46 protein-coding genes and 1 other RNA gene (2 of these 47 cut by a window edge) are annotated in these 57,671 nt (G+C 46.9%); 42 read left to right on the top strand and 5 right to left on the bottom strand.

All coding sequences use genetic code 11. The features are described 5' to 3' along the window. The 3 genes from NST25_RS23870 to mtaB form a co-directional block, all read left to right on the top strand. Positions 1–330, top strand: the 3' end of a protein-coding gene (locus tag NST25_RS23870; RefSeq protein ID WP_036683904.1) for a site-2 protease family protein. It extends 354 nt beyond the left edge of the window; the window shows 330 of its 684 coding nt (coding positions 355–684); its start codon lies beyond the left edge, outside the window; the stop codon is at positions 328–330. Positions 331–509: 179 nt separating this feature from the next. Further along, entirely contained in the window at positions 510–1,274 is a 765-nt protein-coding gene (locus NST25_RS23865) for an RsmE family RNA methyltransferase (RefSeq protein WP_076185272.1), read from the top strand. 3 nt (positions 1,275–1,277) lie between these two features. Next, complete coding sequence (gene mtaB / locus NST25_RS23860; protein ID WP_076128970.1) at positions 1,278–2,621, top strand: tRNA (N(6)-L-threonylcarbamoyladenosine(37)-C(2))-methylthiotransferase MtaB; 1,344 nt, start codon at positions 1,278–1,280, stop codon at positions 2,619–2,621. A 323-nt stretch (positions 2,622–2,944) separates the two neighbouring features. Here mtaB and NST25_RS23855 read toward each other — a convergent pair whose 3' ends face one another. Together NST25_RS23855 and NST25_RS23850 are read right to left on the bottom strand one after the other, a co-directional pair. After that, positions 2,945–3,271, bottom strand: a complete 327-nt coding sequence (locus NST25_RS23855; RefSeq protein WP_076192109.1) for an AzlD domain-containing protein — start codon at positions 3,269–3,271, stop codon at positions 2,945–2,947. Then, positions 3,262–3,996, bottom strand: a complete 735-nt coding sequence (locus NST25_RS23850) for an AzlC family ABC transporter permease (RefSeq protein WP_036683898.1) — start codon at positions 3,994–3,996, stop codon at positions 3,262–3,264. The genes NST25_RS23855 and NST25_RS23850 overlap by 10 nt, the downstream gene beginning before the upstream one ends. A gap of 209 nt (positions 3,997–4,205) precedes the next feature. Between NST25_RS23850 and NST25_RS23845 the strand changes: the two genes are divergently transcribed. The 4 genes from NST25_RS23845 to NST25_RS23830 all read left to right on the top strand — a co-directional run bounded on the left by NST25_RS23845 (position 4,206) and on the right by NST25_RS23830 (position 9,758). Beyond that, the gene (locus NST25_RS23845; RefSeq protein ID WP_076128972.1) at positions 4,206–6,431 is read left to right on the top strand and encodes a hypothetical protein; all 2,226 of its coding nucleotides are present in this window, start codon (positions 4,206–4,208) and stop codon (positions 6,429–6,431) included. Positions 6,432–6,582: 151 nt separating this feature from the next. Further along, positions 6,583–7,143, top strand: coding sequence for an ECF-type riboflavin transporter substrate-binding protein (locus NST25_RS23840; RefSeq protein ID WP_076128974.1), 561 nt, complete (start codon positions 6,583–6,585; stop codon positions 7,141–7,143). A gap of 81 nt (positions 7,144–7,224) precedes the next feature. Beyond that, positions 7,225–8,931 carry an ABC transporter ATP-binding protein gene (locus tag NST25_RS23835; protein WP_340392625.1) on the top strand — a complete coding sequence of 569 codons (1,707 nt, stop codon included), beginning with the start codon at positions 7,225–7,227 and terminating at the stop codon, positions 8,929–8,931. Next, the gene (locus NST25_RS23830; RefSeq protein ID WP_076128979.1) at positions 8,928–9,758 is read left to right on the top strand and encodes an energy-coupling factor transporter transmembrane component T; all 831 of its coding nucleotides are present in this window, start codon (positions 8,928–8,930) and stop codon (positions 9,756–9,758) included. Before NST25_RS23835 ends, NST25_RS23830 begins: the two co-directional genes overlap by 4 nt. A gap of 54 nt (positions 9,759–9,812) precedes the next feature. On the opposite strand, the gene NST25_RS23825 is transcribed toward NST25_RS23830, so the two are convergent. Beyond that, a complete protein-coding gene (locus NST25_RS23825) occupies positions 9,813–10,799 on the bottom strand; it encodes a Na/Pi symporter (protein WP_076218327.1) in 987 nt (328 codons plus the stop codon). 99 nt (positions 10,800–10,898) lie between these two features. Between NST25_RS23825 and NST25_RS23820 the strand changes: the two genes are divergently transcribed. The 30 genes from NST25_RS23820 to rnpB all read left to right on the top strand — a co-directional run bounded on the left by NST25_RS23820 (position 10,899) and on the right by rnpB (position 49,345). Beyond that, positions 10,899–12,323, top strand: a complete 1,425-nt coding sequence (locus NST25_RS23820; RefSeq protein WP_340392624.1) for a class I SAM-dependent rRNA methyltransferase — start codon at positions 10,899–10,901, stop codon at positions 12,321–12,323. Between the two features lie 793 nt (positions 12,324–13,116). Next, a complete protein-coding gene (gene addB / locus NST25_RS23815; protein WP_340392622.1) occupies positions 13,117–16,629 on the top strand; it encodes a helicase-exonuclease AddAB subunit AddB in 3,513 nt (1,170 codons plus the stop codon). A 2-nt stretch (positions 16,630–16,631) separates the two neighbouring features. Further along, positions 16,632–20,675, top strand: a complete 4,044-nt coding sequence (addA, locus tag NST25_RS23810) for a helicase-exonuclease AddAB subunit AddA (RefSeq protein ID WP_340394462.1) — start codon at positions 16,632–16,634, stop codon at positions 20,673–20,675. Positions 20,676–20,715: 40 nt separating this feature from the next. After that, positions 20,716–21,897, top strand: a complete 1,182-nt coding sequence (locus NST25_RS23805; RefSeq protein WP_340392621.1) for an exonuclease SbcCD subunit D — start codon at positions 20,716–20,718, stop codon at positions 21,895–21,897. Between the two features lies 1 nt (position 21,898). After that, the gene (locus NST25_RS23800) at positions 21,899–25,315 is read left to right on the top strand and encodes an AAA family ATPase (protein WP_340392620.1); all 3,417 of its coding nucleotides are present in this window, start codon (positions 21,899–21,901) and stop codon (positions 25,313–25,315) included. A 354-nt stretch (positions 25,316–25,669) separates the two neighbouring features. Continuing rightward, positions 25,670–26,029, top strand: a complete 360-nt coding sequence (locus tag NST25_RS23795; protein WP_036683863.1) for a histidine triad nucleotide-binding protein — start codon at positions 25,670–25,672, stop codon at positions 26,027–26,029. Between the two features lie 139 nt (positions 26,030–26,168). Then, on the top strand, positions 26,169–26,342 hold the full coding sequence (gene rpsU, locus NST25_RS23790; protein WP_036657994.1) for a 30S ribosomal protein S21: 174 nt from the start codon (positions 26,169–26,171) through the stop codon (positions 26,340–26,342). Between the two features lie 15 nt (positions 26,343–26,357). Beyond that, positions 26,358–26,801, top strand: coding sequence for a GatB/YqeY domain-containing protein (locus tag NST25_RS23785; RefSeq protein WP_036683862.1), 444 nt, complete (start codon positions 26,358–26,360; stop codon positions 26,799–26,801). A gap of 118 nt (positions 26,802–26,919) precedes the next feature. Beyond that, on the top strand, positions 26,920–28,305 hold the full coding sequence (locus NST25_RS23780) for an NfeD family protein (RefSeq protein WP_248549505.1): 1,386 nt from the start codon (positions 26,920–26,922) through the stop codon (positions 28,303–28,305). Between the two features lie 55 nt (positions 28,306–28,360). Beyond that, positions 28,361–29,365: a flotillin-like protein FloA gene (floA, locus tag NST25_RS23775; RefSeq protein WP_036683849.1), complete on the top strand. Its 1,005-nt coding sequence runs from the start codon at positions 28,361–28,363 to the stop codon at positions 29,363–29,365. A gap of 18 nt (positions 29,366–29,383) precedes the next feature. Further along, positions 29,384–29,962: a hypothetical protein gene (locus tag NST25_RS23770; protein ID WP_280753448.1), complete on the top strand. Its 579-nt coding sequence runs from the start codon at positions 29,384–29,386 to the stop codon at positions 29,960–29,962. 172 nt (positions 29,963–30,134) lie between these two features. Continuing rightward, the gene (gene yqfC / locus NST25_RS23765) at positions 30,135–30,428 is read left to right on the top strand and encodes a sporulation protein YqfC (protein ID WP_036683844.1); all 294 of its coding nucleotides are present in this window, start codon (positions 30,135–30,137) and stop codon (positions 30,426–30,428) included. Beyond that, positions 30,425–31,606: a sporulation protein YqfD gene (gene yqfD, locus NST25_RS23760; RefSeq protein WP_076278789.1), complete on the top strand. Its 1,182-nt coding sequence runs from the start codon at positions 30,425–30,427 to the stop codon at positions 31,604–31,606. Before yqfC ends, yqfD begins: the two co-directional genes overlap by 4 nt. Before the next feature lie 15 nt (positions 31,607–31,621). Then, complete coding sequence (locus NST25_RS23755) at positions 31,622–32,593, top strand: PhoH family protein (protein ID WP_036683834.1); 972 nt, start codon at positions 31,622–31,624, stop codon at positions 32,591–32,593. Between the two features lie 14 nt (positions 32,594–32,607). Next, positions 32,608–34,863, top strand: coding sequence for an HDIG domain-containing metalloprotein (locus NST25_RS23750; protein WP_036683831.1), 2,256 nt, complete (start codon positions 32,608–32,610; stop codon positions 34,861–34,863). Beyond that, positions 34,860–35,357 (top strand): rRNA maturation RNase YbeY, encoded by a 498-nt coding sequence (ybeY, locus tag NST25_RS23745; RefSeq protein WP_339169327.1) that lies wholly within the window; start codon positions 34,860–34,862, stop codon positions 35,355–35,357. Before NST25_RS23750 ends, ybeY begins: the two co-directional genes overlap by 4 nt. Continuing rightward, complete coding sequence (locus NST25_RS23740; protein ID WP_076185260.1) at positions 35,357–35,752, top strand: diacylglycerol kinase family protein; 396 nt, start codon at positions 35,357–35,359, stop codon at positions 35,750–35,752. The genes ybeY and NST25_RS23740 overlap by 1 nt, the downstream gene beginning before the upstream one ends. A gap of 241 nt (positions 35,753–35,993) precedes the next feature. Beyond that, positions 35,994–36,413 carry a cytidine deaminase gene (locus NST25_RS23735; protein WP_076129005.1) on the top strand — a complete coding sequence of 140 codons (420 nt, stop codon included), beginning with the start codon at positions 35,994–35,996 and terminating at the stop codon, positions 36,411–36,413. Positions 36,414–37,081: 668 nt separating this feature from the next. After that, the gene (era, locus tag NST25_RS23730; RefSeq protein WP_036683823.1) at positions 37,082–37,975 is read left to right on the top strand and encodes a GTPase Era; all 894 of its coding nucleotides are present in this window, start codon (positions 37,082–37,084) and stop codon (positions 37,973–37,975) included. 113 nt (positions 37,976–38,088) lie between these two features. Further along, a complete protein-coding gene (locus NST25_RS23725) occupies positions 38,089–38,232 on the top strand; it encodes a YqzL family protein (protein WP_076098533.1) in 144 nt (47 codons plus the stop codon). Between the two features lie 36 nt (positions 38,233–38,268). After that, complete coding sequence (recO, locus tag NST25_RS23720; RefSeq protein ID WP_036683821.1) at positions 38,269–39,024, top strand: DNA repair protein RecO; 756 nt, start codon at positions 38,269–38,271, stop codon at positions 39,022–39,024. Between the two features lie 420 nt (positions 39,025–39,444). Further along, the gene (gene glyQ, locus NST25_RS23715) at positions 39,445–40,332 is read left to right on the top strand and encodes a glycine--tRNA ligase subunit alpha (RefSeq protein ID WP_036683820.1); all 888 of its coding nucleotides are present in this window, start codon (positions 39,445–39,447) and stop codon (positions 40,330–40,332) included. Continuing rightward, positions 40,325–42,400, top strand: a complete 2,076-nt coding sequence (glyS, locus tag NST25_RS23710) for a glycine--tRNA ligase subunit beta (protein ID WP_076129007.1) — start codon at positions 40,325–40,327, stop codon at positions 42,398–42,400. The genes glyQ and glyS overlap by 8 nt, the downstream gene beginning before the upstream one ends. Positions 42,401–42,562: 162 nt before the next feature. Next, a complete protein-coding gene (locus tag NST25_RS23705) occupies positions 42,563–43,042 on the top strand; it encodes a DUF188 domain-containing protein (protein ID WP_076103766.1) in 480 nt (159 codons plus the stop codon). A gap of 39 nt (positions 43,043–43,081) precedes the next feature. Beyond that, on the top strand, positions 43,082–44,902 hold the full coding sequence (gene dnaG / locus NST25_RS23700; protein WP_036683805.1) for a DNA primase: 1,821 nt from the start codon (positions 43,082–43,084) through the stop codon (positions 44,900–44,902). 40 nt (positions 44,903–44,942) lie between these two features. Beyond that, positions 44,943–46,076, top strand: a complete 1,134-nt coding sequence (gene rpoD, locus NST25_RS23695; RefSeq protein ID WP_036683799.1) for an RNA polymerase sigma factor RpoD — start codon at positions 44,943–44,945, stop codon at positions 46,074–46,076. Between the two features lie 110 nt (positions 46,077–46,186). Then, positions 46,187–47,011, top strand: coding sequence for a hypothetical protein (locus NST25_RS23690; RefSeq protein WP_340392612.1), 825 nt, complete (start codon positions 46,187–46,189; stop codon positions 47,009–47,011). A 5-nt stretch (positions 47,012–47,016) separates the two neighbouring features. Continuing rightward, a complete protein-coding gene (locus NST25_RS23685) occupies positions 47,017–47,787 on the top strand; it encodes a class I SAM-dependent methyltransferase (protein ID WP_076185284.1) in 771 nt (256 codons plus the stop codon). Next, positions 47,763–48,878, top strand: coding sequence for a Nif3-like dinuclear metal center hexameric protein (locus tag NST25_RS23680; RefSeq protein WP_036683794.1), 1,116 nt, complete (start codon positions 47,763–47,765; stop codon positions 48,876–48,878). The genes NST25_RS23685 and NST25_RS23680 overlap by 25 nt, the downstream gene beginning before the upstream one ends. Before the next feature lie 64 nt (positions 48,879–48,942). Continuing rightward, positions 48,943–49,345: RNase P RNA component class A (rnpB, locus tag NST25_RS23675), an RNA gene on the top strand. Positions 49,346–50,697: 1,352 nt separating this feature from the next. Here the strand turns inward: rnpB and NST25_RS23670 are convergent. Continuing rightward, the gene (locus tag NST25_RS23670; RefSeq protein ID WP_340392609.1) at positions 50,698–51,918 is read right to left on the bottom strand and encodes a PLP-dependent aminotransferase family protein; all 1,221 of its coding nucleotides are present in this window, start codon (positions 51,916–51,918) and stop codon (positions 50,698–50,700) included. Positions 51,919–52,011: 93 nt separating this feature from the next. On the opposite strand from NST25_RS23670, the gene NST25_RS23665 reads away from it, so the two are divergent. Continuing rightward, on the top strand, positions 52,012–53,451 hold the full coding sequence (locus tag NST25_RS23665; RefSeq protein ID WP_340392607.1) for a PLP-dependent aminotransferase family protein: 1,440 nt from the start codon (positions 52,012–52,014) through the stop codon (positions 53,449–53,451). On the opposite strand, the gene NST25_RS23660 is transcribed toward NST25_RS23665, so the two are convergent. Continuing rightward, positions 53,448–55,382, bottom strand: coding sequence for a S8 family peptidase (locus tag NST25_RS23660; protein WP_340392605.1), 1,935 nt, complete (start codon positions 55,380–55,382; stop codon positions 53,448–53,450). The genes NST25_RS23665 and NST25_RS23660 overlap by 4 nt on opposite strands. A gap of 316 nt (positions 55,383–55,698) precedes the next feature. On the opposite strand from NST25_RS23660, the gene NST25_RS23655 reads away from it, so the two are divergent. From NST25_RS23655 to NST25_RS23640, 4 genes are all read left to right on the top strand, one after another. Next, positions 55,699–56,196 (top strand): YpuI family protein, encoded by a 498-nt coding sequence (locus NST25_RS23655; RefSeq protein WP_036683764.1) that lies wholly within the window; start codon positions 55,699–55,701, stop codon positions 56,194–56,196. Between the two features lie 166 nt (positions 56,197–56,362). After that, positions 56,363–56,584, top strand: a complete 222-nt coding sequence (locus NST25_RS23650) for a DUF1540 domain-containing protein (RefSeq protein WP_036683762.1) — start codon at positions 56,363–56,365, stop codon at positions 56,582–56,584. Between the two features lie 12 nt (positions 56,585–56,596). Next, positions 56,597–57,007 carry a hypothetical protein gene (locus NST25_RS23645; protein ID WP_076304287.1) on the top strand — a complete coding sequence of 137 codons (411 nt, stop codon included), beginning with the start codon at positions 56,597–56,599 and terminating at the stop codon, positions 57,005–57,007. Between the two features lie 186 nt (positions 57,008–57,193). Next, positions 57,194–57,671, top strand: the 5' portion of a protein-coding gene (locus NST25_RS23640; protein WP_038572880.1) for a lytic transglycosylase domain-containing protein. 227 nt of this gene lie beyond the right edge of the window; 478 of the gene's 705 nt are visible here — the first part of the coding sequence; its start codon is at positions 57,194–57,196; the stop codon falls past the right edge of the window.

Raw genomic sequence — 57,671 nt, 5'->3', positions numbered from 1 at the left:
GCAACCGGTGTATTAGAGTCGATCTCCAATGATCGCGTTTTAGAAGCAGTGTATCTGTTCTTTGGCACCTTTATTCAATGGAACTTCTTTTTATTCTTGTTCAATCTGATTCCATTGCCTCCGCTGGATGGCTACCGGATTGTGGAGGATATTGCTCCTCGCTCCATTCGGGGCAAATTACAGCAATTTGAGCAATGGGCTGTATTTATCTTTTTATTAATTCTGTTTATTCCAGGGTTACGAACCTATACCATTGATCCTCTTGGCCACTGGGCTAGTGAAATGTCGAGAACATTTGTGCAGCTATTCCTAAGAATGTTTGGCAGCTAAGGTAGGGACTGAAGTCTGGTCAACCCTGCTTAAACATTGTATTATGTAATTTGTTGAAAAATAGGATAGTTAAATTTCGCCTGATCCATAGTTATATTTCTCTAAGAAACGGGTGACGTCTTTATTAAGGCGTCTTTACCGTTTCTTCTTACTGAATTCATGAACAGGATGATGAAGAGATGCAGCGATATTTTGTTACACCGGAGCAGTTTGGTGCAGATAACGTTAGAATTGACGGGGAAGATGCAAGGCATATTGCCAAAGTCATGCGCGGTAAGGTTGGGGACAAGCTTATTGTCAGCGATGGCGTCTCCCGTGAAGCGTTAGTTGAGATTGCTCAGATCGAAATAGGGGAAGTGACAGTGAATATCCTGGAAACCCTGGAGATGACGCATGAACCGCGGATAAAAATCACAGTGGCTCAGAGCTTACCCAAGGCCGATAAGATGGAAACTGTCATTCAAAAGTGTACAGAAATTGGAGCCGTTGGTTTTATTCCTTTTCTGTCGGAGCGCACGATTGTACAATACGATGAACGCAAGGAAAGTAAGCGGCTGGACCGCTGGCGTAAAATTTGTAAAGAAGCTGCCGAGCAGGCACACCGGAACATCGTTCCGGCTGTAGGCTCACCGTTATCCTGGAAGCAGCTGCTACAGACTTTTAGTGAGTATGATGCTGTTTATTTCTGTTATGAAAAAGAAGAAGGCTTGCAGCTTCGCAGCAGTGTTGCCCCTTGGTTATCCTCGCTTTCACCACAGGCTGGTGGGAAGGTACTGATTGTAGTAGGTCCTGAAGGGGGTTTTACACCAGAGGAATGCCAAAAGGCAGAAGAAGCTGGTGCGGTTTCCGTAGGACTAGGACGGCGTATTCTGCGCTGTGAGACAGCGGGCATGGTTGCCGCTGCTTGTATTTTATATGAATCGGGAGAAATGGGAGGAGCTTAAGAGATGCCATCCGTAGCATTTTATACTTTAGGTTGTAAAGTGAATTTTTATGACACCGAAGCCATCTGGCAGCTATTCAAAAATGAAGGTTACGAGCAGGTCGATTTCGAGGGACCCGCCGATGTATATCTGATTAATACTTGTACTGTAACTAATACAGGTGACAAAAAAAGCCGTCAAATGATTCGTCGTGCCGTTCGCCGCAATCCGGAAGCTATCGTGGCGGTTACTGGCTGCTATGCGCAGACCTCTCCTGGTGAGATTCTTGATATTCCTGGTGTCGATCTTGTTATTGGTAACCAGGACCGCGATCAGATCATGACGCATGTAAAGAACATTGAAGCCTCACGTCAGCCGGTCAACGCTGTTCGTAATATTATGAAGACACGTGAATTCGAAGAGATGGATGTACCTGGCTTTGCGGATCGGACGCGTGCTTTTATGAAGATTCAGGATGGCTGCAACAACTTCTGCACATTCTGCATCATTCCATGGTCGCGTGGACTTTCCCGCAGCCGTGATCCCAAAAGTATCGTAACCCAGGCACATCAATTAGTAGAAGCAGGGTATAAGGAATTTGTGCTCACGGGTATTCATACCGGCGGTTACGGTGATGATCTTGATAATTACCGTCTAGCCGATTTGCTGTGGGATCTAGATAAGGTGGATGGACTGGAGCGGGTACGTATCAGTTCTATCGAAGCTAGCCAGATCGATGAGAAGCTGCTGGAGGTGCTGAACCGTTCCTCTAAAATGTGCCGTCATCTGCATATCCCGCTGCAAGCCGGACATAATGATGTGCTGAAAGCGATGCGCCGTAAATATACGACAGAAGAATATTACGCCAAAATGCAGCTGATCCGTCAGGCGATGCCGGATGTCGGGATTACTACGGATGTTATCGTTGGATTCCCGGGGGAGACCGATGAAATGTTCCGTGCCGGCTACGACTTCATGAAAGCTATTAATTACTCCGAGATGCACGTATTCCCTTACTCCAAGCGGACGGGCACTCCAGCAGCGCGGATGGAGAATCAGATCGACGAAGAAATCAAAAATGTACGCGTGCAGGAATTGATTGATCTTTCGGAAGAAATGCAAATAGCTTATGCTCGCAAATTTGTAGGTCAGACATTAAGTGTTATTCCGGAAAGAGCCGCAAAAGGGGCTCCGGGGCGCAATATCCAGCATGGATTTAGCGACAACTATTTGCAGGTGTTCTTTGATGGAGAAGATTCACTCCAAGGAGAACTTTGTCAGGTGAAGATAACGGAAGCTGGCGTGAACGAATGCCGCGGTGAGTTGGTCGGGGTTAGTCAGACTGGGCTTCAGCAGGCTGTCCGTTAAGCAATAGATATTAGTAAAAGACAACAGAGCAGCCATTTTCCCGTTAGCGGGGAAGGGCTGCTCTGTTTTTAGTTATTGCTGCCTAGACCACCAATTCATAACAATCTCCTGATGCTTTCGGACCCAGCTGGCGTTATTTGCATTTTTTTTGCCTTTTATGCTTAGTTTCGGACTCCAGTGCAGCTATTCCTCAGAAAGTAGTTCATAATAGGTGTTTTTCATGACTATAGCGACTATGGTGTCCGTTAGTGTTCCAAAAGTGGGATAATGCTGCGAATAAGGTCAACTGTGTCCGATAGTGACTTCATACGCGTAGAAGTGGATCAAAAAAACATCCGTAGGATCATGATTGAAACAATCCCCGCCAGTACAGTGCCTAGCAAGCTCCGGGTTTTTATCGCAACCAAAAAAGTAGGCAATGCCGCAAAAAGCTCAATGTTATTAGCTAAAGACGAAAATTTCCCATCATTCAAAAATATCTCCTGACCTATTAATGCTGCCATAACAGAGATAGGAACATAGTTTAACCAGCGCATTCCCCATTCTGGCAATTCAAACCGGCTAAGGATCATGAGCGGAGCCACCCTGGGAATAAAGGTCACAAAAGCTGCTCCTAGAATGATCAGAAAGACATCCCATCTCACTTCCATTTTTCAAACACCATCCCTATTGTTGACGCAATGACTGTAGCGATAATCACTCCAACACTGCTGGAGAATAGGAAGGAGCTTCCTACTGCTATGATCACGGCAAGGATTGCGACAACCAAATCTAGTTTGATTTTATTACGGTCAATCATGGAAATTACAAGAATGCCAATAAACATCGCAGGTAAGGCAAACTGTAAACCGAATTGATCAGGGTCTGAGATCCACTGGGCTAAAAAAGCTCCCGCTACATTCGCAAGAAACCAATTTAAATAAGCGGTGAGATTTAGACCGTGCATCCATTTTTCACTGATTTGCTGCTTATTCAAAGCTTGATTGATGGCAACTCCAAAGGTCTCATCAGTCAATAAAGAACCAACCAGCATATTTCTCAGTGGGGAAAGATGGCGGAAATAAGGTGAAAGAGCTGCACTAAGCAAAATATGGCGAAGATTCACGATAAATATCGTAATAATAATGGCCGCAGGCGAGCTGCTAACAGCTATCATTCCAGCAGCTATAAACTGAGCTGAGCCCGCGTAAAGAATCAAGCTGATTAAGGCAATCTCAGCAATGCTGAGCCCGGCTGTCTTTTGAACAACACCTGCTGCAAGTCCGATGCTTAAGTAGCCTAGTAGTGTGGGAATACAATCTTTTACCCCTTTAAGGAAGCTATCTTCCTGTTTAGGAGACGGGATTGCTTCTAGTTGGACGTTCTCTGCACTCATCGTAGCCCCCTTGTTTCAAGAAAGAATGTAGTAGTTAGCATATTACTTCCTAATATTTTGATCAACCTTTACCGTATTATCTAGTCTGAAAGTCCCGAATTTCGCTTTATAGAGCCAGGGGGTAAACACTTAGGGTACAATTGTCGATATAAGTAAAAGAGTGTGGGGATAAACCACCGAACGACATTATAGCCTAAGGGAGAGAACAAATGACTGTGTACAGGAAAATGACGAAAATGCTCCTCATCATGATATTGTTAGCTACTGCGGTTTTTCCGGTAAGTGTCTTTGCAGCGACCGGCGATATCAACTCGATTGAATTCGAAAGCTCCGCTAAAGTAGAGCTTACGGTTGGACAAACGCCAAAGCAACTTAAGGTATATGCGAATGTGGAAGGGTCCTCATCTAAAAGAGATGTGACAGGTGCAGTTGTATGGAATTCTTCTAACACAAACGCTGTAAAGGTAGTAAATGGCCTTTTGACTCCGATTGACAGCGGAAAAGCTATTATTACAGCGACTTATAATCATGCACTTGCTACCATTGAAGTTGAGGTAGCCCATCCTGTTAAAGAACTGAAGCTCGAATATAGTTCTGAAGGGAACTACAAATTGGGTGATGATGAGGATAAACTGCTGGTCAAAGCCAATGCGATTGGTGGAGAAACAGCGACTTCTGCTAAGGATGTAACGGCTGATACTACTTGGAGCAGCTCCAACACAAGCGTGTTGACCATTGCAGAAGGTAAGATCACTTTGGCTGGTGAAGGTACAGCAACGATCACTGCCAAATACAAGACCTTAACAGCAACCTTTAAGGCTGTAGTGAAATTGCCTTATTCTGAAATTGAGCTTAAACATGACGACAAAATCGTTAAAGAACTAGAGATGCTAGTCGGAGATGCACCTTTGAAGTTGGTTGCAGAGACTAAAGAAACTACAAAATCCAGCGCAAATGATATTTCAGAGAAAGCGGAATGGTCCTCTTCTAGTGCTAGTGTAGCTACAGTAGACAAAGGCGAGATCAAAGTGTTGTCTGCTGGTAAAGCTGTAATTACAGTATCCTATCTAGGGATTACACAAACAGTAGACGTATATGTACGTGCTCCTTATGAAGCGCTGCTACTTACTCCTACAGGAGATCAATTCCTGTTTATGGGCGAAACCCTGAACGTTAAAGCTGAGGTTCGCGATGCTGCGAATTCTACTCCGAACATTTCAGGCAGCGCAGTATGGACTTCGGATAACCAATTGGCGGCAACCGTTACGCCTGGTAGCGATACTGCGGCAGTGACTGCTAAAGCAGTGGGAACTTCGGTTATTAAAGCAGAGTACAGAGGAATTAATAAAAGCTTTAAGCTGACAGTGTATCCTACGATCACAGAACTGGCAGCCGACAAGACGGAATTGGAGCTTTACACAGATGACACCGTAAGCCTTCCAAAAGTAAATGGTACAAAGCTTGACGGAACAAAGCTAGATCTTAGCAGTGATATTGAGTGGACTTCTGCGGATGATGAGATTGCCACCATTAAAGACGGCAAGATTGTTGCTGAATCGGCAGGTATTGTGAAGGTTATCGGTAAAATAAAATCAGAAAACCCAACGACTTCAAAAACTGCTGTAAGAGAAAAAAGTGTTGAAGTAAAGGTTACAGTGAAAGATAAAGTCCTTGTCTTGCTTGGACCAGAAGAAAACCTGGTGATTGTTACTGGTGAAGAGAAGGCTGTTCCTGAAGTAAAAGCTGTGATGGAAAACGGCAGTGAACTTGATGCTACTGCAACTATGGAATGGGAGCTTACCGGTACGAATGCGATTATCAAGACAACAACTTCCGGTAAGGTAATCAAAGGACTGGTGAAGGGTTCTGCTACTTTAAAGGGAACTTACGCTAATAAAACCATCAGTATCCCAGTTACCATTGAACAAAAGGTTACTAAGCTAGTTGTAGAACCTACTGCTATCGAAATGAACATTAAAGGCTCTAAAGCGATAAAGGTAACGGCTTATTATTCTAATGGTAAGACAGGGAATGTCTCCAGCAGTATGAATTGGGAGTCCTCAAACGAGGCGGTTGCTACGGTTAAAGCTACAACCGTTAAAGCAGTAACAGAAGGTACTGCTACGTTGACAGGATCTTACCAAGGGATTGCTGCTAGTGTCAAAATTACTGTAGTTCCTAAATTAACAAAGCTGACCGTTAATGAGAGCAGACTGAAAATGGCTCCGGGAGCCGTTCAGAATGTTGTTGTGACTGCACAGTATGATACTGGTAAGACTGCTGTTGTTACTGGAAGTGCGGTATGGACCAGCTCCAAGCCTTCTGTAGCGAGAGTATCTGCAAGTGGTCAGATTGTAGCTGTGAGTAAAGGAACGACATCCATTAAAGGAAAGCTAGGCGGCAAAACAGTTACAGTATCAGTGACAGTGAAGTAATAGAGAATAGGATCTGAATTATCAACTATGAATCTGCAAAGCCAACATTATGTTGCTTTGCAGATTTTTTTATTTAGATTCTATAGTAATTCCGACTATTCCGATGTATAATCACATAAAACATAATAGATGCGTTGGGGGAGATGAAAACATGGCAAAACAAAAGGTGTTGTCGATCAAGACGATTGTAGCGATTGGTATTGGTTCTGCTTTATTCGTTATATTGGGGAGATTCGGCTCGATTCCTTCGGGTATTCCAAACACTAACATCGAGACTACATACGCATTACTGGCATTGTTCTCCCTATTGTACGGCCCGTTTGCCGGATTATTTATAGGCCTGATCGGGCATACCCTGAAGGATACGATATCTTATGGATCGCCATGGTTCAGTTGGGTCATATCATCAGGAATTGTAGGGCTGGTTATTGGCTTGTTAGTAGCTAGAATCGCTATTCATGACGGGGAATTCGGACGGAAGGAAATAATACGCTTTAATCTGGCTCAGATTGCAGCGAATGCTGTAGCTTGGTTCCTTGTAGCCCCAGTGTTGGATATTCTGATCTATGCAGAACCCGCTAATAAAGTATTTACGCAAGGACTGACCGCAGGTGCATTAAATATAGCTTCGGTGGCAGTGATCGGATCTTTACTAGCCATTGCGTATGCTAAGACAAGAACGAAACAGGGCAGCTTGACTAGAGAAGCTTGAGTGGAATACATATCCAAGCTAAAAAGCCGGTGGAAATCACCGGCTTTTTTCTCTTCACATTAACCCAGAGGAAGGTCTCAGATGAAAAAAGTAATGATTGAATTTAAGGATTTCAGCTTTCAATATCGGGCGCAGCAGGAACCCACACTACAGGGGATTAACTTAACGATTGTTGAAGGGGAGAAGGTGCTTATCGTGGGACCCTCAGGTTCTGGGAAAAGTACACTGGCTCATTGCATTAATGGTCTCATCCCTTTTGCTTACAGAGGGGAAATATCAGGTTCATTACGGGTTATAGGCCAGGAGCAGAAGGATCTGAGTATCGCAGAGCTGTCCAATCAGGTAGGTACCGTATTGCAGGACCCGGATGGACAATTTGTAGGATTAACGGTTGGTGAGGATATCGCCTTCAGTCTAGAGAACCATGTGGTTCAACAGACAGAAATGAATAGCAAAGTGGCGGCTGCCGCAAGAGCGGTGGATATCCACGAATTTCTGGCCTCTTCTCCTCAGGAGTTATCGGGTGGACAAAAGCAAAAAACGTCCTTGGCAGGTGTTCTGGTAGGTGATGTGGACATCCTGCTCTTTGATGAACCGCTGGCAAGCTTAGATCCTTATACAGGTACAAAAGCGATTGAGCTTATTGATCGAGTGCATAAAGAGACAGGTAAAACCGTTATTATGATCGAGCATCGTCTTGAAGAGGTGCTGCATCGGGCGGTGGATCGTATTATTGTGATCGATGAAGGACGTATTGCGGCGGATATGCCGGCTGCAGAATTGTTGAGCACAACGTTGCTTTCAGAAGTTGGCATTCGGGAACCTCTCTATTTAACGGCTTTGAAGTATGCCGGATGTTCGATTACAGCAAATATGAATCCGCAGCATGTGAACGATATTCAGTTGGAGGCGTGTTCTAATAAACTTAAGATCTGGTATGAGTGCAATCAGTCACGCCAGGATAAGCTGGAGAGCCCACCCATCCTTGAACTGCAAGATATTTCTTTTGGATACGAAAAAAATCAGCAGGTGCTGGATAAGCTCAATCTCTGTATTCATAAAGGAGAGATGGTCTGTATAGCGGGGCGAAATGGGGCTGGGAAATCTACAGTTTCTAAGCTGATTTGTGGATTCTATAAACCTACTTCCGGATCAATACGGATGCATGGGCGTGATATTGCTCAGGACACGATTAAGGAGCGGGCAGAGCGGATTGGTTTTGTTATGCAAAATCCCAATCATATGATTTCTAAGACACTTTTATATGATGAGGTTGCCCTAGGACTAAGACTCCGAGATTGCCCTGAGGAGCTCGTTCGTGAACGCGTCCATCAAGTCTTGAAGGTGTGCGGACTTTATTTTTTTCGCAGCTGGCCGATCTCGGCGCTCAGTTACGGCCAGAAGAAACGGGTCACGATTGCCGCCATTCTGGTACTGGAGCCGGAAGTGATCATTTTGGATGAACCGACTGCTGCTCAGGATTACAGGCATTATAACGAAATGATGGAGTTTCTCTTGACGCTGCGGGGGCAGGGGATGACGGTCATTATGATTACGCATGATATGCACTTGATGCTGGAATATGCCGATAGAGCTATAGTGTTAGCTGATGGCGTGAAGCTTGCGGATGATAGCCCTGAGCGAATATTAACGAATACTGATGTGGTGAAAAAAGCGAACTTGAAAGAAACCTCGCTTTTTGCCCTAGCTATAAAAGCTGGATTGAAACAACCGGAGGAGTTCGTAAGAAGGTTCATTGCGTATGATAGGAGGAGCCGAGGCGGATGAAGGCCAAAATGTTAACTTTTACGAAGCAGGATTCACCTATTCACCGTCTTACCGGCGCTACGAAGTTGATTTTATTTGTAGTGTGGTCTGTGACGGGGATGATTACATATGATACAAGATGTCTAATTGTGATGCTGTTATTTAGTTTGCTTGCCTTTAGAATTTCCAAAGTTCAATTTCAGGATTATGCTTTCGTATTATATTTCATCTTGATTTTCTTTTTGCTTAATCATATAGCTATCTTTATCTTTTCTCCTTTGGAGGGCGTACGTGTTTACGGGACACGTCATGATATTATGCATATTGCAGGCCGGTATACGGTAACTTGGGAGCAGCTATTTTATCAATTCAATATTGCCCTGAAATATGCGGTGGTCATTCCTATGGCATTATTATTTCTTCTAACGACCAATCCCAGTGAATTTGCAGCATCCTTAAATAGAGTTGGAGTGAACTATAAAATTGCATATTCTGTATCGCTGGCACTGCGGTACATTCCGGATATTCAACGAGATTATGAGAATATATCGTTCTCTGCTCAAGCAAGGGGAATAGATATTTCTAGAAAAGAAAAGCTGCCTAAGCGGCTAAAAAATATCATTTCGATTCTGATGCCCCTAATTCTGACTAGTATCGAGCGGATTGAAAATATCAGTACCGCTATGGAGCTGCGCGGCTTTGGCACTGAGACCAAACGAACTTGGTATAGCCGTCGCCCGTTCACGAGAGACGATTATTTTGCATTGGCTTTGTTTGCGCTGATTGGAATTTTCTCGACGGTGATCACTTTTTACGACGGTTCGCGGTTTTATAATATTTTCGATTGAAGTATAATAGTACAGTTGTGGAAAACTGGGATTATAATAAACGGCACCTTTTTGTTAAGACTGAAGACGTTTCTCCAGTTTTGACCATATAGGCAGGTAGCATAATGGCAGTGCTAGAAGTGAGCAGACTACGTTGAAAATGGTCTGGGCGTGGGCGATTTGTGAAGCAGGGCCTCCACCAATCCATGCAGCACTTGCTTGTAGCAGCCCGATCATGGGCAAGAATAATAGTGCACCACCTACATTAAGCGCAACATGGGACCAAGCGACGAAGACGCCGGATGGCGTGCCGCCGATGGAAGCGATGACCGCTGTAACACAGGTGCCTACGTTGGCGCCCAGCACAATGGCTATACCTAGCTCAGGCGGCATGGCACCCGAGGCGGCAATGCTCATAGCCATAGCTATGACAGCAGCGCTGCTATGGAGCATGGCTGTTAGGCACGCTCCAGCGGCGAGCCCCCATAAGGCACTAGTAGCGGCATGGTTTAGGAACCAGAGGAATAAGCCACTTTCCTGAAGTATTCCGCCGATAGACTGCATGACAGCGATGCCCCATAGGACGAGGGCGAAGCCTGATACAGCCAGACTGATAAATTGCAGCGGCGGGGATATTTTGTGGCAGAGCTCTGCCACTCGTGATGTAGGCGGCAGTTCGCCTGCAATAACTGCCGCTGCCCACAGACTGAGCGAGGCTGCCAGCAAGGGCGTGGCCATGGTATTGATCTGAAGTCCGATCAATTCTGTAGTTAATGTGGTGCCGATGTTGCTGCCCAGGATAATGCCAAGTGTGCGGGCATAGGTAAGCAGGCCGGCATTGACCATGCCGATAGTCAACACCGTTACAGCAGTACTGCTCTGGAGTAAGGCGGACAAAAGGCTGCTGGCAATCATTCCTTTAATAGGTGTTGAGGTAGCTCTATTTAGGCTTGTAGTTAATAGAGGGCCTGCTAGCTTGGACAACGCCGTTTCCATCAGCTTCATGCCGGCTAGAAAGATAACAAGACCATATATGATAGGGAACAGCAAATCACTGAACATAGGGCATACTCCTTTGGACGAGGGTTGTACACCAATATATGAATGTATTGCATGGGACATGTATAAAAACATTTTTAGAAAAACAGGGAGTTGAAGTCATTGCCATCGGTTATTTTAGAACGCAATCGCAAAAAAAGACTGGAACAGGGCCATCCGTGGGTCTATGCAGGTGAAGTCGCATCGGTAGAAGGAAATCCGGAAGCGGGGGGATTAGTAGATGTCCTTAATCATCAGGGCCGATTTTTGGCCGTAGGATATTACAATCCAGCGTCACAAATTCGGGTAAGAATTGTATCGCAGGGACCCCTTGCGATCATGGATACAGCCTTTTTTGCAGAACGTTTTGCGAATTGTCTGCAACACAGAAACCGGTTCCTTCCGGGTGCGGATGCTTATCGCTTGGTTTATGGTGAAGCGGACTTTTTGCCGGGGCTTATTGTAGATCGATTCGGAGATATTTTGGTTGTGCAGCTGCTTACCCTCGGAATGGACAAGCGGCGTGCAGAAATCGTCGAAGCATTGGTGCAGGTTATGGCACCGCGCGGAATCTATGAGCGCAGTGATGTTAGTGTGCGCGAGCTTGAAGGTATGGAGCAGACAACGGGGGTGCTGTACGGGGAATGTCCAAGGCATGTAACCGTGAGCGAGAATGGCCTGAAGCTGGTCGTTGATATTGAAGAGGGCCAGAAGACAGGTTACTTCTTTGACCAACGTGAGAATAGAGCTTCCATTGCTCCGCTCATGAAAGGCTGGGGAGGACGAAGCGGCATTACGCTACAGGAAATTGAAACTGAGGATGGTTCGCTACAGACCTTACCAGTTAATAAGAGCGGCAAACATGTAACGTTCCCTTATTGGGACGGTGCGACAGTGCTGGAATGCTTCTCGCATACGGGCAGCTTCACGCTGCATGCCTGCAAGTATGGCGCGAAAAAAGTAACCTGCCTTGACGTTTCAGCACACGCCATTGAGAGTGCCAAAGTGAATGTGGAGCTGAACGGCTTTAGCGATCGTGTTGAATTCGTAGTGGATGATGCTTTTGCATATCTACGGAATCAGGTTAAAGGACTAGAGGAACGTTCTGAACGGGCGACAGTTGCCAGTGGAACAGAGACGGCAGCAGCTGCTGCAAATCCTAAATCCGGAGGCAAAACAGCCAAAACCGACACATCCAAGCCGATGACGGCAGGTGGAGGAAGAACTTGGGATGTAGTCATCCTGGACCCTCCGGCGTTTGCCAAAACCAAAAGTGCAGTAGCTGGCGCTTGCCGTGGTTACAAGGATATCAATCTGCACGGGATGAAGCTGGTGAACGAAGGCGGCTATTTGGTTACCGCAAGCTGTTCTTACCATATGCAGCCAGATCTGTTCCTCGAAACGATTGCCGATGCGGCTAAAGATGCTGGCAAGGTGCTGAGACTTGTGGAATGGCGGGCCGCAGGCAAAGACCACCCACAAATACTTGGCGTTAACGAAGGACACTATCTGAAGTTTGCGATTTTTGAAGTGCGGAGTAAAAAATAAGCCTGAAGGTCAAAAAGGTTTACAGTGCCAAGTAACAAGTAGGATAAACGGGCTGGACGTAGGGTGGCCGTGAGTCGACTGTAAGGCAAGGAGTTGCCAACGGACTCAGATGACTCTATTTAGCGTAAACAGCCCATTATTGAATTCTTACGGACCCTAAAGGCGCTATTGCCCCAATAACACCCGTAATGCAGCACATTTTCGAAGAATAGCGTCAGTGGGGTCCGAAAAGTTGCCATAACAGCACTGAATCCACGAATAACGGCTCCTGGGTCCGTAAGTAATTAATGAAACAAGCCGAGCCGAAATGTTGAGTGTTAAATTCGGAATACTAAATAGTAAACAACGAATGATGCTTATTGAATTATGATATGCGGAATGCGGATTACAAAACGATCGGCGTAGAGTGCTAATGTTGAGTATTGAATATTGAACGCTGAACGCTGAACGCTGAACGCTGAACGCTGAACGCCAACAGTCTAACATTGACCCTACGCTCCGACATTGGCAGCTCCTATCTAACGTTGCACAACTGGCATTAAAAACAAACTAAACACTCTAAAAAGCAAGCCGCCAAAATCCGGAGGTTTGCTTTTTTTATTTGTACTCATAGCTGTTTATCCTTTGCAAAACATTAGAAAATACTAGCAAACACATGTTCCGATTAGTGTGGTTATGATATACTGAGGGGACGAGGAATCACTGAACTTTTTTAATTGGAGTGTAATCAATAGGTGGATATTTCACCCTGTATTCTATATATTTTCTCCGCTACGGAAGGAGTCTATCATTTATGCCGGTAACCTTTTTACTAGGCCGCTCGGGCAGTGGCAAGACAACAAAAATATGGGAATCTATCTCTTCTTCCTTAGAAAAGGAACCGCTTGGTGCGCCGATTATTATTCTTGTGCCAGAGCAAGGTTCTTTTGGAGCAGAACGGGGGCTTCTGACCGTAGGGAATGTGAAGGGAAGCCTTCGGGCGCAGACACTGAGTTTTTCGCGGCTTGCCTATCGTGTGAAGCAGGAAACTGGTGGCAGTGCAAGTCTGCCAATCAGTGAAGAAGGTAAGAAAATGTTAATTTACAAAATCATCAGTCGCCGCAAAGAGGAACTGAAATTATTCGGTGCCTCAGCAGACAGACCGGGTTTTGTGGAACGTCTGAACCAACTGCACACGGAGATGAAACGTTGCTGTTTGGGTTCCACTGATTTAGAGGAACAGCTGTCCGCTATGCGAGGAGCTATTGCAAGAAGTCCTATTCTTGAGGGTAAGCTGGATGATTTGCAGCTGGTATTTAGCGATTTAGAGAAGGAAATGTCCCGTCTTTATATCGATGAAGAGGATCGTTTAGCGGAACTGGCTGAGCATATTCCAGATTCCTCCTACATTCGCGGGGCAGAGATTTGGGTAGATGGGTTCCATGGATTTACTCCGCAGGAATTCGTAGTGCTTCGAGAATTGATGCAGCAAGCTTCGAAGCTGACGGTTTCGCTTACAATTGATCGTCCTTACCCCTATGGAGATCAGTTGAATGAGCTTGAATTGTTTCACCCAACTGCGGTTACTTACATTAAACTGCGTGGAATTGCTGAAGAGCTGGGCATTGATGTATGGGACGAGCTGCTGGAGCCAATGGTTCTTCCACGTTTTGAAGAAAGTCCAGTACTTGCTCACCTTGAACGGGGATATGATCGCCGGAAGGCTTGGATAGATGCGGATGAACTGGCAAGAGAGGCTATATCCATAGGCGCCGCAGTTTCGCACAGAGCAGAGGTTGAGGGAGCCCTGCGCGAAATGACTAGACTGGCGCGGGATGAAGGTGCAAAATATGGCGAAATGGCCGTATTGATGCGCAATATTGGCGATTACGAGCAGCTGGTTCAGCCGTTGTTCCAAGATTATGGAGTGCCATTTTTTCTGGACCAGAAGGTGAATGAGCTGCATCATCCGCTAGTGGAGTTTATACGTTCCGCATTGGATGTAGTGCGTCGTCGCTGGCGTTATGAGGATGTATTCCGTTGCGTAAAGACGGAGCTTCTGCTTCCGCTAGACGGTAGTATTACGCGTGATGATATGGATGCTTTAGAAAACTATGTGCTGGCTTGTGGGATTCAGGGGTACCGCTGGACAGATGGCCGCTCATGGAAAGGTATTCCTAGCTTGTCGCTGGAAGGCGGCAGACAGATGGATGATGAACTGCTTGCTACTATGGAACGATGCCGTGCTAGTATAACAGGTCCATTATTTGCTTTTGAGAAAAGAATCCAGAAAAGTCGTAGCGGTCTTGAACTTTGTACGGCATTGTACAAGCTGCTTGAAGAGACGGATGTTGCACGAAAGCTGGAGAAACTCAGTGTTAAGTCTATGGAGAAGGGCCAACCCGAGAAGGCTAGGGAACATAGCCAGTTGTGGGGTGCGGTACTTGATCTTCTAGATCAGATAGTAGAAATGATGGGCAATGAAAGACTTGAGTTTGAAGTGTTCACTGGAGTTCTAGAGACAGGTCTTGCTGAACTTAAAATGGGACTAGTTCCGCCCGCACTGGATCAAGTATTGGTCGGCAATATGGATCGGACTCGCCCAACGGGGGTTAAATACGCTTTTTTGCTTGGATTTAATGAAGGTGTTGTGCCTGCGCAGTTTAAGGAAGATGGAATTCTCTCGGAAGGTGAACGCTCCGTACTAGAGAATGCTGGAATGGAGCTTGCTCCCGGCGCTTCTCGTAAACTGCTGGACGAGCGGTTTCTGATCTATAATGCACTAACGACAGGAAGCCGAAAGCTCTGGATTAGCTACGCTACAGCGGATGATGAGGGCAAAGCTCTCCTTCCCTCTGAGGTTATCCGGCATTTGCATAGAATGTTCCCAAGGGTTCAAGAGCACAGCTTGTCAGCACTTCCCCCTTCGGGACTACCTATAGAAGTCGGAAATCCTATCCATCTCGGTTTCATTGGTCAACCAGAACAGAGTCTTCGCGCATTGATTATGCAGCTGCGGCAGTGGCGCCAGGGAACAGAAATTCCGGAGCTATGGTGGGATGTGTATAACTGGTTTACTAAGAACGAAGATCGTAAATTTCAACTGGAACGTTTGCTAAGTTCACTGTTCTATCGTAATAAGGGAATGAAGCTAAAGCGTGGCACAAGCCTCAGATTGTATGGTGGCTCAACACTGCGGGGCAGTGTGTCCCGGATGGAGAAATTTGTTGCGTGCTCATTTTCCCATTTTGCGTCCTACGGACTAAGACTGAAAGAGCGCCAGTTATATAAGCTGCAAGCACCTGATATCGGACAGCTGTTCCATGCTGCGTTAAGTGATATGGCGATAAGACTGAAACAAGAGGGACGGGGCTGGGGCAGCTTATCTCCGGATGAATGTCGGCGTGAGGCCAGTGAGACAGTAGAACGGCTATCTCCGATGTTGCAGGGTGAAATTCTAATGAGCTCCAAACGTTACGGGTACATCTCCCGTAAGCTTAAGAATATTGTTGGACGTGCTTCTGTGATTCTGGGCGAGCACGCCCGCCGGGGCAGCTTTGAGCCAGTAGGGCTGGAGCTGGATTTTGGACCGGATAAGGAGTTGCCGCCTTTAAGAATTACGCTGCCGAATGGCTGTGTGATGGAGGTCGTTGGCCGGATTGACCGTGTAGACATGGCCCGTGGAGAGAACGGTATTCTTCTGCGGGTAATTGATTATAAATCGAGCCAAAAGGATCTCAAGCTGCATGAGGTGTATTATGGCTTGTCGTTGCAAATGCTGACTTATCTGGATGTGCTGCTGACATATTCGGAGCAATGGCTGGGGCAGCCGGCACTTCCAGCAGGCACACTTTATTTCCATGTGCATGATCCGTTGTTAACTTCATCCAACGGGATGAACAAGGAACAGGCTGAGCAAGAGCTGTTGAAACGCTTCAAGATGAAAGGACTGCTTACAGCTGATCGTGAGGTTGTCTCCCTGATGGATACCACTTTAGACAAAGGGTATTCTTCTATCGTGCCTGTAGCAGTAAAAGCTGACGGCAGCTTTTATAGCAGTGCTTCAGTAGCTACACCAGAGCAGTGGAGCCATCTATTATCCTCCGTTAGAGGGACGATCTCGGATATCGGGACACGGATTACAGAGGGTGATGTGGCGATTGAGCCGTACCGAATTGGGCAGGAGACAGCCTGCACATTCTGTTCCTTTAGGCCTGTCTGCCAGTTCGATGAAGCTGTGGAAGGCAACAGCTATAACAATCTGGGTAAGCCAGGGAAGGACGTTATATGGGATCTGCTGTCCCGCAAAGGAGGAACTACACCTTGAGTATGAAGGCTGAAATAGAAGCGAAACCGGAAGGAAGTATATGGAGTGATGACCAGTGGCGCGCCATTGCGGAGAGCGGTGATGACATCCTTGTTGCTGCGGCAGCAGGTTCCGGCAAGACGGCGGTGCTGGTAGAACGGATTATTCGAAAGATCAGTAAGGAAGAGAACGGCTTCAGTGTAGACAGGCTACTAGTAGCCACGTTTACCAAAGCTGCGGCTGCCGAAATGCGGCAGCGGATCAGGGAAGCTCTTGATCGGGAGCTGGAGGAGAACGGGGAGAACGACCATTTGCGCCGTCAGCTATCCCTGCTGGGCAAAGCTTCGATTACAACATTGCACTCCTTCTGTCTGGAAGTGATCCGGCGTTATTATCAAATGATTCCGATTGATCCGGGTTTCCGCATATTAAATGAGCATGAAGCGGAGATGATGCGGCAGGAGCTGCTCGAAGAGTTGCTGGAGGAAAAGTACGGTGAGGTAGGTGCGGATGGCGAGGATAGCATATTTGTGCAGCTCGCTGATTGGTTCAGTGGTGAACGCAGTGATGATGCAGTGCATGCGCTCATACAGCGATTGCATGATTACGCCCGCAGCCATCCTTGGCCAGCGCAATGGCTCCGTGATACTGCAGCTGATTTCTCATTGCCAGACACCGAAAGTCTGGGTGGAACGCCATGGGTGCTGAGCATTCTTGAAGAAGCGAAGCTGACACTTGCGGGTGCAGCCAGTCAGCTGATGCAAGGCCGGGAGATTGCACTACAACCGGGTGGTCCGGCACCCTATGCTGAGAATTTAACCACTGATCTTGAGATGGTAAATGCACTGCAGGATGCCGTTAACGAACGACCTTGGGCAGAATTATATGATATTTTTATGGAAGTATATTTTGGAAAATTAAAGGCTTGTAAGAAGGATTCGACAGATCCTGGACTGCAGGAGATGGTGAAGGAACTGCGCGACAGTGTGAAGAAGAGTATTTTAGATCTTCAGAAAGCATTGTTTGGCCGTCCGCCTGAGGTTTTTTTGAAAGAGCTGAACGAAGCGGCTCCACTGATGGCAGAGCTTGCAGAGACAGTGATAGCATTCGGTGAACGTTATAGAATTGAAAAAGCAGGAAGAGGTCTAGTCGACTTCAGTGATTTGGAGCATTATTGTCTGCAAATTCTACGCCATCCGGACTCTACGCCCGGTCATTCCCTGCCTTCTGATGCAGCTATGGAATACCGTGCTCAATTCGATGAGGTTCTGCTGGATGAGTATCAGGATACGAATAGTGTGCAAGAGGAGATTGTGCGGCTAATATCCCGTGAAACACCCGGTAACCGGTTTATGGTCGGAGATATGAAGCAAAGTATCTATCGATTCCGTCTGGCGGAGCCGGGGCTATTCCTGGATAAATACCGCAGCTTTGGCTCACACCCAATCGATGATCCATCTGAAATTACTAATGAATCGTCTAGCGGTTCGGTTATCGATCTGGCCCGTAATTTTCGCAGTCGCATGGAGGTTGTGAATGCCGTTAATATGATCTTCCGGCAGATTATGAATGAGACGGTAGCGGAGATTAATTATGACGAACGCGCTGAGCTTGTTTACGGAGCGACTTTCCCAGGTGCAGCAGAGAAGGGTCCCGATACCTTTTTTGTACCGGAGTTATTATTGATAGATCGTGGTTCAACAGCAGGGAAGTCAGAAGAGACTTCTGAAGACGGTGAGGCGCCACTTCAGGAGAGTGAAGCCATTGAGAGCGAGACGGCGCAGCTGGAAGCACGGGCAATTGCCCGGCGTATTTCACAAATGACGGGGATGACCGGTGGATCGCCGCTGCTTATCTACGATAAAGGACTCAAGATTATGCGCCCGGTTATTTACGGTGATATCGTAATCCTGCTTCGCTCGGCAAGAATCTGGACCCCTCTAATCATCGAAGAGCTTCGGATGGAAGGAATCCCTGCTTATGGTGATCTGAATAAAGGTTATTTTGAAGCTACAGAAGTGGAAATTGCACTCTCCCTCTTAAAAATAGTTGATAATCCTCAGCAGGACATTCCGCTGGCTGGCGTACTTCGTTCACCTGTGGTCGGATTAACGGAAGAAGAATTGGCTACGGTGCGTATGTGTAGTCAGGGTCCTTATTTTCAAGCAGTACAGATGGCGGTGGATATGCAATATGCAAAAGAGGCTGAAGAAGAGTATGACCTCTTCTCGGCTCATGTGATTGAATCCGCAAGCACCGTCGAAAATAATGTTTTACCTGATAAAGATCTGCCGCAGATCAGTCCAGAACTGAAGCGCAAGCTTAGACATTTCCTAGAACAGCTGGAAAGCTGGAGAAATGCGGCTAGACAAGGTAGTCTCAGTGAGCTGATCTGGCGTATCTATGGGGAGAGCGGCTATCTGGAATGGGTTGGAGGACTGCCTGGAGGCTCGCAGCGCCAGAACAATCTTAAAGCTTTGTATGATCGGGCTGTGCAATTTGAGAATGACACCGCAGCGCGTGGATTGTTCCGTTTTCTGGTGTTCATTTCACGGCTTCGTGAGAATGGCGGAGATCTGGGTGTAGCTGGCGGTGGCGGTGAAGAAGGCAATGGCGTCAGAATCATGACCATCCATAAATCCAAGGGGCTGGAGTTCCCTGTTGTTTTTGTAGCCGGGATGGCAAAACAGTTCAATCGACAAGATTTGCATTCGCCATTTCTTATGCACAAAGAGCTTGGCTTTGGGCCGCGTTTTGTGGAACGGGAAACGCGAGTTAGCTACCCAACACTTCCTTATCTGGCTATTAACCGGCGTACACGGCTTGAATTATTAGCTGAAGAGATGCGTGTATTATATGTAGCGTTAACTCGTCCGAGAGATAAAATGATTCTAGTAGGCACTGTAAGAGATTTGCCGCGCAAAATCGCTAGCTGGAGCAGCGTACAGAACCGGGATGAGCTGCTGCTTGCAGATCATCTGCTGGCCCGAGGGCGCAGCTATTTGGACTGGGTCGGACCGGCATTGATCCGGCACCCTGCGGCGGCGATTCTTCGTAAGCTGGGCGGTTCAGAAGGTACCGTCTCCACGGTGCTGCACAACGATGTCTCCAACTGGAGCATCAGTGTGCAAAATGCTTCCGAACTTAATTCTGGGGCGTTTCTGCCAACGGATCAGACTGAGGAGAAGGTAGAGGAACGGCAAGCTGTACTCGAAGCACTGCATAAGGGTGAAGCTGTAAATATATATGGAACAGAGACTAGCGATGAAATTGCTAGAAGACTGGAATGGAATTACCCGTATGCGGCAGCCTCAGGTATTCCGGCTAAAACTTCTGTTACGGAGTTAAAAGCGTTGTTGTCGTTGCAGGAGCAGCCCTCTTTTGATCTGCTGGAAGAAGGCAATTCTACAACCTCAATAGAAAACGATAAACGTCCAAGTGTTGCAGGTGCGGACAGTCTTCATTTGCGGCGTCCGAAATTTATGGAAAAACGCAGTCTAACCCCAGCGGAACGCGGGACAGCATACCATACAGTCATGCAGCATATTCCGCTGGAGGGCCCGGTTGATCCTATGGTTGTGGAAGAAACCTTAGCCCGACTTCAGAGAGTGGCTATTCTAACTGCTGAGCAGGTGGAGGCTGTAGCTCCCGATCAGATAGAAGCTTTTTATACTAATGAACTGGGACGTAGATTAATAGCTTCTTCTTGGAAGCTTAGAGAAATGCCGTTCAGTTATATGGTTCCCGCAGGTGAGGCTTATCGAGGGCTCGATTATATGAATGAAGCCGTCTCGGAGCTTTCCCCTGAGAACAATAAGGAAGGCTTTAGTGAGGCTGTGCTAATTCAAGGGGTCATTGACTGCCTGTTCCGTGAAGAGGACCGGATTATTCTGCTAGACTATAAGACGGACTCTGTATTAGAACATCAGGGCGGCTTAGAGGCACTTAAGGAAAAATATCGTTTTCAGCTAGAGTTATACAGCAAGGCATTACATGATATTTTGGGAGAACCGATCAGCGAGATTTGGCTGTACTTTTTTGACGGCGATCATGCTGTGAAATTATAAATTATTCATTGCCGCATAGGAGCGGGGAAAGAGGACGAAGATGCGGATATTGCATACGGGGGATTGGCACTTGGGCCGTACGCTGGAGGGAAGAAGCCGCCAGAAGGAGCAAGAGCAGTTCATAGATGAATTGGTGGAGATCGCCGATTTTCATAAGGTGGATTTGATTATGATGGCGGGAGATGTGTACGATTCCGTTAATCCGCCAGCGGCTTCGGAGCAATTATTCTATGAGGCTGCTGCCAGGCTGACTTCAGGGGGCAGGCCCCTTGTGGTGATTGCCGGCAATCATGACCAACCGGAGCGCGTATCTTCAGTCTCCCCGCTTGTATTAAGGCAGGGGATTACCTTGGTAGGACTTCCAACCTCAGAGCCAGTGACAGTTCATGCTGCGCGGACAGGTGAGATTGCCAAAATCGCAGCCCTTCCCTATCCCTCTGAGGCACGTCTCGGTGAGTTGCTTGCTGGGGACAGCGGGGAAGAGGAGCTTCGACTAGCTTACAGCGCACGGGTAGGCAAACTTATGCAACTGTTGGGACGGGAATTTACGCCACAAACCGTGAATTTGGCGATGAGCCATATTTATGTGCTTGGAGGTGTAGAGAGTGATTCGGAACGCCCGATTCAGGTGGGCGGGGCTTACACTGTAGACCCTTCTGCTTTATCCTGTGGAGCGCAATATACTGCACTAGGCCATCTTCATCGCGCTCAGCGTGTAAAAGGGGAAGGGATGATCCGTTATAGCGGATCCCCGCTGGCATATAGCTTTTCGGAAGCAGGACAAGCCAAGTCGGTGACGCTGATTGATGTTGCGCCGGGCGGTGAGCCGACCTTCGAAGAAATCTATCTTCGCTGTGGGCGTCCACTTGTAAGATGGAGCTCTACGGGGGGATTGCAAGAGGTATATAACTGGTTGGATGAATGTAGAGATGCTACCGCTTTTATAGATTTGGAGATTCGGCTCAGTGAAGCTATGTCGATGAATGATATTCAGCGCCTGCGTAAATCACGTGAGGGGATCATTCATATTCGTCCGATTTATCCGCAAATGGAGCTGGAGCTCGAACAAATTTCCCGTTCACGTATGCCTGTACAAGAATTGTTCCGTAAATTCTATCAGCGCCAGACGGGCGGGGCGGAGCCGGAGGATCGTTTGATTGAGCTGTTCTTACAGCTAACCGAAGAAGAACGGCAGCAGCCGGAGGAAGGAGAGGAGAACTAAGGTGAAGCCTATTTTATTAAAAGTGGCAGGATTGCAGAGTTATAGAGAAATGCAGGAAATAGATTTTGAAAGTCTGTGTGAGACCGGGCTGTTTGGGATTTTTGGACCTACGGGCAGCGGCAAGTCCAGTTTGCTGGATGCTATTACTTTGGCAATGTACGGCAAAGTGGAGCGCGCCGTTAATGGAACACAGGGGATTATGAATCACTCTGAGGATTCACTCAGCGTGGCGTTTACCTTTGAGCTCACTTCTTCCGCTGGGGCACATCGTTATCGCGTTGAACGTAAGTTCAAGCGGACAGGTGAGCAAACAGTTAGTAACACCATTAGCCGTTTCATTGAAGTTACACCTGACGGGGATAACGTTATGGCGGATAAACTCGCAGATGTTACACGTTGTGTGGAAGAGCATATTGGGCTCAAAATGGATGACTTCACGCGAGCAGTTGTATTGCCGCAGGGGAAATTCGCCGAATTCTTATCGCTTCGGGGCGTAGACCGCCGACAAATGCTGCAGCGCCTGTTCCATTTGGAACAGTATGGCGATCAGCTTGCGTTGAAGCTTAGCCGACGGGTGAAGGAGAATGAGGCTGCGCTCCGCGCATTCGAAGCGGAGCAGCAGGGGCTTGGCAGCGCAGGCAAAGAGGATGTAAAGGCAGCGGCGGAGCGCCTCGAACAAGCAGCCCAGCATGCTGCGGAATGCCGCCGCAAGCTGGAGGCGGCGCTGCAGGTCGCGGAGCGTTTCACGCGCATTCGCGAGCTGCAAGAGGAACGGACCCGCCGCGAATTGCAGCGGCAGGGACTGCTCTCCAAGGAGGAGGAGATTCTCCTCCTTGAACGGAAGCTCGGCCAAGCTGACGAGGCCGAGGCTAGGCTTCCCGCGCTGAAAGCATGGCGAAGCGCGGAAGACGCCTTCAAGAGCCGATTGACCCGCGCGGAGGGTCAAGAGGTGCTGGCCGCCGCTGCCGAGCAGGAGGCGGCGCGTGCCGCTGCGGCCGCGGCTGCTGCGCAGGCCGCGCTTGCGGCGGAAGAGCCGGCCCTCCGGCAGGGGGCCGACACCTACCGCCGCGCGCTCGAGCTCGAGTCCGAGCTCGGCGCCCTGCGGCGCGAACTCGCGGCTCTGCGCGAGCGCCGCGAAGAGGCCTCCCGCAAGCTGGCGGAGCTGCGGGAGGGCATGGCCCGGGAGCGTGAGCTTTTGGCCAAGGGCCAAAAGCGCCAGCAAGAGCTGCAGCAGAGCTTGCAGCCGCTCGGTGTCCGCTCCCAGGAGCGGCAGTCTCTGCAAGAAGCGATGCAGAGACTGCAAGGGCTGCACTCCGCCGAATCCCAGTGGGATAAGGCGGAGAAGGAGCGCCGCGAGCGTGCCGCTGCACTCGCGGCTGCGCAGGCGCGCCTCGCGGAGGCCGAGGGCCGTCGCGGGCAGCAGGAAGCTTCTCGCGGGCAGCTGATCCGCGAGGCGGCGCTGCATCAAGAGAAGCTGCTGGCGACAGAAGAAGCTGCGTGCACCGCAGCAGAAAGTCTGGAGCAACATATCAGTTCTTTGGAAGCGGCCCTCAAGGGGCATGAGTTGCACAGACTGTCGCTTGGATTGGCTAAAGAATTGGAAGCAGGACAACCTTGCCCTGTATGTGGCAGCGAACACCACCCGGCCCCTGCTGTATTGCAGGATAACTTAGAGCAACAGGAACTGGAGATAAAGCTTCAACAGGCTCGGGTGTTGTCCAGACGTGCTTTGGAAGCACGCCATATGTTCCGTGGTCTGCGGGAGCAGGACCTGGTTTGGCTGGAGCAGGTGTTTGGTGATGGAGCTTTTGATACGGTAAATCATCCTGCAGCGGCAGGCTCAGAAGTCAGCACTGCCGAGGTTTCCTCTACCGATATGTCCATCCCGGATGAAAAAGCTTTGGCAGAACTTGATGCTGCATTTTTAGCATTAAAAAGCCAGTCTGGAGAACTGCGCCGTACAGCGATACAGTGGCAGCAATCGATGCAGGAAGTTCAGCAGCTATGCCTCAAAGAAGCAGCGGGTGCCGAAGGTGAGCGAAGCTGGGTAGAAGGCCTAACCGCCAAAGCCGAGGAACTGAGTGGCCAACTAACCGCTTTGCGGCAGAACTGGGTACAGCAGTTCCCTGATTTGGCACCGGAAGAGGTAGAAAAAGCTTATCGTGAGCTGTTAGCCAAGGATGCTCAAGCTGAGGAAATTAGATCCCGACTGGAAATCAGTGTCAAGTTTCTGGATGAGAAAAGCGCTTCGGTGCAGAATCTTCAGGAGACCATCACCGGACTCGATAAAGAGCTTACTCAGTGGAATACACAGATGGAAGGCAAAGAAGAATTGCAGCGTGAAAAAGAACGGCGTCTTCTAGAGTGGACTAATGGCCGCGCTGCTGCCCCTCTTCTAGCAGAGTGTGAGCGTCGTCTGCAGGAATTGTTAGCAGCTGTGGAGACCAGCCAACGATTACATCTCACGGCAGCGGAAAAAGCGCAGCATGAGATCAAGGAGGCAGCGATTACCCGCCAGGCTGCAGAATCTGCTCGAGAGCATTATGTGACTTCAAGCCATCTGTGGGAGCAAAGCTTAACCTCTTCACCTTTTAGTTCCGCCGCTGAGGTTGAAGGAGCAGCACTCGCACCTGAAGAGCGGGAAATTTCTTCTTCTCGGGTACATGCCCATCGTGCGGAAGAAGCTGAAGTCTCATTGCAGCTGCGCAATATTGAAGAGAAGCTTGACGGAGCCAGCTTAAGTGAAGAGGAGTGGCAAGTTAGCCAGGAGAGCTTAAGCGTGTGTAAGTCAGAGGATGAAATGTCGCTGCAAGCAAGAGCGCGCGCAGAGCGAGATCTGGAGGATCTGCGGCATCGGCATATTCGCTGGATGGAGCTCGAAGCCCAGCGGCTAGAACATGCTTCTCTACAGGATCATTTGTCCAAATTGCAGACGGTTTTACGTGGAAATGCTTTTGTTGAGTATATTGCGGAGGAACAATTGATGCAGGTATGCCAGTCTGCTTCCCAGCGGCTTCGTTTCCTGAGCAAACAGCGTTATGCGCTGGAGGTTGATTCGGGTGGTGGCTTTGTAATCCGTGATGATGGAAACGGTGGTGTAAGAAGACCGGTCTCCACGCTTTCCGGCGGAGAGACGTTCTTAACTTCCTTGTCACTTGCACTTGCACTTTCGGCACAGATTCAGCTGCGGGGGCAGTATCCATTGCAATTTTTCTTTTTGGACGAAGGCTTTGGTACGCTGGATCCGGAATTGCTCGATACGGTAATTACCTCACTGGAAAGACTGCATAACGACCAACTGTCTGTCGGCATTATCAGCCATGTTCCAGAGCTTCGGGCACGACTGCCACGCAAGCTGGTAGTAGTACCTGCTGAGCAGGGTGGAGGGGGATCTCGGATCCTTTTGGAAAAAATGTGAAGATCTATAATGTGTGTGATTCTTATCACAGATACAGTATCAACGCGCTGTTATAATACAGCTAAGCCGACATTACTTTAGAAACACCTCGGCGGACGTATGGCAGGGAATGAACTCCTTTTCATACGTCCGCCGCCGAATCAGCTTTATAAGCTGTGAAGGGTGTTTCTCTTTTTTTTGTCTTTTTTAGGCCTAACGGTGTTGATATATTTATTTAATGGTTCATTCTGTAACAGATACAGTTTAGGGCAGATTATGCTGAGTTTGCTTGCTGCTTTCGTAATTGATGATTATCCTGTATGATTATCTTATGATGAAGTGGAATTTCACCAATTTTTAGGAGGCAAGCACTCTATGGAGACCGTGTTTAGCAAAATTATTGAGGGTACTATTCCTTCCAAAAAAGTATTTGAGAATGAACGTATTCTTGCATTTTACGACATCGAGCCGGCTGCACCGGTACATGTGTTGATCATTCCCAAGAAGTTCATTGCTTCAATGAATGATGTTACACCTGAGGATCTTCCGCTAATTGCTGAAATCCACAGTGTAGCCCAACAGATCGCCAAAGACCTTGGAATTGCTGAGTCTGGTTATCGTTTAATCAATAATTGCGGACCTGATAGTGGACAAGCTGTGCCTCATCTTCATTATCACCTGCTGGGTGGAGCCAAGCTGGGTGCGCTCACTGGAAACTCAGCTTCGCACGCATAGCATAATCATTTAATGTTGAAGAACTTGCCAGAAAAAAGAATAGCACGAAGGTTGACACGTTATTTCCGTTTGACCTATAATGGAGTTTGATAAACCGTGTTATGCTCTTGGACGGTATGGTCGGAGGGAGGGGAAACCTGTGTCTGAAACGAAAGTTCGCAAAAACGAGACAATTGATGCTGCACTTCGTCGCTTTAAACGTTCCATCGCAAAAGATGGTGTCTTGGCTGAGGTGAAGAAACGCAAACATTACGAAAAGCCGAGCGTTAAGAAAAAGCTGAAGTCTGAGGCTGCTCGTAAGAGAAAGTTTTAGGAGGATTACCCACGCATGAATCTTAGCGAGAGATTGAACGAAGATATGAAGCAAGCGATGAAGAGTAAGGACAAGTTCACGCTCTCCACGATTCGAATGGTTCGTTCTACAATAAAGTATCTTGAAATAGATCTGAAGAGAACATTGGACGACAACGAAGTGCTTGATATCCTTAGTCGTGAAATCAAACAGCGCAAAGATGCCCTCCAAGAATTTGAATCAGCGGGTCGCGACGAGCTTGCCGCGAGTACAAAAGCAGAAATCGAGATTATTATTAAATATCTTCCCGAGCAACTTTCCGAAGAAGAAATTAAAGTAATTGTACAGCAGACCATCCAGGAAACCGGTGCTTCTTCGAAGAGCGAAATGGGGAAGGTCATGAGCGCACTGATGCCTAAGGTCAAAGGTCGCGCTGATGGTAAACTCGTGAACCAGGCGGTTCTGCAATTTCTGCAATAATATAGCACTAGCACCCCTTGCAAAAGGGGTGCTTTTCTATGTTATGAAACGTAAATCCAATTTCAGCGTATTAAGGGTTATGAGTTCTGGGTCAAGCTAAAGAAGGGAGGTAAAATCATTGAGAAGATTACGGAAAATACTGTTAGCTAGCATTCCTGTGGTCCTGCTGTTACTCCTCCTGACACCCTTTGCAACGAATGTAAGCGCTGACGGGGCAGCCCCGAAAACACCGGGGGTTACGAACAGTGAGCTGAAAAAAGGTCCCGTGTTTATTATTCCGGTAGATCAAAAGATTGAACGGGGTTTGCAAAGCTTTTTGGAAAGAGGATTTGAAGAAGCCGCTAATTATGGAGCAGTCCTTATTCTACTAGAGGTCGATACACCTGGAGGGCTGGTGAAATCGGCAGAAGAGATTGGGACGATGGTAAGAGAGAGTGAAATACCAACAGCTGCCTATATTAAAGGTGATGCCGCTTCTGCAGGCAGTTACATAGCACTTAATGCAGGTGCAATAATCATGAAGCCGGGCAGTATGATCGGCTCCGCTTCCTTGGTAGACATGAATGGTCAAAAAGTCGATGATGCCAAAATGATATCCTACTGGAGATCTAAAATGATCGGCGCTGCTGCGCTGAATGATCGTGATCCAGACATTGCTGCTGGAATGGTGGATAGTAATTTGGTCGTGGATAAGCCAGAGCTTGGAGTGACTAAGACACAGGGAGAAATCATTGCCTTGTCTAGTGAAGAAGCTTTAAAAGCTGGTTACGCTGATCAAATTACAGATACCCCTGAAGAAGCAATTCAGTGGCTTGGATATACTACAGACGACATCTTTCGCGTAGAGCATACCGGTGCGGAAAAAATGTCGCAATTTCTGACCAATCCGATTATTATGACGATTCTGCTGTTCATTGGGATTACAGGCGTTGTCATTGAACTGATTGTTCCAGGCTTTGGTGCGCCAGGAATTATCGGGACGTTGGCTTTTGTGTTATATTTCTTCGGCAACTATGTTGCAGGATTCGCCGGAGCGGAAACTTGGCTCTTGTTTATCATTGGGCTTGTCATGCTTGTGCTGGAGCTCTTTGTGCCTAGCTTCGGAATATTGGGGCTCCTAGGCTCTGTCAGCCTTGTAGCGGGTGTTGTACGAGCTGCTTACAGCTATAAGCATGCACTGCTCAGTCTAGGTATCTCTTTCGTAGCTGCGACTATAGTTGTAGTAATTGTTGCGGTCATTTTTAAAGAACGAGGGATATGGAACAGATTTATTTTGAAGGAAAGCCTTACTAAAGATCAGGGATTTGTGCCTGTAGAAGAGAAGCTTAGCTTATTAGGCGCTACAGGAACCAGTATTACTCCACTTCGTCCCTCAGGAACGGCTATGATAGGCGGCGAACGTGTGGATGTTGTTACAGAAGGTAGTTTTATTAGTGCTAATGCACCGGTCTCTGTTATTAAAGTAGAGGGCGGACGGATTGTTGTGAAAGAAATCAAGGAATAAGGTAAACACTGGAACCAATAATAGTTCTACAATAAATTTACGGAGGTTATATAGTATGGGTGAAGCATCTTTGATTCCTATTCTGTTCATCGCGGTAGTGGTGATTATTGTATTGAGCGTGTTTTTAAGTTTCTTCCCGGTTATGCTCTGGATTTCAGCATTAGCATCGGGCGTTAGAATCAGTATTATTACGCTGGTGGCGATGAGACTGCGTCGTGTAACCCCAAGTCGTATCGTTAACCCAATGATTAAAGCGACTAAGGCAGGTCTTGGACTGAACATTAATCAACTGGAGAGTCACTATCTCGCAGGTGGTAACGTAGACCGTGTTGTTAATGCGCTTATTGCAGCACAACGTGCAGATATTCCTTTGGAATTTACTCGCGCAGCAGCCATTGATCTTGCAGGACGTGATGTGCTGCAGGCTGTGCAAATGAGCGTTAACCCTCGTGTAATTGAGACACCGGTTGTTGCGGCTGTTGCTAAGAACGGGATTGAAGTTAAGGTAAAAGCGCGCGTAACTGTTCGTGCCAATATCGATCGCCTCGTGGGTGGTGCGGGTGAAGAAACGATTATTGCCCGTGTTGGTGAAGGGATTGTAACGACAGTAGGTTCGAGTGATTCCCATAAAGATGTCCTTGAGAACCCGGATTTGATTTCGCGGACGGTATTGTCCAAAGGGCTTGACTCAGGTACTGCTTTTGAGATCCTCTCCATTGATATTGCGGATATCGATGTAGGCAAGAACATCGGTGCTTATCTACAAACCGAGCAAGCAGAAGCAGATAAACGCATTGCCCAAGCCAAAGCGGAAGAACGCAGAGCGATGGCTGTCGCTCACGAGCAAGAGATGAAGGCGCGCGTAGTAGAGATGAAGGCGCTTGTTGTGGAAGCTGAGTCTCAGGTGCCTATGGCAATGGCTGAGGCGCTCAGAAATGGCCAAATCGGCGTGATGGATTATATGAATATCAAAAACATCGAGGCAGATACCCAAATGCGGGGCTCTCTCGGCAAAATGAATGATCAGGACGACAATAACCGTCCTAACAATAATAAATAAAAGGGGATGTGAATCTCCATGAGCTGGATCTATATTATTGCGGTTATTATATTCGCGATCGTATCCAATGTGAATAAAGCAACTAAAAACAAGCCCAAAGGAGCTCCTCGCGGGGGAATGCCCACTTTTGGGGGCGGAGAGGATTCTCCGCTCCGCCGGGTAAAGCGCCCGGATATCGATGGAGGGGGCCAAGCGGAGTCTGGCAGTGGATTTCCTGCTCCTGTTAGCACCTCTTCCCGGCAGTCGAGGTCAGAGGATAACCGGGAGTATGATGCCTCTCCTGCCTTTCCAGAACCCGCGTATATACCAACTCCAGATTATTCTACTGGAGAAGGAATGTCTTTGGAGCATGCCGATGACGGAGTTGAATTACGCACACAAAGAATGCAAGAAGAGGTACGGCGCCTTCAATCTGCTTTTGACGGGATAGCGGGTGCAGATACCAAAAGATCAAATAAGAATAAGAACACAAACTCACCCTCTGCGGCAGACCAGACACATGGAACAGGGAGTCGGGACGACCTGCGCAATGGTGTAGTCTGGGCAGAGATTCTGGGTCCACCGCGTTCTCGTCAGCCGCATTCCACCCGAAGATAATATTTACGGATCATAGTAACAATCAAGCCTCGGTTTCCTATCTTTACGATAGGTTGCCGGGGCTTTTTTTGCTTTTTTCACACTAGAAGGGTCCTCCTTTGTTACTTCTTCTCATAAAAAAAAGCGTTGCCGCATAAGGTGTACAGAAGGCAGGAAGGGGGAACGTCTACTTATGACCCGTATTGGCCGCAGGCTGCGGGGATGGACAAACGGGGTACTGGATCTACCACAGGACTTATTACAGGAAATGCCCCGGATCACCCTGATCGGCAATAAGGAACTGCATATTGAGAATCATCGCGGCGTGCTGCATTTTTCCTCTGGTCAGCTTAAGCTCGCGTTAGCTAAAGGATCGCTTGAAATCACGGGCGAGGGACTTGTCATCCGAAATATTCTAGGCCAGGAATTGGCTGTAGAAGGCGTTATCGGGGAGATCAGATATAACGAAAGCGAGGAGAGATCATGAAGGAGCCACCTCTGTCATCACTGCGGGGGTTCGTTACACTGCATGTGACGGGACCTCAGGTGGAGCGATTTATTAATTTCATTTCTGAAGCAGGAATCATGATTTGGGATGTGAGGCCCGCTGAGGGCGGCGCTTCCCTTAAGCTGCTTCTGGATGATTTTTATGTCCTCCGGCCGATTTTAAAAAAGACAGGCTGTCGTATGCACGTTACCGGTAGAAGCGGACTTCCATTTCTTATGGCGCGGCTGTGGAAAAGGAAATTTTTTGGCATAGGTATTTTGATGTTTGGAATTACACTTTTTATGTTATCTACGATGGTATGGAGTATTAGAGTCGAAGGGAATGAAAAAATTGCTTCTGAGGATATATTGGCTGCCGCTCGCCAGGAGGGTGTGTATCCTTTTCAGTGGATATGGCGTCTGGAGGAGCCGGACAAGCTCTCTAAGGGGCTGCTGGCCCATTTACCGGGTGTTTCTTGGATAGGGCTGCAACGGACGGGGACGAGCATCAAAATTCAGGTTGTAGAGGCTAAACAGCCCAACATCAAACCTTTGCTTAGCCAACGGCATTTAATTAGCCGAACAGATGCGGTGGTAACAGAAATATATGCGGAGCAGGGCAGACCGGTAGTAGCGCGTAATTCGCGTGTGAAAAAAGGGGATATCCTGATTTCCGGTGCTCTTGGAGACGAAGAAAATGTAGAGTATGTGGTAGCCAAGGGTGAGGTTAAGGGGTTGGTTTGGCATGAGTACAATATCGAGGTTCCGCTTGAAACAACCAATAGCACCTACACTGGGGAGCGTAAGGATCGCACCTATCTCGTGTTGGGGAAATGGGCTATTCAGCTGTGGGGTTATGGCAAATCCTCCTTTGAGAATTCAAAGACGCTCACAGAGCATGATCCGCTATCTTGGCGCTCTATTGAGCTGCCGCTGGGCCTGATGACTGAGAAAGAAATGGAGATCAATGAAACAAAGGATACGATAACTCCAGAAGCTGGAGTAGCGAGGGGAATTGAGCGGGCGAAGAATGATATTTTAGCTCGATATGGTGTTGATAGCGTCATCAAAAGTCAAAAAGTTTTGCATGAGAAGAAAGAGAATGGTAAAGTTTATATGAAAGTGATCTTTGAAGTAGAAGAAAAAATTTCCGAAGAACTGCCAATAGTAAACAATTGAGGAGAATGAGGCTACTTGTCAGAACAGACTGCAAGCATTCGTATATCTTTGCAAAATGCGGGAGAAGCGCAATCGCTGTTTGGCCCGCAGGATGGATTCTTAAAAATCATCGAGAGTGAAATTCCCGCCATTATTGATTCGCGTGAAGCAGAGCTAACGATTCGTGGAGCTGAGCGGGAAGTAGACATGCTGGGGCAATTGTTTAATGTGCTACTGTCTCTCATTCGGAGCGGTTACATACTTACTGAACGTGATGTGCAGTACGCTGTGGAACTGGCGAAAGATTTTCGTGCTGATCAATTGCTCGATTTGTTCAAAGGAGAAATTACTACAACTTTTCGCGGAAAGCCTATCCGTGTCAAAACGGTCGGCCAGAAGCATTATGTGACAACGATCAAGAAGCGTGATATTGTATTCGGAATCGGTCCTGCAGGAACGGGGAAGACCTACTTGGCAGTGGTGCTTGCAGTTACGGCACTGAAAGAAGGTTCGGTTAAGCGTATTGTTCTTACGCGTCCCGCAGTAGAAGCAGGAGAGAGTCTAGGATTCCTTCCAGGGGATTTGCAAGAAAAGGTAGATCCATATCTGCGTCCGCTTTATGATGCATTATACGACGTTATGGGGCCCGATCAGGTGGCTAAGGCACTTGAACGGGGATTGATTGAGATTGCTCCGCTGGCTTATATGCGCGGACGTACATTGGATGATTCATTTATCATCTTGGATGAAGCGCAGAATACAACACCTGAGCAAATGAAAATGTTCCTGACTCGACTCGGCTTCGGGTCCAAAATGGTGATTACAGGTGACGTTACCCAGATTGACCTGCCCCGCGGCAAGAAATCCGGTTTGATTGAAGCCAAAGCGATTTTATCCGGCATAGAAGAACTTGGCTTTGTCTACTTCGCGGAACAGGATGTAGTACGGCATTCCCTGGTGCAGAAAATTATCGTTGCCTATGACCGCTCTGCCGAAAACCTCCAATAAAGGGGATTGTCTTCATGGCTTCAAAGCAACCATCTAAATTAAGCGGATTTGTATATACGAACAACGGATGGAAGTATAGCGCAGTGACACGCTATGCTCTTTTCCTGTTACTCGGACTAGTGTTCTACTTCAGCTTGTCGCCAGAATTGCTACCTAAGAAATATGATATTAAAGAGAATACTTACAGTGCAAAGGAAATAACGGCACCGAAGCAAATTAAGGACACCAAAGCTACGTTAAAAGCGGCTGAGGAAGCGGCCGAAAGCGTATCTCCCAAGTACAAAATTATCCCGATGAGGGCAGACAACCTAGTGACCTCGCTGCTGGACCGGATAGATCGCCTCAATCAGGATGATCTGATCTCGCAAAGCGATAAGACGGGGATTTATCGTGATGAAATCCCGCAGAGAGCCAGCGATTTCATCTTGAATTTCGTAGCTTCCAATCGGGGCAGCGCTACATATTCAGATCACCTCTTGGATGAAATGCAATCTGTCATCAAAGAGCAGACCTATGTCATTCCGGAAGAGACTTACATTAAGATTCCGCGCCTGACCTCTCAGGACATTATCGAGATGAAGCCTGTCGCCCGAGATATTGTAACTAGGCTGATGAATGATCAGATTACGGATGCGCAGACCGCTCGCGCCAAGGTAGCGGAACAGGTCAGTATTAGTTCTCTAAGCCAGCGTACAGCGCGTGAGGTTGTTCAGGAGCTTGTACGTCTTGTGATCACAAGTAACAAGTTCTACGATGAGGATGCTACCAAGGAAGCAAAGGTACAAGCCCGGGAGAACACACCTGATGTATTCATTGAGCAAGGGGACACGCTTGTTGCTAAGGGGCAGCTAATTACTCCAGAGCTCTACACTCTTTTGGATGAGAATGGGCTACTAAGCAATGAGGTGAATTACTGGCCACAGTTAGGCCTATTGATTCTCTCTGCGATGCTCTCCGTCGGTTTGCTTGCGTTCATTCGTTATTCAGGCGGCACCTCAGGCTTTAAGTACAACAATTCTCAGCTATTGATGCTGGTGCTTGTATTTGTTATAACTATTATCTCTATGCGGCTGGCCGCTGTTTTGCAGACCGATGTCCGATCTTATATCGGATTCCTGGCACCGGTGGCGATTGGCGCAATGTTAATTGCAATGCTTCTGGACATGCCTTTGGCCTATTTCTGCTCCATTCTATTCAGTGTACTGGCGAGTGTTATTTTGAATGTGCAGCAGAACTCAATCTTTGATTTTAACTTTGGTTTCTTTGCTATCGTGGTTTCGTACGTGGCTATCTTTGCGACTCACCGTGCGGGTCAACGCTCCACGCTCCTTAAAGGCGGGATTATGGTATCGCTTTTTGGCTGTCTGACAGTCTTTATGCAGATACTGTTAGGTGGAGGAGCATGGAAAGAGGTAGGTACCTTGTATTCGGTTGGTTTTGCTTTTGCAGGGGGACTATTGACGGCTGTACTTGTGATTGGGCTAATGCCTTTTTTCGAGGCAACCTTTGGTATTCTATCGGCATTGAAGCTGGTAGAATTGTCTAATCCAAACCACCCGCTGCTGCGCAAACTGCTTACCGAAACGCCGGGAACCTATCACCATAGTGTAATGGTAGGTAACCTGTCAGAAGCTGCCGCGGAAGCGATTGGAGCAGATGGCTTATTGTGCCGGGTTGGATCGTATTATCATGATATTGGCAAAACAAAACGTCCGTTTTATTTTATCGAGAATCAGAATAATATGGAAAATCCACATGACTCTATTGAACCGAAGCTTAGTAAATCTATCATCGTTGCCCACGCCCGTGACGGGGTGGAAATGCAACGAGAATATAAGCTGCCAAAGCCAATCCGTGACATTGCGGAGCAGCATCATGGAACAACGTTCCTGCATTATTTTTACCATAAGGCACTGAAGCTGGCGGAAGAAAAAGGTGTCGAGGCTGATTTTACCGAGGAAGATTTCCGTTATCCTGGACCGAAAGCCCAGTCGAAGGAAGCAGCCGTTGTGGGAATTGCCGACAGTGTCGAGGCTGCAGTGAGATCATTGCGTAAGCCAACTGTTCTGCAGGTGGAAACGATGATTGAGAAGATTATTAAAAGTCGACTGGATGATCATCAGTTTGACGAATGTGATTTGACGATTAAAGAATTGGATATTATTGCACGGACTCTGAAGGAGACGGTTATGGGAATTTTCCATTCACGGATCGAATACCCAGAAGATGTGCGTAAGCCGAAAAAAGAGGAAGGGGCACCTAACCCATGAGTTTGGAGATCGTTTGGGATAACGAGCAGGAAGAATACGAGATAAAGGACGATCTCATTACGCTGCTGGAGAGCATTTTGCAAAAAGCAGGTGAAGCGGAAGGGATCGATCGGGGCGAGGTAGCTCTTACTTTTGTCGATAACGTTCGTATACATGAGTTGAATTTGGAATATCGGGGAATTGACCGTCCGACGGACGTGCTTTCTTTTGCTATGAATGAAAGCGGAGAGGACGAGCTGGACATTATATACGAGATAGAGGAAGGCGAGGCGCTGGAAGATGTTCCAGACGTACTTGGGGATATAATCATTTCCGTAACTCGTGCGCAGGAGCAGGCGCTGGAATATGGTCATTCACTGGAACGAGAGCTTGGTTTTCTTTTCGTTCACGGATTTCTGCATTTGTTAGGATATGATCATCAGGATGAAGTTTCAGAAGCAGAGATGATGTCCAAGCAAGAAAAAGTACTATCTCAGGTTGGGTTGACGCGCTAATGGTGAAGAACACGGCGGTAGGGCACAAGAAGTTCTGGCACTCTTTTCGGTTTGCATCGCAAGGCTTAGTGTCGGCATTCAAATCCGAGCTTAACATGAAGGTGCATTGCTGTTTAGCGGTGGTTGTGCTAGTAGCCGCTGCCGTGTTCAGACTTCCGCTGGCCAGTTGGATGTTGCTGCTGTTCTCGATCACGCTTGTCCTAACTGCCGAACTGCTCAATACGGCGATTGAAGCGACGGTTGATCTGATCTCGCCAGAGATTCATCCACTGGCTAAGAGAGCAAAAGATACCGCCGCAGGAGCTGTGCTTCTCACGGCGGTGTTTGCTGTCTTAGTTGGGATCTATGTTTTTTATCACCCTGTGATGGACTGGATTAGCGGACTTATGTCATAATCAGGATACAAAATCAATTCAGGGGAGAGGCGGACCCGCGTTTTGCGATTCCGCCTCTTTCGTTACTGAATAATTTGAAGTGAGTTATGTACCCGAATATATCTCATGAAGTACACTGATAAAATTTAGCGCACGCTGAGAAAATAACGATAAACGAAACTAATTAGATGTTTACGAAGTGAGTTTTGTGCGAAGAAAAATCAATGAAGTCAATACTCAACAAACTTTAGGAGGACAAAATATGGATTCTACTCTTCTTATGCAAGAGGCGATTAAAGCACGAGCAAAAGCTTACATTCCATATTCCCGATTCGGAGTGGGAGCTGCCCTTCTTGATCAGGATGGTCATATTCACCACGGCTGTAATGTGGAAAATGCTGCTTTTGGACCAACCAACTGTGCGGAACGGACAGCACTATTCCGTGCGATTGCGGATGGACACGCTGTTGGTTCTTTTAAAGCAATTGCCGTAGTAGCTGACTCTGACGGCCCCGTTTCACCTTGCGGTGTGTGCCGGCAAGTAATGATTGAGTTGTGTTCGCCGGATATGAAGGTTATTCTTGGGAACATGAAGGGTGATATCGTTGAGACTACGGTGGGAGAATTGCTTCCAGGCGCTTTTGGTCCCGTAGATCTGAAGCAAGGACAAGCTCCAGAATAAAATGAGGATTTGATTTAATGCCTGTGCCTGTTTAAGGGCAAATCAGGCATAGTTAGACGAAGGTTGCTACTTTAATTGCACAATGTACAGTTAAATTGCTACTCTTTCGCGACAAAAATGAATTTAGTTGCAGATAGTACAATTAAATTTATGATAAAGCCCATATTTGGCTCTTAAGACAGGATTTAATTGCACAAAATACAACTTAAACACCAAAAACATAAACTCAACCTAAAATTAGTTGTACAAAGTACAATTAAAAGTGTTCTAGTTCTACCAAGTTAGGCTAAACTGGTGCAAACTATGTGTTTTTAGAGTAACATTACGAGGTAAGCGCCACGGCAAAAGCCGTCAGCGATTCTAATTACGTAAGGTTACTTGTAACACAGCCTAAAGCCAATCATCTCAGTAATCTTTATTCATGGTGAGGGCAATGCGAACCGTGTGAATAAGCGACAGTGAAGCGTGTCCCCGATAGGGGAGGAAAGCGCTCATGCACCATAGTCCCTCTAATCCAGCCTAACGTTGCAGTTACGCCCATTTCCGGCTGTCCAGAGGGCCGGGGCCCTTGGGGTCCCCCTTGGCTAAGGGGGATTTAGGGGGATCGAAAAAGATCTTAAAAGATTTTCAAACGCAAATTTAGAAGGTAAGTATGGAAGGAAGATAATATGAAATTCAAATCAGGCTTTGTCGCAATTATCGGCAGACCAAACGTAGGTAAATCAACACTCATGAACCAGGTCATTGGCCAGAAGATTGCTATTATGTCGGATAAGCCACAAACAACCAGAAACAAAATCCATGGTGTTTACACAACAAACACTTCACAAATCGTATTCCTGGATACACCGGGGATTCATAAAAGACAGTCCAAGCTAGGCGACTACATGAACCAGACTGCAATGAGTACACTGGGTGAAGTAGAAGCAGTGTTATTCCTTGTGGATGCGTCAGAGGGCTTGGGCGGTGGAGACCGTTACATTGCCGAGCAATTAAATGGTCTGAAGACACCGGTGATTCTAGTGCTCAACAAGATCGATAAAATAGAGCCGGAAGCTCTGCTCCCGCTTATGGCTCAATATAACAAGCTGCATGATTTTGCCGAAATTATTCCGATTTCTGCGAAGATGGGCAGCAATGTTAACACGTTGTTAGAGCAGGTTGCCAAGTACTTGCCGGAAGGCCCTCAGTATTATCCGGAAGATCAAATCACGGATCACCCCGAGCAATTTGTCTGCGCGGAATTAATCCGGGAGAAAATTCTGCATTTGACTCGTGAAGAAGTGCCGCACTCTATTGCTGTAGCCATCGAAGATATGAAGGTTGAGCCTAATGGAGTGGTGCATGTTTCAGCTGTTATTTTTGTTGAGCGTGATTCGCAAAAGGGAATTATTATCGGCAAGCAAGGGGCAATGCTGAAAGAGGTCGGCAGACGGGCTCGGACAGATATTGAGAACCTGCTGGGTTCGAAGATTTTTCTGGAGCTATGGGTAAAAGTGAAAAAAGATTGGCGCAATCAGGACCGCGTTCTGCGGGATTTGGGCTTCCATAAAGACCTTTAAGTTAATTCCGTTATTCCTCGTTTGGTAGGAATTGCAAGGATAGAACCTGCTCCATCGCACCATCCTAATTCTTGATAAGAGACATCGTCTTTCCCAAGAAAGGATGAATACGAATGCGAAACTTTTCGTGGAAGTATTTTGCAATGACAGGAGACGTCGATGCTTACCTGCTGTATAAGGAAGCTGGCCATCCGCTTGAAGATAGTGGATTACAGCTAGTGGAGGAAGAGAAGGCCTGTGATGAAGAAGCGCAATAAGGACTGGTTGCTTGCCGAATGGTTGGGGGAAGAGGCATGCTACACAGGGTGGAAGGGATCGTCATCCGCAGCATGGACTACGGCGAGGGGAACGCAATTATTACGCTTTGCACCGAGAACGCGGGAAAAGTAGGGGTTCTGGTGCGTGGCGCAAAGAAGGTCAAAAGCCGCCATGCTGCATTGATCCAACTGTTCACCGTTGGGGAATTTGTTTTTTTTAGAAATAATGGAGGACTTGGGACACTGAATTCTGGCGAAATTACGAAGTCGCACCATCCGCTGCGTGAGGATTTGATCAAAGCTGCTTATGCGTCTTATGCGTGTGAACTGCTTGATCGTGTTCTGCATGATGAGGAAACGGGAAGCTTCTGGTTTCGCCAGCTTACGGCCTGTCTTAATGCACTTGAAGAGGACAAGGAACCCGGCGTTATCATAAATGTCTTTGAAATGAAAATCTTACAGGCAGCCGGTTATGGTCCTGAATTCGATTCTTGTGTAATTTGTGGTGCCGAGAAGCCGGATGATCAACTGCTGGTCAGCCCTCGCCTTGGAGGAGCACTGTGCCGCAGTTGTAAACATAATGACCCTCCAGCCATGGAGGTCTCTGCTCGTGCGTTGAAGCTGCTGCGATTATTCGCCAGACTTGACCTGACTAGACTAGGCAATGTGGATGTAAAGGAAAGCAGCCGGGATGAGCTGAAAAAAATTATGCGGGCCTTTATGGATGTACAACTCGGATTAAAGCTGAAGTCACAAAGTTTCCTAGACCAGCTCGACAAGTACAAGATTTGACGAAAGCTGATTTTTCCGTTACTATAGGATCAGTTTATTATATGATCGTCGTTATGCTCCAATTGGGGAGAGGCGTGCATTGATCGGGAAAGTAGTGGACTGTATTGTCGTTATTCAGCGAGCTGGGGGCAGTGGAAGCCTAGCGGGACAACGTTCATGAACATGGCACCCGGGAGTACGAATGCGGCGAATGAAAGTGGATTTCGTTCTTGTCTTGGCAGCAAACTTGCTCATACAAGGTATGAAATCAAGTAGGGTGGAACCGCGGGAGAATAAGTTAAGCTCTCGTCCCTATGTCTGTTAATCAGGCATGGGGGCGGGGGCTTTTTGTTGCTGTCAGGAGCTAAAAGTGCCGCCTCCATGGTAGAAAGTTTTAGGCAAGCTGTTGTAAAAAACTTGTAAAGCGAAGGAGACGGTATTATGAACTTCCAGCAGATGATTTTGACACTGCAGCAGTTCTGGGCTGAACAGAACTGTATCATCGTACAGCCTTATGACACAGAAAAAGGCGCCGGCACGATGAACCCTATGACTTTTTTACGCTCGCTAGGTCCTGAGCCTTGGAGAGTGGCTTACGTAGAGCCTTCACGTCGTCCCTCCGATGGTCGTTATGGAGAGAACCCGAACCGTCTGTATCAGCATCACCAATTCCAAGTAATCATCAAACCCTCACCAGATAACATTCAAGAGATCTATTTGGATAGCTTGAAAGCACTCGGTATTGATCCGCTCTTGCATGACATCCGTTTTGTAGAGGATAACTGGGAGAATCCGTCACTGGGCTGTGCAGGTCTGGGATGGGAAGTATGGCTGGACGGTATGGAGATCACTCAATTTACTTACTTCCAGCAGGTAGGTGGCATCGAAGCTAACCCTGTTGCTGTAGAAATCACTTACGGTATGGAGCGCTTAGCCTCTTACATTCAGGATAAAGAAAATGTGTTCGATCTTGAATGGGTAAGCGGTATGACTTATGGTGATGTTTTTCATCAGCCGGAGTTTGAGCATTCTACCTACACTTTTGAAGTATCGGATGTAAAAATGTTATTCTCGCTGTTCAACATGTATGAAGAGGAAGCGCGTAGAGCGATGGAGAAGCATCTTGTGTTCCCAGCCTACGATTATGTGTTGAAATGCTCACATAGCTTTAATCTACTCGATGCACGTGGAGCAATTAGTGTAACTGAACGGACTGGATTTATTACCCGAGTGCGTAATCTTGCCCGCTCCGTAGCGGCAACATATCTTGAGGAACGCGAGAAGCTTGGCTTCCCGCTGCTGAAGAAAGAAGGTGCTGACCGTGTCTAAAGATATCCTGTTTGAGATCGGTCTGGAGGAAATTCCTGCACGTTTTATCCGTGCTGCGATGGAACAGCTGCAGGATAGAATGTCCAAGTGGTTGGATTCTGCACGTATAAACCATGCTGGAGTTACTGCATATGCTACGCCACGTCGTCTCGCTGTATTTGTTAAGGACGCGGCTGAGAAGCAAGAGGATATTAGCGAAGAGGTCAAAGGACCTTCACGCAAAATCGCGCTGGATGCTAACGGCGACTGGAGTAAAGCTGCACTAGGATTTGCCCGCAGTCAGGGTGTATCTCCAGAGCAATTTACATTTAAAGAGCTAGCTGGCGTGGAATATATTTATGCCACAAAAAATAGTGCGGGTGTAGAGACTGCTTCTTTGCTCACAGAAGGACTTCTGGGTATTGTAAATGCGATGACTTTCCCGAAAAACATGCGCTGGGGAGCTTACGATTTTAAATTCGTTCGTCCGATTCGCTGGATGGTTGCTCTTTTTGGTAAAGAGATCATTGATTTGGAAATTACGGATGTAAAAGCGGGTAATGTGAGCCGTGGACATCGTTTTCTGGGTACAGAGACTGTAATCTCGGAGCCTGCACAATATGTGGAGAGCATGCGTGCGCAGCATGTACTTGTGGATGTGAAGGAACGGGAAACGCTTATCCTGGATCAAATCAACAAATTGGCTGAAGAGAAAAGCTGGACGATTGCGATTAAAGAAGATCTTTTGGAAGAAGTACTGTTCTTGGTAGAAACACCAACCGTGCTCTTTGGAACCTTTGATCCATCTTTCTTAGAGATTCCTCAGGATGTGCTGATTACCTCGATGCGTGAGCATCAGCGTTATTTCCCTGTTTTTGATGCAGCTGGCAAGCTACTGCCATTCTTTGTAACTGTACGAAACGGGAATGCAGAATCCTTGGATGTTATCGCTAAGGGAAATGAAAAAGTACTTCGTGCTCGTCTATCAGATGCCAAATTCTTCTATCAAGAAGATCAAAAGATGAAGATTGACGATGCGTTAGCCAAGCTTGAGAACATTGTTTACCATGAAGATTTGGGAAGCGTAGGGGATAAGGTGCGCCGTATTCGCCAAATCTCTGATCGTCTGGCTGTGAAGCTTGGACTGTCAGCTACTGCTGTGTCCGAAGTAAGTCGCACTGCGGATATTTGTAAATTTGATCTTGTAACTCAAATGGTTTATGAATTTCCTGAGCTGCAAGGAACAATGGGTGAAGATTATGCACGTAAAGCAGGCGAGCCTGAAACTGTGGCAAAAGCGATCTTCGAGCATTATCAGCCACGATTTGCAGGAGATGCTGTACCTTCAACAGAAGCAGGTTCAGTTGTCAGCATAGCGGACAAAATCGATACGATTGTTGGCTGCTTCTCCATCGGCATCATTCCGACAGGATCTCAGGATCCATATGCCCTGCGCCGTCAGGCTGCAGGTATTGTCCAAATTGTGCTTGAGCATAAATTGCCAATTACGCTGCGCGAAATTTTTGAAGCGGCGATTGAAATTCATGAAAATTCAGGAAATACGAAACATTCTGGAGATGAACTACGTATAAACCTGTACGAGTTCTTCGGTCTGCGTGTAAAACGTCTTTTATCTGACAATGTACGCTATGATGTTGTGGACGCTGTTACAGCGGCTGGTTTTGACGACGTGGTAGATGTTGTGGGCAGAAGCCGTGCTCTTATGGCTGCTGTGTCCGACCAAGCAGATTTCAAGATTACCGTAGATTCGCTTACTCGTGTCAGTAATTTGGCAAGTAAAGCAACCAGTGAAGTGATTGATCCTGCTTTACTTAAAGAAGATGCTGAATTGCAGCTTTTTAATACATGGCAGGAGCTTCACGCACCTTACCTTGAAGCTATGGCGGCAAAAAATGCCGAAGAAGCACTTCGGATTCTTTCGGGTCTAAAAGACGCCGTTACAACATTTTTTGATTCCGTTATGGTTATGGCGGAGGACGAGCAAGTGCGTGCTAACCGTTTGGCTCTGCTTGCTGGTATTGATGCTGACTCCAAGTCGTTCGCTGATTTTGCGAAGCTTGTCTGGTAATTTTAATCAAGAAAATTTGAATCTTATGGTATAGAATGTTGGTTTGGGGTATAAATATACGGAACGGTGCCAATGCGTCATTTGACATCCGTTCCGTATTTATGCTTAGAAAGAAGGATTTCTTGCGGAGAGGGCGTATATATATTACACGGGAAATTGGTGATGATCATGGAGAAGTCCCAGTCTAGAACGATAGTGGTGGATGGGGATGCTTGTCCGGTCAAAAAAGAGATCGCTGAGGTAGGTCGCACCTTTGGTGTTCCGGTACTTATGGTATCTTCTTATGACCATGCACTGAAAGCTGAAGAGGGTGTAACGGTTGTGCAGGTGGATCGAGGAGATCAGAGTGCCGATCTATATATTGCCAATCATATTACTGCTGGAGATGTGGTATTGACTCAAGATTATGGTCTTGCGGCACTTGCATTAGGTAAAAGGTGCAGTGTGCTTTCATTTCGTGGTCAGGAATACGACAATTTCAAGATGGATTTTATGTTGGAGGGTAGACATGCCAGGGCTGTGGAACGAAGACGGGGACATTATTCCAAGGGTCCAAAACCCATAACGGCAGAAGAAAAAACTTATTTTCAACATAAACTGACAAAACTTTTAATACTTTTGCAGGAGAATGTGGAGCAATAGCGAATTATATTTATTTGTTAAGAGATGAAGGTGGTTGAAGTGGCTAGCGGACACGGCAATATTCCGGAAGAGGTTATCGAAAGCGTGCTTGCGCGTCATGATATAGTCGATACAGTCGGTAAGGTTGTTCATTTGTCCAAGCAGGGGAAATATTTATGGGGCCTCTGCCCGTTCCATTCGGAGAAAACCCCTTCCTTTACTGTTACCCCCGACCGGGGAGTATTTCATTGCTTTGGCTGCGGTATGGGTGGAAATGCCATCAAATTTAGGATGGAAATCGAAGGATTAACCTTCCCCGAAGCTGTCAGAATAATGGCTGAAGAAAGTGATATTCCCGTTCCAGAAGGTAAGGGAGGTATGATGTCTCCTCCTGATCCGGAACGCGACCGGTTGATTCAAGCTTATGAATGGTCGGCAAAGTTCTATCATTACTTGCTGAAGAACACGGAACACGGCAAAGCCGCTATGGACTATTTAAGAGGCCGGAACTTCAGTGATAAAATGATTGATCAGTTTCAGATCGGATATGCTCCGGACCGCTGGGATACTTTGCTGCAGTTTTTGGAGAAACGAAATTTTGATCTTGCGGAAATGGAGAAAGGCGGACTTCTGTCAGCCCGCGGTGAGGGCAAAGGCTATTTGGATCGTTTCCGTGGCCGGATTATCTTTCCGATTGCCAACCGTACAGGCAAGGTAATCGCATTCGCCGGAAGAATACTTGGAGAGGGTCAACCTAAGTATTTAAATTCTCCGGAGAGTAGGTTGTTTAACAAAAGCCGGATATTGTACAATTTGCACCAGTCCAAAGCATCCATTCGCAAAACTCGACAAATCGTCCTGTTTGAAGGATACGGAGATGTCATCTCATCCTGGGAAGCGGGTGTGCATAACGGCGTAGCAACGATGGGAACGTCCTTGACGGAGGGTCATGTGGCACTGATGAAAAGCCTGGCTGATGAAATTATACTGTCTTACGACGGTGACCGGGCGGGACAAGCAGCAGCCATGAAGGCCATTCCGATGCTTGAAGGCAGCGGCCTGCGTGTAAAGATCGCCTTACTGCCAAGCGGGGTGGATCCGGATGAATTTATCTCCAAGCATGGAGGAGAAAGATTTAAAGATCAGGTTATTGATTCAGCAGTTTCATCCATAAAATTTAAGCTTATATATCTGAAAAAAAACCATATACTCCTAGAGGAAGATGGCAAAATCGCCTATGTCAAGGAAGCCTTAGAAGTTATTGCTTCACTGCATTCCTCAACAGAGCGAGAGGTTTATCTGAAGGAAATCGCTGCTGAACTCGAACTTTCATATGATAGTTTGAAGCAGGATTGTAATTTACTTAGGGCATCGATGCAAAAAAACATCCCTGAAGGGGATAATAACGACAAAAGGTGGAATAATGGTAGGCATAAAAAAGGGCAGGTGCAGACACCGACCTTACTACCCGCTTATCATGTCGCGGAACGGCGTCTATTGTCCTTTATGATTCAGGACCCGGAAGCCGCCACGTATGTAGGCGAACGCCTCGGAGAAGATTTCAACATCGTTGATCATGCGGCAATTGCTGCTTATCTATATGCCTATTACGCGCAAGGCAAACCACCCGGCATTAGTCGGTTTCTATCATCACTTCAGGATGATCGTCTGGAGAAAACTGCGACATCAATATCCATGATGGATACCCCTCCGGACTGGAATATGCAGGTTCTAGATGATTGTATTCGTGAAGTGCGGAAATACCCACTGCAACGCAAAATGGAACAGAAGCGTGAAGAGATGATTCAGGCTGAAAAGTCAGGTGACTTTTTGCGTGCGGCACAAATAGCAAGTGAGATTATAGCCCTAGAGAGACAATGACATGTTGACAGGATGTACCTAGGGAGGAGGGAGTCGAATTATGGCGAACGATCAGCATACTGAATTGGAAGCAGAATTTACTTTGGATCAGGTTAAGGATCAGCTCATTGAGCAAGGTAAGAAAAGATCATCATTAAATTACAAAGATATTATGGAGAAATTATCGCCGTTTGATCAAGACCCCGAGCAAATGGAGGAGTTCTACGAGCAACTCAGTGATTTGGGAATTGAGGTTGTAAACGAGAACGATGAAGAGGTTAACAGCCTCCGACCAAGTGAGGATAATGAGGATAAAGACAGCGATGATTTCAGCTTTGATGACGATCTGTCGCTGCCACCAGGGATCAAGATTAATGACCCTGTCCGTATGTATCTAAAAGAAATCGGACGCGTTCCTTTGTTGTCGGCTGACGATGAAGTTGAGCTTGCTATGCGGATTAAGAATGGCGATGAAGAAGCTAAACGCCGTCTTGCAGAAGCGAACCTGCGTCTCGTAGTAAGTATCGCGAAACGTTATGTCGGACGCGGTATGCTGTTCCTGGATCTGATTCAGGAAGGTAATATGGGTCTGATCAAAGCAGTAGAGAAATTTGACCATAACAAGGGATTCAAATTTAGTACGTATGCGACTTGGTGGATTCGCCAGGCCATCACTCGTGCGATTGCGGATCAGGCGCGTACCATTCGTATTCCTGTACACATGGTGGAAACGATCAACAAGCTGATTCGGGTTTCTCGCCAATTGCTGCAAGAACTGGGACGCGAACCTTCCCCAGAGGAAATTGCGGCTGAGATGGAACTGACGGTGGAGAAAGTTAGAGAGATCATGAAGATTGCCCAAGAACCTGTATCCTTGGAAACACCAATTGGTGAAGAAGATGACTCTCATCTAGGAGACTTCATTGAGGATCAGGAAGCATTGGCTCCTGCGGATGCAGCGGCTTATGAACTCCTGAAGGAACAACTGGAGGATGTGCTGGACACGCTCACGGAGCGTGAAGAGAATGTACTTCGTCTGCGTTTTGGCCTTGATGATGGACGGACAAGAACGCTTGAAGAAGTCGGCAAGGTGTTTGGTGTTACCCGGGAACGGATCCGCCAGATCGAAGCCAAGGCATTGCGCAAACTTCGTCACCCTAGCCGCAGTAAACGGCTTAAGGATTTCCTTGAATAGTATTTCATGAACTGGACCTTCTGCTGCTCAGTGGCAGGAGGTTCTTTTATTTGAATTTACGCTGGTAAAAAATGTGTTGACCTTGTGTATCTGGAAAGAAGGATGAGCCAGTGAATTTGGAAAAACGCGACATCATTATAAAAGAGATTCAGTATTGGAGAAAAAGCCGGTTGCTGCCAGAGCAGTATTGCGATTTCTTAACCAATCTGTATGACGATGAGGATGCGAATAAGGATAACAATCCAATTTCGCTGAGAAATTTACAGCAAGGAAGCATCAAAATTTGGCTGTTTTCTTTTGGAATTATTTCCTTGATTTTCTTGATTAGTCTTTATTTTAGCGTTTTTCCCTGGCCTTTGCAACTTGCAACCGCACTATCTGTATTAATTATTTGTTATGGATACTCCGCCGTTTATAAGGACCGGAACAATGTTATCAGTCTTATCCTAGCGGGGCTGGGCAGTGTTTTAACGCTTGGTTTTGGGCTATGGCTGATTGATTTGCATGATCTGGATCCTCAGCTCTGGAGGCCTATTCTAATTGGGTGCTGCGGCTTGTTATGGTGTATTTTGGGATTTTTACTCCGGATAGGTTTGTTGCAGTACTGTGGTTTTGCTTTTTGGGCATTACTGTATGCAGGGTTCTTCGGTGGAAGAAGCCCGGAGGCCTCTATATTTGAACTGGAGTTCCTATGGCTGCCATTGTGTGTGCTGATGGTATGGTTAAGCTGGCTTTTGCATCATAAGGTAAGAGGTGTTGCCAGTGTTTATTTTGCAGTGGGAGTATCGCTTTGGATCATGCCAGAGCTTGACGCTCTTTTATTAAGACAGGATTATCCGCAGTGGATTTCATTGATGCTGATCCTAAAGATTGCAGCAGGGTTAGCTTTGTTGTTTGAGTTTCGAAAAAAATGGATAACGTGGGTGGCAACATGAACAATGTGAAATTATCAGATCGGCTTCAGCAATTGCTGGAGCAAATTCCGCAAGGAAGCAGATTAGCAGATATCGGTTCCGATCATGCCTTGCTTCCTGTGGCCGCTGTCGAAAGCGGTAAGGCTGTGTTTGCAATTGCAGGTGAAGTAAACCCGGGTCCCTTTGATGCTGCTTGTAAGGGCGTTGCAGAGGCTGGACTAGGGAAGGTGATCTCGGTGCGCCGTGGAGATGGCCTTGAGGTTCTGGAACCTGGTGAAGTCAATTGTATCACGATTGCTGGCATGGGAGGCGCATTAATTGCCGCGATTCTGGACCGGGGTCAAAGCCAGGGGAAGCTAAAAGAGGTTACAACCCTTTTGCTTCAACCGAATGTAGGCGAGGATATTTTGCGCCGCTGGTTATTAAATAATAAATGGGTACTCGTAGCTGAGAGAATTTTGGAAGAAGACGGGAAGCTATATGAAGTATTGACGGCTGTACCAGAAAATACGGAAGCTGGAATTACAAATGAAAGTGTATATCGTGAATTAACCTTGGGGGATTCCGCTAAAGTCCTTGGGCAAGAGGCCTTGCTTCAAATGGGACCATGGCTGCTTCAAGCGCCAAATACTGTGTTTTTTGCTAAGTGGCAGGGTGAGATTCAGAAATTGGAAGGCATTTTAACATCGTTGTCACGTTCAGAACTCGAATCTGCTGAGCATAAACGGAAACAGATTCAAGGTCAGATCAGGGAAATTACGGAGGTGCTACAATGTTTGCCAAGGGACAAACAGTAATTCAGTATATGGAGCAACTGGCTCCTAAGCATTTAGCTGAGGATTGGGATAAAATTGGTCTTCAACTGGGCACGCTGCAAAAAGAAATCACTAATGTATTAGTTGCTTTAGATGTGAATGATGAGGTAGTTGAAGAAGCGATTCGTCTAGGCTGCAATTTGATTATTGCGCATCATGCGATTATTTTCCGTCCATTGCAAGGAATCCAGACAGACACACCGACGGGCAAAATGTATGAAAAATTAATTAAGAATGACATTGCGGTGTACATCAGCCACACGAATCTGGATGTCACCGAAGGTGGAATGAATGATTGGATGGCTGAAGCTCTTGGCATAGAAAACGGAGTACCCATCAAAGACATTCACTCCGAGCAATTATCAAAGCTGGTAGTATTTGTGCCGAAGGATCATCATCAGAAGGTTCTGGATGCTATTCTGAATGCTGGAGCAGGGGCAATTGGCAACTATAGTCATTGCAGCTTCAATATCGAGGGATACGGTACTTTTATTCCAGGAGAAGGCACGGATCCTTATATCGGGGAAAAAGGTAAGATGGAACGTGCCGAGGAAATTCGTATTGAGACGATCGTCCCGCACTCCATCCGCAATAAAGTGGTGCAGGCTATGCTTAAGGCCCATCCTTATGAAGAGGTTGCCTATGATTTGTACTCAATGGATCTTAAAGGCCGCAGCTTAGGACTTGGGCGGGTAGGAAAGCTCAAAGAGCCTACAACCCTTGGACAATTCGTGGAGACGGTAAAAAAAGGCCTGAAGGTAGACCATGTACGGGTTGTTGGTGATTTGGACCGTCCGATTCGTAAAGCTGCCGTTCTCGGCGGCTCGGGTGGAAAGTATTATAACAGTGCTATTTTCCGCGGTGCGGATGTCCTGGTTACTGGGGATCTGGATTATCATACAGTTCAGGATGCTGCGCTCGCCGGAATCACTCTGATTGATCCGGGACATAATGCGGAGAAGATCATGAAAGAGAAAGTAGCAGAGTGGATGGCTGGAAAATTGGCCGAGCATAAGTATGATACAGCTGTGCATGCTTCGCAGGTGAATACGGAGCCATTTAAGTTCCTATAAAATTGCCATTTAATAATGCTTGTGCCAGACATGTGATGTCTGTATAATATATAATGTTGTTCGGAAAGTTTGACAGACAATCGCCGGTGACGTGAAGACGTCACGGGAGGAAAGTCCGGGCTCCATAAGGCAGGATGCTGGATAACGTCCAGTCGGCGCGAGCTGAAGGATAGTGCCACAGAAATGGACCGCCGATGGCCGCCTTAGGGCGGCACAGGCAAGGATGGAACCGAGGTGTAAGAGACCCCGAGGAACGCTGGTGACTTCGTTCCTGGTAAACCCCATCTGGAGCAAGACCTAATGAGACGCAGCTGAATAAGCAGCCTTAGCCTGAGGCGCGTCTAGGTTGGTCGCTGGAGCCGTGCAGTAATGTATGGCCTAGATAGATGATTGTCGCTTATGGTGGGAGGGTAGTTCCCGATCGAACCACGACGAGCACAGAACCCGGCTTACGGCAAACTTTCCTAACTGCAACGTTATATAACAACACCATACAAACGGCGACGTATCCCGGTAACCCGGCTTACGCCGCCTTTTTTGTTGCAAACAAATGCGGATACGGCAAATATATAAAGCAGTAAATGCGATAACATGCAGGGATTTGGAACGTGATATGCAGAAATTAGACTTTTTAGAAGAATTGCTAGCGGCTGATGATGTCTGATGGCTGGTGGTTGATGAGCTGATGGTAGATAGTAGATGGATGATGGTTGATGAGCTGACGGCTGATGGTTGATGAGCTGATGGCTGGTGGTTGATGAATAGATGGCTGGTGGATGATGAATAGATGGCTGGTGCTTGATGAATAGATGGCTTGTGGTTGATGAATAGATGGCTGGTGCTTGATGAGTTGATAGCTGATAGCTGATGGTTGATGGTTGATGGTTGATGGTTGATGGTTGATGGTTGATGGTTTGATGAGCTGATATGCTAACGGACCGAGATGCAGCTATTTGTGTATTTTATGCCTTTTTGGAGGAGTTTCGGACTGGAGAGCCGTTATTCGGCATAAATAGGGTGGATATCGGGCGTTTTGGATCGAATAGTGACTATGGGGTCCGATAGCAAACCAAATGAGCGGAATTGATGCAAATAAGAGCGCTGGGGTCCGATACAAACCTCCAGAACTCCAGAACTCCAGAACTCCAGAACTCCAGAACTCCAGAACTCCAGAACTCCAGAACTCAGAACTCCAGAATTCAGAACTCCCGAACTTCCGAACGCCATGGTTACTTTGACGCCAGAAATAGATTAGTAGCTAGCAAACTGTAACAATGCGGAGCTTGGCTAATCTTCTGCGGAAAGATTGGAGTTAGTAGCGAAATATCAATTGTAACCTCTGGCTGTAACTTCCTGTGAAATCGGAGTTAATTGAGTGGTAGATGTGTTGAGTAACTAGAGGATGTTTGGTGATGCGGAAAGCGAAATGTGGGAAATGGGATATATGACGTGCAAATTTGCTGAATGCGAAATGAGATGTGTAGAAATGCGAATGTGGAAATACGAAATGAGATGTGCAGGAACGCTGAAATGTGGAAATACGAAATAAGCTGTACAGAGGGGCTGAAAAGTGGCAATTCGAAATGTGATGTGCAAATAATCGCTGTATGTGAAATGTGAAATTACGAAATGAGCTATGTAGTGCCACAAAAGTAGAAATACGAAAATGAGATGTGCAGAAATGCGTAAATGTAACATTCTGCAAATGCGCAAAAGTGAAAGCTCAGAAATCTGCTCACAAAAAACGGCTTCCCCGTCCAATAAAGGATGGAGAAGCCGTTTTATTTTGCCATCGTAGGTATTGATTACGAGCAGTTGTTTACGACCGAACGATGTTTTGATTTTGCTGCCATTGTACCAATGCTTTCTCTAGACGCTGGACAGCAACAGGAACTTGCTCTGGTGGCGTGTGTGTGAAGTTAAGGCGCATTTTGTTTTTGTGAGGCTCCGCTGAATAGAATACCTCTCCGGGTACGAACGCTACTCCGTTTTCCACTGCCAGCGGGAGTAATTCCTTAGTATTGATCTCTTTGGAAAGGGTAAGCCATAGGAACATGCCGCCTCTTGGCTCGAGGAAATGTGCTCCTTTCCAGTTATGTGATCTGAGTTCCGCGGACAGGAGCTTCATACGCGAATGATACTCTCTTGAGATGAGGCGGATATGCTGCTCAATATCAAAATGCAACAGCAGTTCATCTAAAGCACGCTGGTCGATGGTGCTGGAATGCAGATCGGCTGCTTGCTTTGCCTTGGCGATGGTCTTGATTAGTTCGGAATCGCCGATAATCCAGCCGGTGCGTAGGGCAGGGGCGACGATCTTGGAGAAGGTCCCTGTGTAGACTACACAATGATCCCCGCCGAAGCTTCTATCGATGGAGGCTAATGAGGGTGGATATAGAGTTTTATCTTCATCAAAGGTTATTTCTCCATAGGGATTGTCCTCTAGAATAAGAACACCGTAACGGCGGCAGATTTCAACCACCTTCTCGCGGCGTTCTTTACTCCAGGTTGCTCCAGACGGATTGTTGAAGGTCGGAACAGCGTATAGCAGTTTTGGCCGATGTATCCGAATCTGCTCTTCCAACTGATCCGGTAAAATGCCATATTCGTCGTTTGGTATCGAATGAATAGCAGCCCGGTAAGAACCGAGCACCTGTAGTGCTGCCAGATAGGTGGGCGCTTCCACAAAAACTGCATCGCCGGGATCCAGCAATATTTTGCATAACAGATCTATAGCTTGCTGTGAGCCTGTAGTCAATACCATCTCAGAGGCTGCAACCGGGATGCCTTGACGGGTAAGCCTTTCAGCGATTTTGTCACGTAGTGGAGTAAAACCCTCGGTAAGCCCATATTGAAGCGCTGAGGTGTCGCTGGAGAGCACGCGATTATAGGCATCACGTACGGCCTCCAAGGGAAACAAATCCTCCCCAGGCAGCCCGCCTGCAAGTGAAATGATGTCATTGCCCTGTGTAACTTTTAGAATCTCCCGAACTGCTGATGATCCTAGATGATTGGCTGCCGTTGAGTATTTGATATCCATAAATTAGTTCTCCACCTTTCGATTTGATGCTATCATAATAGGAGTGCTGTATAACAGTAAAGCGTTGAATATAACAGTGGAGGTGAAGGGTTCATGCATATCGATTTGAATCGCAGCGGCAGTAAAACTCTGCCCCATCAAATCAGTGAAACCCTCAGTCAGCGGATCTCATCAGGACTGCTTCAGCAAGGTGTCCGGCTGCCCTCCGTTAGAAGTCTAGCTATAACATTGAACGTGAGTCAGGTTACAGTAAGCAAGGCTTACGATATGCTTGAGAAACGAGGACTTATATACTGCAGACAGGGCAAAGGTTGCTTTGTGGCCGATCCAACCCATAATAGACGTCAAGAAGAGGGTTGCTGGCAGGATTTATATGATGATTATTTGCCGAGGGCTCAGCTTTGGCGGAATTTTGATGTTTCAGAAGTGAAATATCCCTTTCATTTAGCCGCCATCCACAGTGAGCTGCTGCCACTTCAAGATATTAGTGACACCTACGCATCCTTGGTCAAAGAGCAACCGGAGCTTATGGCAACCTACGGGAATTTTCAGGGAGATCTTGAGCTGCGGAATGTCATGAGAGAACATTTGAAATCGCGTGGGATTTCACTCACTTCTTCCGATTTGATGATAACCAGCGGGACCCAGCAAGGCATTGATCTGGTGGCTCGTACATTTGTTGGTCCTGGAGATACAGTCTATCTTGAGGCGCCTAGCTATACTGGTGCTATTGATGTTTTTGCGGGACGAGGTGCAGAGATGATTTTTGTGCCTACGGATAGTGAAGGGATGCGAGTGGATGTTCTTACAAAAATGTGTGATCAAAGACCTCCAAAGCTAATTTATACCATCCCTACTTTTCAAAATCCAAGCGGCGTAACTATGAGCATCACAAGAAGACAACGACTGCTGGAATTAGCGCGCAGCTACCGTTGCCTCATTGTTGAGGATGACCCATTTAGTGATTTATATTTCCATGCACCACCACCTAGGGCGATTAAATCAATGGATCCCGATGGACATGTAGTCTATATGAAAAGCTTTAGCAAAGTACTTGCACCTGGTTGCCGAATCGCCTGTGTGGCTGCAGAAGGAAATATTCTGTCCCGGCTGATCGCCGCTAAATCTGCGAGTGATCTAGGAAGTCCCTTGCTGACACAGAAGGCCGTATTACCCTTCATCGCTGAAAAATACGATGCCTACGCAGCACAGCTACGAATTACACTCCGTGGTCGTATGGAAAAGGCGGCGAAGCTTCTGAAGCTGTACGCGCCGTCTGGAGTGAACTATATTCTACCAGAGGGAGGACTTAATCTCTGGCTGGAGCTGCCCCCTTCTCCTGATATCGCAAGCCTGCATGACTTGGCGGAGCAGGAGAGCATTTCTTTTTTACCCGGTGATGTCTGTTACTCTGCGGAAACGCCTTCCCGCCACATCCGTCTTTGCTATTCGCAAATGAATGAACCGGAAATGGAGGAAGGGTTACAGCGGTTTCTGCGCTTACTTGGCCGGTTTTTGCAAAAACACGGTTAAGGGGTGTTATTTGTTCTTTGTTTTAATTGATTCATTTGCTGGCGTACATGTTGAGGGAAAAGCTGCAATGGAACTTGATTGCCGCTTGCCGCTTGTAGCGTTTTATAAATATCGACCTGACCCCAGCCAAAGTATTTATCATGGCCGGAAGTTCCCAGATCAACAGCGTTTTTGGTCATAAGGTCCATAACTTCCTTATTCGTCAGATTAGGATTCAGTGAACGTACCAGACCCGCCAGCGCAGCGACATGGGGACTGGCCATCGACGTGCCGGATAAAGCGGCATACTGGCTGTCCGGATAGGTGCTTGCGATGCTTTCTCCGGGTGCAGCGACATCAATATAATCGCCGTAGTTGGAGAAGGAGGCTTTTTCCCCTGAAGCATTTGTAGCAGCCACTGCAATCACTTCGGGATAAGCTGCAGGGTATCCAGGCCGTTCTGTATTATCATTGCCTGCTGCAGACACAAGCACGATGTCCCGGTCATAGGCGTATTTAATCGCATCATGGAGGAACTGCGAGTCGGCATAATTCCCTAAACTTAAGTTAATAACCTTTGCGCCATTGTCAGCTGCCCATATGATACCTTCTGCTACGGAATAAGTCGTTCCGGCACCTGAGTTATCTAGCGCTTTTACAGGGAGGATCTTATTGTACCAGCTGATGCCAGCTACACCTTCCCCGTTGTTAACAAGTGCGCCAATGATTCCAGATACATGTGTACCGTGACCTACATCATCCTCGGGTGTGGAACCATTGGTAATGGCATTGTAACCAGTCAAAAGCTTACCTTGTAAATCAGGATGATTAATCTGTACTCCCGTATCGACTACGGCTACAACCACTTCTTTGCTGCCTTTGGAAAGATTCCAACCTAGCTCAGTTTCAATCGCCGGGAGGTTCCATTGGTAAGTGGAGAATAACATGTCGTTAGGCGTGACAGTTCCTTCAGCGTTTTTAGTGATGGTATCATTGGTTAAATACATATAGTGAGGTTCCGTATACTCGGGATGCCATTTGTTGGTGAAATAGGATTTCAGCTGATAATAGGTCATCTTCTCAGAGCGAAAGATATAGGCATATCCCAGCTTGCGTGGCTGCTTGCAGTGGATATCGGCGGTTATCGTCTGGAGCTGTCCCTGAGTCGGAGCATTTCCCTTAAAACGGACTACAATTTCATTCTCATAAAAATGGCTGGCATTTTCGTTATCATGGCCGGTCTTGACTGTAATGTCCTTTAAGTTATCGGTATGGACTGATTCCACATGGTATTTGCCTTCCTTAGGATACGGAATGAGACGCAGGTTCTTCAGCTGATGGTCTGCCACACGCCCAAGCACCTTTTGGTTAATAAGAGCAATAATCCCTACATTTTTCTGTTTGTTCCGCTGAGCGATAAAGTAATATTTTTCTTTACCGATTGTAAACGTTGGAGATTCATAGGATTGATGACCGTGGATTGCTGTTTTTGCCGTATTGAGATATTTTAGAAGCTGTTTGTTCTCCTGTTCGGTTCCTTTTGGAAAAGACGATTTAAAGGTCTCAGTCTTTTGTGTGCGGAAATCGATCCACATCAGCATGGAGATAAACCCGTGGTCTTGCTGCAATCGTTTCGCATACACTGATTTATCATGAAGCGAAGACATCCCGTCTGTTTCAGACAGGAGTTTAGTTAAGTGTCTACTGACATCGACTCTATTCAGATGATCTGTCGCCTCCACATCCTGGCTTAAGGAGGTTTTCTTTAATGTTTTTTCCTGAGAGGGATTTGGAGGTGAATGCAAAGCTGAAGTTGGAGCCGGATTCTGAACAGCGACTTTTGCGACATCTCTGGTCGTCCCATTAGTGGCAGGGCGCAGGGCAAAGGTAAGTAACCCAACTGTAAAAGCTGCTGTAACCAAACCTGCAACTGTTAGATTTTTTCGTGACATGATTTCCGCTCCTCTATGCAATGTAATGTCTATAGGTTTAGAAGAGAGCGTATCTTTTATGCATCTTAGAAAAGGATACCTTCCTAACGTTTTTTATGATAATATCAGAGAGAATAAGTATCTCGAATTGTCTTCTTGATTTTGTAAGAGATACCTCATTAGATGTTGTTCTTAATAATTGTTTAGAAGGTTAGACTTCTCTGTGTTCACATCCTGATATTGCAAGAATAAAGAGATACGTCTTTAGGGCGGTTTCTTTCAGAGGATTAACTTTATTGACTACAAGAGCAGGGAATAATAAGGAGGAGCAACCGCTATGTCAGCAGCCAATGTGCAGAAATTATGTGAATCGACGAGAGATAAACTTAAAGTGGTAATCGACAAAATGGAAGTATTTCTAAATGAGCATGCATTGCCTCAGCTTGTAGTTGAGGGAGATGAGGAAACTGTACAATTTTACCAAGGTTTTCTGTCCGATCTTCGTCACCTATTAGTGTTCTCGGAAATGTCATATGAGAAATTAGGCGTTGCGCTGCGTCGTGCGACATTCGATGAATCTTTTGCACAGAAAGCGCTTTATAATGTATATCACTATGGCGTGAACAACTTCTTTTATCCGAAAAATGAAAGCTATTCTGAAGATGGCCGTTACGCTTATACTGGTCAGGATGCAATCCGTTTCCGCAAAAAGCCAGTACGTCCCGCACGTGATATCATCCTAGAAATCACCAAAACGTATGAAGATCTTCGCGATGATCTCATTTATTATGAGAACGACTATTTGACCGAGAAACGTATGCAAAATCAGGTTTAACTTCTAAATAGTGATCTAAAGGGATCAGCACTTTGTCATTTTGTAATGACGATGAGCTGGTCCTTTTTTGCGTGGATTAAAAGCCCTGTCTCGATACATCAACTGGAAACCACTCTGTCGAATAGCGGGTAAATGGAGCGGACATAATGAAGCCGAGGTGATAATTATGTCGAGTGAAAAACCATTAGTAAAATGTAGCGTGAGCAATTGTCATTATTGGGGCGAGCATAATTTATGCCGGGCTGAAGAAATTGTCATCGAGATCGATAAGCACGTAGGCAATGGTTATAAGGAAGAATATGCTGAAGAAATGACAAATGAAGGTCACCGCGATCATGCCAGTACATCATCTGCAACATGTTGTCTGACGTTTAAGCCGAACGCTTAGGAGGCCGCCAGAATGGACACAGAAAAGGATAATGAATCAAGCTCATCACGGGAACAATCCGGTCCGAGAAAAGTCATTCTTCGTCCGCGGAGAGTGGACTATCCTCGGCGGGACAGAGAGCATCGCGAAGAATACGCTGCTGAGGTAAATCCGGTTCCAATGCAGGTTCGGGATGCCCCGCGGAGAGTGGAAGAACGCAAGGACAGTGAAGCGGAATATAGTGGAAGCCGGGTAATGGGGTATGTTGGACTGGGGATGGGGATCGCCTCATTGTTCATCTGGTCTTTTATTCTCGGACCCATCGCTGCCGTAGTTGGTTATTATTCCTATGTCAAAGAGCAAAAAACGCTTGGGGCATGGGCAATGGGCTTAGGGATTGTTGCGACACTAAGTTACTTCGTGATGATTCCCTTTGCGCGCTAAAAAGAACTGAATGGCTTTGATCTAAACAGGCTTTTAGACCTAAATATCAGGGTCTGAAGTCTGTTTTTTCATTCCAACATATAGCAATAATCTCAGATAAAATGTAAGATTAAGCCGTAATTCATCGAAATTTCAACGCGAAACCTTATATATGATTCGAGTAGGACAAAAAAGGAGTGCGCCAGCATGCAGATCAATCCCGCTGTAACCGACGGGTTAGGGCAGCTTAAATGGATCAACCTTAAGGCAACAACCGAAAAAACTAGCTCCGCGAATGGAAATGAACGGTCAACGGGAGTTTCAGCTTCTGGATTTGCGACAATGCTTCAGGCAATGTCAACGAGTAGTGAAAGTTCAAGCTATTTGACTTCTCTCCCGGATGCAACTTCAGTCAGCAGCTTGTTATGGCAGCAGATAGGTGGGACAACAGAAACCTTCAATAACATAATTTCCGGGGAAATAACGGGTTCCACACCTACGAGCTATGATGATCTCATCCAGAAGGCGAGTGCTAAATATGGCGTGCCGATTGATCTGATCAAAGCAGTGATTGATACTGAATCTTCGTTTAATCCTAATGTGGTCTCTTCGGCAGGGGCTAAAGGTTTAATGCAGCTTATGGATGGGACCGCGAGCGGCTTAGGGGTTACTGATTCGTTCGATC

It is taken from the genome of Paenibacillus sp. FSL E2-0190 (assembly GCF_037992965.1).
In the GTDB taxonomy this organism is placed as follows: domain Bacteria; phylum Bacillota; class Bacilli; order Paenibacillales; family Paenibacillaceae; genus Paenibacillus_AQ; species Paenibacillus_AQ odorifer.
This window is presented reverse-complemented; position numbering and strand designations above follow the sequence as displayed.

Coding starts and splice junctions, on each gene's coding strand:
- NST25_RS23865 (WP_076185272.1), top strand. CDS start 510: ATGCAGCGATATTTTGTTACACCGGAGCAGTTTGGTGCAGATAACGTT.
- mtaB (WP_076128970.1), top strand. CDS start 1,278: ATGCCATCCGTAGCATTTTATACTTTAGGTTGTAAAGTGAATTTTTAT.
- NST25_RS23855 (WP_076192109.1), bottom strand. CDS start 3,271: ATGGAAGTGAGATGGGATGTCTTTCTGATCATTCTAGGAGCAGCTTTT.
- NST25_RS23850 (WP_036683898.1), bottom strand. CDS start 3,996: ATGAGTGCAGAGAACGTCCAACTAGAAGCAATCCCGTCTCCTAAACAG.
- NST25_RS23845 (WP_076128972.1), top strand. CDS start 4,206: ATGACTGTGTACAGGAAAATGACGAAAATGCTCCTCATCATGATATTG.
- NST25_RS23840 (WP_076128974.1), top strand. CDS start 6,583: ATGGCAAAACAAAAGGTGTTGTCGATCAAGACGATTGTAGCGATTGGT.
- NST25_RS23835 (WP_340392625.1), top strand. CDS start 7,225: ATGAAAAAAGTAATGATTGAATTTAAGGATTTCAGCTTTCAATATCGG.
- NST25_RS23830 (WP_076128979.1), top strand. CDS start 8,928: ATGAAGGCCAAAATGTTAACTTTTACGAAGCAGGATTCACCTATTCAC.
- NST25_RS23825 (WP_076218327.1), bottom strand. CDS start 10,799: ATGTTCAGTGATTTGCTGTTCCCTATCATATATGGTCTTGTTATCTTT.
- addB (WP_340392622.1), top strand. CDS start 13,117: ATGCCGGTAACCTTTTTACTAGGCCGCTCGGGCAGTGGCAAGACAACA.
- addA (WP_340394462.1), top strand. CDS start 16,632: ATGAAGGCTGAAATAGAAGCGAAACCGGAAGGAAGTATATGGAGTGAT.
- NST25_RS23805 (WP_340392621.1), top strand. CDS start 20,716: ATGCGGATATTGCATACGGGGGATTGGCACTTGGGCCGTACGCTGGAG.
- NST25_RS23795 (WP_036683863.1), top strand. CDS start 25,670: ATGGAGACCGTGTTTAGCAAAATTATTGAGGGTACTATTCCTTCCAAA.
- NST25_RS23785 (WP_036683862.1), top strand. CDS start 26,358: ATGAATCTTAGCGAGAGATTGAACGAAGATATGAAGCAAGCGATGAAG.
- floA (WP_036683849.1), top strand. CDS start 28,361: ATGGGTGAAGCATCTTTGATTCCTATTCTGTTCATCGCGGTAGTGGTG.
- NST25_RS23770 (WP_280753448.1), top strand. CDS start 29,384: ATGAGCTGGATCTATATTATTGCGGTTATTATATTCGCGATCGTATCC.
- yqfC (WP_036683844.1), top strand. CDS start 30,135: ATGACCCGTATTGGCCGCAGGCTGCGGGGATGGACAAACGGGGTACTG.
- yqfD (WP_076278789.1), top strand. CDS start 30,425: ATGAAGGAGCCACCTCTGTCATCACTGCGGGGGTTCGTTACACTGCAT.
- NST25_RS23750 (WP_036683831.1), top strand. CDS start 32,608: ATGGCTTCAAAGCAACCATCTAAATTAAGCGGATTTGTATATACGAAC.
- ybeY (WP_339169327.1), top strand. CDS start 34,860: ATGAGTTTGGAGATCGTTTGGGATAACGAGCAGGAAGAATACGAGATA.
- NST25_RS23740 (WP_076185260.1), top strand. CDS start 35,357: ATGGTGAAGAACACGGCGGTAGGGCACAAGAAGTTCTGGCACTCTTTT.
- NST25_RS23735 (WP_076129005.1), top strand. CDS start 35,994: ATGGATTCTACTCTTCTTATGCAAGAGGCGATTAAAGCACGAGCAAAA.
- era (WP_036683823.1), top strand. CDS start 37,082: ATGAAATTCAAATCAGGCTTTGTCGCAATTATCGGCAGACCAAACGTA.
- NST25_RS23725 (WP_076098533.1), top strand. CDS start 38,089: ATGCGAAACTTTTCGTGGAAGTATTTTGCAATGACAGGAGACGTCGAT.
- recO (WP_036683821.1), top strand. CDS start 38,269: ATGCTACACAGGGTGGAAGGGATCGTCATCCGCAGCATGGACTACGGC.
- glyQ (WP_036683820.1), top strand. CDS start 39,445: ATGAACTTCCAGCAGATGATTTTGACACTGCAGCAGTTCTGGGCTGAA.
- NST25_RS23705 (WP_076103766.1), top strand. CDS start 42,563: ATGATCATGGAGAAGTCCCAGTCTAGAACGATAGTGGTGGATGGGGAT.
- rpoD (WP_036683799.1), top strand. CDS start 44,943: ATGGCGAACGATCAGCATACTGAATTGGAAGCAGAATTTACTTTGGAT.
- NST25_RS23680 (WP_036683794.1), top strand. CDS start 47,763: ATGTTTGCCAAGGGACAAACAGTAATTCAGTATATGGAGCAACTGGCT.
- NST25_RS23670 (WP_340392609.1), bottom strand. CDS start 51,918: ATGGATATCAAATACTCAACGGCAGCCAATCATCTAGGATCATCAGCA.
- NST25_RS23665 (WP_340392607.1), top strand. CDS start 52,012: ATGCATATCGATTTGAATCGCAGCGGCAGTAAAACTCTGCCCCATCAA.
- NST25_RS23660 (WP_340392605.1), bottom strand. CDS start 55,382: ATGTCACGAAAAAATCTAACAGTTGCAGGTTTGGTTACAGCAGCTTTT.
- NST25_RS23655 (WP_036683764.1), top strand. CDS start 55,699: ATGTCAGCAGCCAATGTGCAGAAATTATGTGAATCGACGAGAGATAAA.
- NST25_RS23650 (WP_036683762.1), top strand. CDS start 56,363: ATGTCGAGTGAAAAACCATTAGTAAAATGTAGCGTGAGCAATTGTCAT.
- NST25_RS23645 (WP_076304287.1), top strand. CDS start 56,597: ATGGACACAGAAAAGGATAATGAATCAAGCTCATCACGGGAACAATCC.